This is a genomic window from Flavobacterium daejeonense DSM 17708, from assembly GCF_000425425.1.
Lineage (GTDB): Bacteria > Bacteroidota > Bacteroidia > Flavobacteriales > Flavobacteriaceae > Flavobacterium > Flavobacterium daejeonense.
This window is the reverse complement of sequence record NZ_AUDK01000007.1, coordinates 57672-115342: the sequence shown is the minus strand read 5'-3', so window position 1 is coordinate 115342 and position 57671 is coordinate 57672. Positions and strand designations below refer to the sequence as shown.

The 57671-nt window shown below is 33.7% G+C and carries 53 protein-coding genes; 20 read left to right on the top strand and 33 right to left on the bottom strand.

Translation table 11 applies throughout. The annotated features are described in order from the left end of the window. The first annotated feature begins 248 nt into the window (after positions 1–248). From H599_RS0108025 to H599_RS0107970, 10 genes are all read left to right on the top strand, one after another. Complete coding sequence (locus H599_RS0108025) at positions 249–1001, top strand: hypothetical protein (protein WP_026713658.1); 753 nt, start codon at positions 249–251, stop codon at positions 999–1001. After that, positions 1001–1459, top strand: coding sequence for a hypothetical protein (locus H599_RS0108020; RefSeq protein ID WP_026713657.1), 459 nt, complete (start codon positions 1001–1003; stop codon positions 1457–1459). The genes H599_RS0108025 and H599_RS0108020 overlap by 1 nt, the downstream gene beginning before the upstream one ends. Before the next feature lie 116 nt (positions 1460–1575). After that, complete coding sequence (locus H599_RS0108015; protein ID WP_026713656.1) at positions 1576–2031, top strand: hypothetical protein; 456 nt, start codon at positions 1576–1578, stop codon at positions 2029–2031. A 104-nt stretch (positions 2032–2135) separates the two neighbouring features. Continuing rightward, the gene (locus tag H599_RS20770) at positions 2136–2306 is read left to right on the top strand and encodes a hypothetical protein (protein WP_155960761.1); all 171 of its coding nucleotides are present in this window, start codon (positions 2136–2138) and stop codon (positions 2304–2306) included. After that, positions 2299–2844, top strand: coding sequence for a hypothetical protein (locus H599_RS19370; protein ID WP_051590677.1), 546 nt, complete (start codon positions 2299–2301; stop codon positions 2842–2844). Before H599_RS20770 ends, H599_RS19370 begins: the two co-directional genes overlap by 8 nt. Positions 2845–3004: 160 nt before the next feature. Next, positions 3005–3517, top strand: coding sequence for a hypothetical protein (locus H599_RS0107995; RefSeq protein ID WP_026713655.1), 513 nt, complete (start codon positions 3005–3007; stop codon positions 3515–3517). Positions 3518–3519: 2 nt separating this feature from the next. Next, positions 3520–4254 carry a hypothetical protein gene (locus H599_RS0107990; protein WP_026713654.1) on the top strand — a complete coding sequence of 245 codons (735 nt, stop codon included), beginning with the start codon at positions 3520–3522 and terminating at the stop codon, positions 4252–4254. Positions 4255–4265: 11 nt separating this feature from the next. Then, positions 4266–4493, top strand: coding sequence for a hypothetical protein (locus tag H599_RS0107985; protein WP_026713653.1), 228 nt, complete (start codon positions 4266–4268; stop codon positions 4491–4493). A gap of 199 nt (positions 4494–4692) precedes the next feature. Further along, complete coding sequence (locus H599_RS0107980) at positions 4693–5130, top strand: hypothetical protein (RefSeq protein WP_026713652.1); 438 nt, start codon at positions 4693–4695, stop codon at positions 5128–5130. A gap of 268 nt (positions 5131–5398) precedes the next feature. After that, entirely contained in the window at positions 5399–7177 is a 1779-nt protein-coding gene (locus H599_RS0107970; protein ID WP_026713651.1) for an SLC13 family permease, read from the top strand. Positions 7178–7260: 83 nt separating this feature from the next. On the opposite strand, the gene fucP is transcribed toward H599_RS0107970, so the two are convergent. From fucP to H599_RS0107950, 4 genes are all read right to left on the bottom strand, one after another. Next, the gene (fucP, locus tag H599_RS0107965) at positions 7261–8673 is read right to left on the bottom strand and encodes an L-fucose:H+ symporter permease (RefSeq protein ID WP_245600502.1); all 1413 of its coding nucleotides are present in this window, start codon (positions 8671–8673) and stop codon (positions 7261–7263) included. 16 nt (positions 8674–8689) lie between these two features. After that, positions 8690–9622 carry a carbohydrate kinase family protein gene (locus H599_RS0107960; protein WP_026713649.1) on the bottom strand — a complete coding sequence of 311 codons (933 nt, stop codon included), beginning with the start codon at positions 9620–9622 and terminating at the stop codon, positions 8690–8692. A 6-nt stretch (positions 9623–9628) separates the two neighbouring features. Continuing rightward, positions 9629–10507, bottom strand: coding sequence for a sugar phosphate isomerase/epimerase family protein (locus H599_RS19365; RefSeq protein ID WP_035141333.1), 879 nt, complete (start codon positions 10505–10507; stop codon positions 9629–9631). 75 nt (positions 10508–10582) lie between these two features. Continuing rightward, a complete protein-coding gene (locus H599_RS0107950) occupies positions 10583–12001 on the bottom strand; it encodes a carbohydrate porin (protein ID WP_081810532.1) in 1419 nt (472 codons plus the stop codon). 303 nt (positions 12002–12304) lie between these two features. On the opposite strand from H599_RS0107950, the gene H599_RS0107945 reads away from it, so the two are divergent. Then, positions 12305–13060, top strand: a complete 756-nt coding sequence (locus tag H599_RS0107945; RefSeq protein WP_035141332.1) for an NUDIX hydrolase — start codon at positions 12305–12307, stop codon at positions 13058–13060. 312 nt (positions 13061–13372) lie between these two features. On the opposite strand, the gene H599_RS0107935 is transcribed toward H599_RS0107945, so the two are convergent. The 4 genes from H599_RS0107935 to H599_RS0107920 form a co-directional block, all read right to left on the bottom strand. Then, positions 13373–14653: an NAD(P)/FAD-dependent oxidoreductase gene (locus tag H599_RS0107935; RefSeq protein ID WP_026713646.1), complete on the bottom strand. Its 1281-nt coding sequence runs from the start codon at positions 14651–14653 to the stop codon at positions 13373–13375. Positions 14654–14712: 59 nt separating this feature from the next. Further along, positions 14713–16053, bottom strand: coding sequence for a DEAD/DEAH box helicase (locus tag H599_RS0107930; protein ID WP_026713645.1), 1341 nt, complete (start codon positions 16051–16053; stop codon positions 14713–14715). 22 nt (positions 16054–16075) lie between these two features. Beyond that, the gene (locus H599_RS0107925) at positions 16076–17626 is read right to left on the bottom strand and encodes a DEAD/DEAH box helicase (protein WP_026713644.1); all 1551 of its coding nucleotides are present in this window, start codon (positions 17624–17626) and stop codon (positions 16076–16078) included. A 105-nt stretch (positions 17627–17731) separates the two neighbouring features. Further along, positions 17732–18250, bottom strand: a complete 519-nt coding sequence (locus H599_RS0107920; RefSeq protein ID WP_026713643.1) for a DUF6155 family protein — start codon at positions 18248–18250, stop codon at positions 17732–17734. A gap of 97 nt (positions 18251–18347) precedes the next feature. Between H599_RS0107920 and H599_RS0107915 the strand changes: the two genes are divergently transcribed. Further along, positions 18348–18623: a DUF3817 domain-containing protein gene (locus H599_RS0107915; RefSeq protein WP_026713642.1), complete on the top strand. Its 276-nt coding sequence runs from the start codon at positions 18348–18350 to the stop codon at positions 18621–18623. A gap of 54 nt (positions 18624–18677) precedes the next feature. Here the strand turns inward: H599_RS0107915 and H599_RS0107910 are convergent, their stop codons facing one another. Then, positions 18678–19061, bottom strand: a complete 384-nt coding sequence (locus tag H599_RS0107910; protein ID WP_026713641.1) for an acyl-CoA thioesterase — start codon at positions 19059–19061, stop codon at positions 18678–18680. A gap of 76 nt (positions 19062–19137) precedes the next feature. On the opposite strand from H599_RS0107910, the gene H599_RS0107905 reads away from it, so the two are divergent. The 6 genes from H599_RS0107905 (at position 19138) to H599_RS0107875 (ending at position 24888) form a co-directional block, all read left to right on the top strand. Continuing rightward, entirely contained in the window at positions 19138–19542 is a 405-nt protein-coding gene (locus H599_RS0107905; RefSeq protein ID WP_026713640.1) for a hypothetical protein, read from the top strand. 305 nt (positions 19543–19847) lie between these two features. Beyond that, positions 19848–20561: an alpha/beta hydrolase-fold protein gene (locus H599_RS0107895; RefSeq protein ID WP_026713639.1), complete on the top strand. Its 714-nt coding sequence runs from the start codon at positions 19848–19850 to the stop codon at positions 20559–20561. A 46-nt stretch (positions 20562–20607) separates the two neighbouring features. Further along, positions 20608–21555 carry an ATP-grasp domain-containing protein gene (locus H599_RS0107890; RefSeq protein WP_026713638.1) on the top strand — a complete coding sequence of 316 codons (948 nt, stop codon included), beginning with the start codon at positions 20608–20610 and terminating at the stop codon, positions 21553–21555. A gap of 22 nt (positions 21556–21577) precedes the next feature. Beyond that, positions 21578–22684: a carboxylate-amine ligase gene (locus H599_RS0107885; protein ID WP_026713637.1), complete on the top strand. Its 1107-nt coding sequence runs from the start codon at positions 21578–21580 to the stop codon at positions 22682–22684. A 48-nt stretch (positions 22685–22732) separates the two neighbouring features. Beyond that, the gene (locus tag H599_RS0107880) at positions 22733–23563 is read left to right on the top strand and encodes a type 1 glutamine amidotransferase (protein ID WP_026713636.1); all 831 of its coding nucleotides are present in this window, start codon (positions 22733–22735) and stop codon (positions 23561–23563) included. Positions 23564–23697: 134 nt separating this feature from the next. Continuing rightward, positions 23698–24888: a hypothetical protein gene (locus H599_RS0107875; protein ID WP_026713635.1), complete on the top strand. Its 1191-nt coding sequence runs from the start codon at positions 23698–23700 to the stop codon at positions 24886–24888. Between the two features lie 60 nt (positions 24889–24948). Here H599_RS0107875 and H599_RS0107870 read toward each other — a convergent pair whose 3' ends face one another. The 20 genes from H599_RS0107870 to H599_RS0107775 all read right to left on the bottom strand — a co-directional run bounded on the left by H599_RS0107870 (position 24949) and on the right by H599_RS0107775 (position 48849). Beyond that, positions 24949–25446: a DinB family protein gene (locus tag H599_RS0107870; RefSeq protein ID WP_026713634.1), complete on the bottom strand. Its 498-nt coding sequence runs from the start codon at positions 25444–25446 to the stop codon at positions 24949–24951. A gap of 17 nt (positions 25447–25463) precedes the next feature. After that, positions 25464–26159 carry a DUF4240 domain-containing protein gene (locus H599_RS0107865; RefSeq protein WP_211253742.1) on the bottom strand — a complete coding sequence of 232 codons (696 nt, stop codon included), beginning with the start codon at positions 26157–26159 and terminating at the stop codon, positions 25464–25466. Between the two features lie 39 nt (positions 26160–26198). Continuing rightward, on the bottom strand, positions 26199–27863 hold the full coding sequence (locus H599_RS0107860) for a M1 family metallopeptidase (RefSeq protein WP_026713632.1): 1665 nt from the start codon (positions 27861–27863) through the stop codon (positions 26199–26201). Between the two features lie 14 nt (positions 27864–27877). Then, positions 27878–29092, bottom strand: a complete 1215-nt coding sequence (locus tag H599_RS0107855) for an ATP-grasp domain-containing protein (RefSeq protein ID WP_026713631.1) — start codon at positions 29090–29092, stop codon at positions 27878–27880. Positions 29093–29096: 4 nt separating this feature from the next. Next, positions 29097–30527, bottom strand: coding sequence for a leucyl aminopeptidase family protein (locus H599_RS0107850; protein ID WP_026713630.1), 1431 nt, complete (start codon positions 30525–30527; stop codon positions 29097–29099). After that, entirely contained in the window at positions 30528–31661 is a 1134-nt protein-coding gene (locus H599_RS0107845; protein ID WP_026713629.1) for an alpha/beta hydrolase, read from the bottom strand. Positions 31662–31801: 140 nt separating this feature from the next. Next, positions 31802–32401 carry a bifunctional phosphoribosyl-AMP cyclohydrolase/phosphoribosyl-ATP diphosphatase HisIE gene (gene hisIE, locus H599_RS0107840; protein WP_026713628.1) on the bottom strand — a complete coding sequence of 200 codons (600 nt, stop codon included), beginning with the start codon at positions 32399–32401 and terminating at the stop codon, positions 31802–31804. Between the two features lie 27 nt (positions 32402–32428). Further along, the gene (gene hisF / locus H599_RS0107835) at positions 32429–33184 is read right to left on the bottom strand and encodes an imidazole glycerol phosphate synthase subunit HisF (protein WP_026713627.1); all 756 of its coding nucleotides are present in this window, start codon (positions 33182–33184) and stop codon (positions 32429–32431) included. A gap of 55 nt (positions 33185–33239) precedes the next feature. Continuing rightward, positions 33240–33971 carry a 1-(5-phosphoribosyl)-5-[(5-phosphoribosylamino)methylideneamino]imidazole-4-carboxamide isomerase gene (hisA, locus tag H599_RS0107830; protein ID WP_026713626.1) on the bottom strand — a complete coding sequence of 244 codons (732 nt, stop codon included), beginning with the start codon at positions 33969–33971 and terminating at the stop codon, positions 33240–33242. Between the two features lie 56 nt (positions 33972–34027). Further along, on the bottom strand, positions 34028–34621 hold the full coding sequence (hisH, locus tag H599_RS0107825; RefSeq protein ID WP_026713625.1) for an imidazole glycerol phosphate synthase subunit HisH: 594 nt from the start codon (positions 34619–34621) through the stop codon (positions 34028–34030). 73 nt (positions 34622–34694) lie between these two features. After that, entirely contained in the window at positions 34695–35831 is a 1137-nt protein-coding gene (gene hisB, locus H599_RS0107820; RefSeq protein ID WP_026713624.1) for a bifunctional histidinol-phosphatase/imidazoleglycerol-phosphate dehydratase HisB, read from the bottom strand. 112 nt (positions 35832–35943) lie between these two features. After that, positions 35944–36990 carry a histidinol-phosphate transaminase gene (gene hisC, locus H599_RS0107815; protein ID WP_026713623.1) on the bottom strand — a complete coding sequence of 349 codons (1047 nt, stop codon included), beginning with the start codon at positions 36988–36990 and terminating at the stop codon, positions 35944–35946. Between the two features lie 96 nt (positions 36991–37086). Continuing rightward, entirely contained in the window at positions 37087–38370 is a 1284-nt protein-coding gene (hisD, locus tag H599_RS0107810) for a histidinol dehydrogenase (protein ID WP_026713622.1), read from the bottom strand. 97 nt (positions 38371–38467) lie between these two features. After that, a complete protein-coding gene (hisG, locus tag H599_RS0107805) occupies positions 38468–39325 on the bottom strand; it encodes an ATP phosphoribosyltransferase (RefSeq protein ID WP_026713621.1) in 858 nt (285 codons plus the stop codon). 255 nt (positions 39326–39580) lie between these two features. Further along, entirely contained in the window at positions 39581–40078 is a 498-nt protein-coding gene (locus tag H599_RS0107800) for a hypothetical protein (protein ID WP_026713620.1), read from the bottom strand. 80 nt (positions 40079–40158) lie between these two features. Then, positions 40159–41280, bottom strand: coding sequence for a VIT1/CCC1 transporter family protein (locus tag H599_RS0107795; RefSeq protein WP_026713619.1), 1122 nt, complete (start codon positions 41278–41280; stop codon positions 40159–40161). A 14-nt stretch (positions 41281–41294) separates the two neighbouring features. Next, positions 41295–42413: an efflux RND transporter periplasmic adaptor subunit gene (locus H599_RS0107790; RefSeq protein WP_026713618.1), complete on the bottom strand. Its 1119-nt coding sequence runs from the start codon at positions 42411–42413 to the stop codon at positions 41295–41297. 10 nt (positions 42414–42423) lie between these two features. Beyond that, complete coding sequence (locus H599_RS0107785; RefSeq protein WP_026713617.1) at positions 42424–46752, bottom strand: CusA/CzcA family heavy metal efflux RND transporter; 4329 nt, start codon at positions 46750–46752, stop codon at positions 42424–42426. Positions 46753–46800: 48 nt separating this feature from the next. After that, positions 46801–48180 carry a sensor histidine kinase gene (locus tag H599_RS0107780; RefSeq protein WP_026713616.1) on the bottom strand — a complete coding sequence of 460 codons (1380 nt, stop codon included), beginning with the start codon at positions 48178–48180 and terminating at the stop codon, positions 46801–46803. A gap of 6 nt (positions 48181–48186) precedes the next feature. Further along, positions 48187–48849 carry a response regulator transcription factor gene (locus H599_RS0107775; protein WP_026713615.1) on the bottom strand — a complete coding sequence of 221 codons (663 nt, stop codon included), beginning with the start codon at positions 48847–48849 and terminating at the stop codon, positions 48187–48189. A gap of 194 nt (positions 48850–49043) precedes the next feature. Between H599_RS0107775 and H599_RS0107770 the strand changes: the two genes are divergently transcribed. Continuing rightward, a complete protein-coding gene (locus H599_RS0107770) occupies positions 49044–51146 on the top strand; it encodes an LTA synthase family protein (protein ID WP_026713614.1) in 2103 nt (700 codons plus the stop codon). Positions 51147–51199: 53 nt separating this feature from the next. Beyond that, the gene (locus H599_RS0107765; RefSeq protein WP_026713613.1) at positions 51200–53107 is read left to right on the top strand and encodes an LTA synthase family protein; all 1908 of its coding nucleotides are present in this window, start codon (positions 51200–51202) and stop codon (positions 53105–53107) included. Here the strand turns inward: H599_RS0107765 and H599_RS0107760 are convergent, their stop codons facing one another. The 4 genes from H599_RS0107760 to H599_RS0107740 form a co-directional block, all read right to left on the bottom strand. Continuing rightward, a complete protein-coding gene (locus H599_RS0107760) occupies positions 53108–54049 on the bottom strand; it encodes a YeiH family protein (RefSeq protein WP_245600503.1) in 942 nt (313 codons plus the stop codon). It lies immediately after the preceding gene. Positions 54050–54125: 76 nt separating this feature from the next. Beyond that, positions 54126–56153, bottom strand: a complete 2028-nt coding sequence (locus H599_RS0107755) for a hypothetical protein (RefSeq protein WP_026713611.1) — start codon at positions 56151–56153, stop codon at positions 54126–54128. A 97-nt stretch (positions 56154–56250) separates the two neighbouring features. Next, positions 56251–56997, bottom strand: a complete 747-nt coding sequence (gene fabG / locus H599_RS0107745) for a 3-oxoacyl-[acyl-carrier-protein] reductase (RefSeq protein WP_026713610.1) — start codon at positions 56995–56997, stop codon at positions 56251–56253. A 134-nt stretch (positions 56998–57131) separates the two neighbouring features. Continuing rightward, complete coding sequence (locus tag H599_RS0107740) at positions 57132–57554, bottom strand: hypothetical protein (RefSeq protein WP_026713609.1); 423 nt, start codon at positions 57552–57554, stop codon at positions 57132–57134. Between the last annotated feature and the right edge of the window lie 117 nt (positions 57555–57671).

Below are 57671 nucleotides of genomic sequence, written 5' to 3'. Positions count from 1 at the left end.
AAAAACAGTTAATGACAATTTTATGTGTGTCTTATCCAACTGCTTTAAAAGAGTATAGAACCATTTTAGACTGTCTTAATTTGAAAAGGAAATTTCTTACAATTCAGGATTTAGTTATTTATGGAATACTATAAAAAAATGTAAAAAAATGTAAAAAAATATAAAGAAATGTAAAAAAATGTAAACCCCTTTTTTCAATCTTCATAAACCTTTGTACAACAAAATTGTTTAACAAATAAAATAATAAAATGAAAATTGCAAGTATTACAGGGGTTACAAACTCCCAAGAATTAACAGTTACAAAGTCGATTAGCGCTTTAGTTTTAGCTATTGATGGATTGTCGCTTTCAGCTTTAACAACTGAGAAAATCAGCGTTTACATCGAGCGTGCAAATGGTTCTAATATCATTCTAGCAAACAAAATTTTGCTTAAGGATTTTATTTTGGCTAGTACATTCGGTTCGGCTGCTACTCAATCAGATGCCACTTACGAAACTATTGCTTTGTGTGAATTGGCAGAGGATGGCGGAATCCAGTTAGGAGAAAAAGAAAGCATTAAAATTCAATTGGATGATTTAATTGCTGCTGCGGTTACTTATGATTTATTTGGTATTGAGGAGCCAAAAACATCACATCGTCTTTATCAATTTGAATTGAAAACAATAGCTTCAGAGGAATTTTCTAAAAAAATTGATGTTGCGGGATTCGATTTGGCTGTTATGACTGTTTCACCAACTGTTAGCGATATACACTATCGTTATGTGATTGGTGGTGAAAAACAGGTTGTGAAGTATTTACCGTTTGAATTACAAACTATTTCAAGAGATTTAGACCCTATTCAGGCTCTAAATGGAACAGCTATTTTACAAGGTTTAACCGATAGAGTTACTTTGCCATTGGTAGAGCCTGACAATCATCTTTATGTTGACCAAATTGAAGTGAATAAGGCACAAGGTGAAGTAGTTAATTTTGTAGTTCGTTCATTAAAAGAAATTTACTAATGGGATTCTTCAAGAAATTAGGCTCTAAACTTAAGAGGGTCATTTCTCTTAAGAATGTAACCCGTGCGGTTACGGGGCAATTTGGTGCAATTGGTAAGGATGTTATTAGGGTAGCAACTACAAATTCACCTGCGGAAAATCGAGCTTTAAAAGCTGCTGCGGAAGCAAAAGGACAAGTTTATGTACCACCACCAGTTAAAACTGTTGAAATTCCTGCGCCAATTGAAAGTATTTTAAATGCTCAGGGTTCAAAGTTTGCTGATAGTACGGCTAAAGCTTTATCACAAAATGAAACTGTTCAAAATGCCACTTCATTTTTAACTAAGGTAGGTGTTCAAACTTTTTGGGAAAATAACAAAAAGTGGCTTTACTGGGTTATCGGTTTAATCTTCGCTTTGATTATGTTTCTTACATTCCGTTGGGCGTTCCGTTCTGCAAAAGGTGGAAAACGAAGATAAAAGAAGAAGAAAATACAATCGTATTTATTTAGTGATTTTTTTAATAGATACGATTGTAATTCTTTTAAAAAAGTTAAGTGAGTTAATTATTAATATTCAACAAATAATGCATTAAAATGGCAAATTATAATATGCAAAAGCCAACACATTGGCAAGGCAATACACAGCATTCCTTTGCACCGTTCAAAAATGATTATTACGCTCGTAAAAATGGTTCGGGTTCAGGTCAAAGAAAAAAGGATTTTGTTAAACATTCAGGCGCAAAGCATACTACTTACACGCCTGAAAAGGGAAACAACAAAGGTCAAAAACAGTACTTAACTACTGGTTGGAGACTAAACGGACGTGAATTGATTTCAATACGTGCCGTTACTACTCAAAAATCAAAAGAATCTGAAAAGGGTTGGTTTGGTTCTGTTGCTGTAACTTTCACGAATACCAAAACAGGAGAGCATAATTTTTACTGGGGTATGATGGAAAAAAGAACAGGCAAAGTAGTTGTTCAGGAAATGAGTTTTGTAATGAATCCAAAAGCCAAAAACGGCGGTTATTCAGGAACTTTTATACAGTAATTCATGTTACGTTTTTTATTGAAATTCTTACCCCTTATTATACATGAGGGGTTCGAATACCTAAAGGAAAAAAGAAAAGAAAAAAACTCAAAAACTAATTGATTATGAAAAACTTAAAAGGAATTATTTCAATCATAGGAGTAATTATAAAATACGCTGCTGTTTTTACTGCTGTTATTAAAGGTTTGCAACTTGTTGCCGATGAATTAGACAAAATTGATTTAGGCAATGAAGAAACACCGGTTAAAAAACGAATAGAGGTAAAAGATGAGTAGTTTTTTAGGTCGTTCCGATTTGGCTAGAGGTGTTCGGAACAACAACCCAGGGAATTTAATATATACCTCAATCGCTTGGCAAGGAAAATTAGCTTTATCGCAAAATACGGATAAGAAATTTGAGCAGTTTAAAGAAATGAAATTCGGTATTCGTGCTTTAATCTTGGATATTTTCAACGATATAAAAAAAGGAAAAAACACGGTTCGAAAATTAATTACTGAGTTTGCACCGCCAAAAGAAAATAATACAGAAGCTTATATTAATGCTGTTGCAAAAGGTGCGGGAATTTCTTCCGATGCTGTTTTTAAAGTAGTTGATTTCGATTTGATTTATTCAATAGTAAAAGCAATTATAAAGCATGAAAACGGTGCGGATTCTGCAAAAGTATTAGATTCTGACATTTTAGATGCTTTTGATTTAGTTGATATAAAAGAACTTAACGGGGTTGTTGTTAACCTTAAAAAAGGTCGAAAATTCAACATTATTTTAGTGCCTGTATTGCTTTTTTTTTATACTGTTTTGTCGCTTACAGTCTAAAGAAATCGAACAAAAGAAAGTAAATTATTAATTCAAATTATATTAAAAAATGGAAAAGTTAAAAGAGTTTTACACGAACAACAAAATGATTGTTTTAGTGGTTGGTGGATTGGCTGCGGTTGGTTTACTTTGGAAAATCTTCAAAAAAAAATAGTTAAATATGGCTATCGATAGAAATTCAAAAAAACCGTCTGATAATGGCGGTTTTTTGGCTACTGTTGAGCGTTATTGGTTGGTTTTGTTAGGTTTGGTTATTGGTTATCCTATCATAATGCGTTATTTTCAGGATGCAGGAACAAAGGACTTAATTAATAAACAGGAAGAACAGGAAAAAGTTTTGGCTTCTGCTGTACAAAATCCTGTAACACAATTACAGGAACTTAATAAGATAACCACTAATACTTATTATCATAATATTGCTAGGGATATTGCAGTAGCATTTGGAACAGATGTTTTAAATAAAGAAGCTAGTATATGGACTTGGTTGTCAAATCCTAGTTCATGGACTGAAAACGATGAAAAAGCTTATTTAGCTTTGTTACCTATTGTTAATTCAGGTCAACAAAAAGTTATAGTACAGTTGTATTATGTTTTAACAAGACGAGATTTAAACTACGATGTTAAAAAGTATTTAGACAAAAAATATTTAGATAAATTACCATTATTCAAATAATTATGAATACAGAAGAAAAAAACAATTATGTACAGTACGTTAATCGTCACGGTATTGTTAAAGCGAAAAATGTAATTTTTGAGGATGACGGAACGACAACCCGTTTTACTGTTGATGGTATAGATGAGGAATTTTTCATTTTTGCAATCTATCAAAATAACATTCAAAGATTTTGCGTGGGTATTGACAATCTTGAGAATACGGATATGTTAGGATTTATTAATGCTAATATGGTTGATTTGTCCAGCATTCCGCCCTATGCTTTTTTACAATCTCAAACAGTAGTACAATTCAGTTATAATAATGAATATGTACAAAATTATAAGTTTGGTGCTGCATTAGATTCGGGTCCTTCTGATTTGCCTTTGGCTGCTGATACTGATGATTTGAAATATTTGAAGTCATTAATGAAAACGCTTTATCCTGCAAATGTTTTTACTTTTATCCCTCATAATGTTATGTTTTTAAATGGTATTCCTTATGGAAACGATCAGCCTAATTGTTTGGGGGTAAATAGTAATACTTGTTATTTTATGAGATTTTCGGTTAATGGAAATTTAACTTTAGATAATGAATTGTCGGTTTTTAAAACTCGTGATGGTTCTTATCCCTCTTTGTATTTTTCTAATGATGAACCTGAATTTCCTGTTTTATTTTCGGGTTGGTCGCTTTCGGGTGCTACTATGATTTTTGCAAAAGGTTATAAAGTTGTTTCTGATTTGCCTTTGTGGGTTTAATGGGTTAAATTATGGCTAATAATACCCCTACTCCTTATCGTGTTGTTATCTTTCATAAGGATAAGCAAAATTATCATCCTATAGAATTACAGTTTGTGAAATCAATTTTTTATACACACAATTATTGTAAAAAAATAGGATATGATTATCATTATATGAATATTTACAACAGAAAAACAGGCAAATATTTAGGACGTCAATATTTTGACAAATACGTAATAGATAAACCCCCTTATTAATTGGGGGTTTGTTTATTTTAAAAGAACAGGTTTATTATTAATTCTCTCTAGGAAAAACACAATATAAATTTTAAATAAAGCCAAAGTTTGAAAATGTAGTTAATTATTAATTCTCTCTAGGAAAAAGACAAAGTAATTTCTTAATTTGGCACAATGTTTGGAAAATCTTATTAAACAATAACCTACTAAATTTTATATTATGAAAAAAATTACACTATTACTGTTGTTTGTTACTTCTTTTGGTTTTTCTCAGGAAAAAGTTAAAGCTTATATTCAAAAAACCGAAGTTATAAGCTTTGAACAATATGATTTGATTAAAAAAGTAAATGAGTATTATCCTGATATTTTAGTTTCGAAAGAAGTTAAAACTAATTTGGTTTCAGATTTGACCGAGCAAAAATATTTAGATACTGATTTGGTTTATACTTTACCGACTGATTGTAAAGTTTATTCTGTAAAGATGGTTTCAACGTATTTGTTGAATTATGATTATATTTTAAAAGATGATACATATATTTCGGGGTCTGTTCGTCTTTTTAATGGAAATTATATAAGGACGTTGTTTAAATCAAAAGGAAATACAAGGATTGTACAGTATTTTATTAATGGTAAATTAATAAATGAAGTAAAAAGCTAAAAATAAACCCCTGAAATATGGGGTTTTTTTATATCCTACAAAAAAATATTAAAATTGTTAACAACTTCTTGGACGTTTTATTTGTTTTTTTATAAATTATAGTTCAAACTTCAATAGGTTGAAAATCCTGTTTTTTTGTTGCTTTTTCTCTTTTTTTGATTCTTTCATCCATATATGTTTCATAAACTTTATTGTATCGCAACAAATATCAAAGAAATTTCTACTTTATTTTCTTATTTTTATAAGTAGAAATTTTAAAAAAAATATTGTGAGCTTAGAAATAATAATTGTTTTAGTTATCATGGTATTGACGCTGTATTTATTCGTAACTGAAAAATTTGGTATCGATACAGTGTCTGTTATTGTTATGATTCTATTAATGGTTAGCGGTATTTTGACTCCTCAGGAAGGTTTTGCGGGGTTTACTAATCCGGCAACAATCACCGTAACAGCAATGTTTGCCATAAGTGCAGCTGTTTATAAATCAGGTGCATTAAGCAGAGTTGTTATTTTACTTAATCTCATTGGTAGAAAAAGTTATTTGCTAACTATGGTGAGTCTTATGCTTATTTCAGGAACACTTTCTGCTTTTATGAATGATACAGCTGTTGTGGCTATTTTACTTCCGGTAACGCTTGATGTAGCCAAAAAAACCGGAATTAATCCGTCAAAATTATTAATGCCCTTGTCTTTCGGGGCTTTGCTTGGTGGAATTTGTACGCTCATTGGAACTTCTACTAATATTTTGGTAAGTGGTATTGCTCAAAATGAAGGTCTTAAGCCTATTGCTATGTTTGAAATGGCACCGGCCGGATTGTGTTTTTTAGCTGTAGGAATCGCTTATATGACTTTTTTCGGCAGTTGGCTACTTCCTAATCGAAAAGAAGAAAATTCTCTCGCCAAAGAATACGGAATCAGTCAGTATGTAACTGAAATTATTTTATTACCCGAAGCAAAATCTGTTGGTGGTACAATAAAAAAATCGCCATTAGTCAAGCTTATAGATATTAATATTATTCAGGTAATTCGAAACGAAAAAGCATTAGTTCCTTTTCCGGGACTTGTTTTACAGGCTTATGATGTGCTTAAAATAAGTTGTGATATTGAAAAACTTAAAAGCTTATTGGACTATGAAGGCATTAAATTGAAAGCGGATAAAAAAATTGAAGATGAAGATTTGCTCAAAGATGATCTTATTTTAGTAGAAGCTCTTATTCCGAGTGGTTCTAAGATGGAAAATCTAACGGTAAAAGAATACAATTTTCGTCAACGTTTTGAAGAAGCCAATGTTCTGGCAATTAGGCATCGTGATGAAATCCTTTATGATAGTTTTAGTAAAGTTGAATTAAAAGCCGGAGATGTTTTGCTTATTACGGCATTTAAAGAAGAGATGATAGAATTGAAAAAAAGTGATGATTTAGTAATTATTTCGGAAACAGATCATCGTCCTTTTGATTTAAAAAAAATGCTCTACATTGTTTCAATTGTTGCTGCTGTTGTTGCTTCGGCAGCGCTTCATATTGCTCCTATTGTACTCACGGCCACTGTAGGAGTTGCTGTTTTAATTGCGCTGAAATTTTTAAAAACCGAAGAAGCTTATCAGTCCATTAACTGGAAAGTTGTATTTATGTTGGCCGGAATTTTGTCACTAGGAACCGCTTTGGAAAAAACAGGCACGGCAACATTATTGGCATCAGGATTAGTAAAAACGCTCGGAACATTTGGTCCTCAGGTGCTTTTGTCAGTTTTTTTCGGTTTGACCTTTCTTTCTACCAATTTTATGTCTAATAATGCAACAGCAGCAATACTTACTCCCATAGCTATCAAAACCGCACTTGAATTAGGAATTGATTCGCGCCCTTTTATAATGGCAGTCGCTTTTGCTGCTTCACTGAGCTTTATGACCCCAATGGGTTATCAGACTAACACGATGATTTATACTCCTGGTAACTACCGATTCAAAGATTATTTAGTTGTAGGAACTCCGTTAAATATTATTTTATGGATTTTGGCAACCTTAATTATTCCTTACTTCTTCCCTTTTTAGCTGATTTTTAATTTTTTCGAAAAATAAAGAAACCGATACAAACTGATGTTTATACCGGTTTTATGATTGAAAAAAAATATTTTTTATTTCGCGGTTTTATAAGTTGTTTTTCCGTACCAGGCTACTACAGCTAAGCAAATTAGTGGTAAAATAAACGAAAAATTTACTTCAGGGATAAATCCGAAAAGTTTAATATCCGAGAATCCCGAACCACCCCAGTCTAAAATACTTCCTTGCAAAACAGGCATTAAAGCTCCTCCTACGATGGCCATAACCAAACCGGCGGAACCAATTTTAGCTTCGTCACCCATGTCTTTTAAGGCAATTCCGTAAATCGTTGGGAACATAATCGACATAAAAACAGAGATACAAATCAGAGAAATTAATCCCGGCATTCCTTGTAATACAATAGCTCCCGCTGCACAAATGACACCTCCGATTCCAAATACCATCAATATTTTAGAAGGATTTGTGTTTTTCATAATAGCTGTTCCAATCCATCTTCCTAACAAAAACAATAGCATTGCCGCAATATTATAATAGGTTGCCGTGAGTTCTAAACCAAAAGTTTTGTTGATGTTATCGACATATTGAAAAATAAATGTCCAGCACATAATTTGTGCTCCCACATAAAAAGCCTGGGCAACAACACCGTATTTGTAATTTTTATTGATAAATAATTTTTTAAAAGATTCACTAATAGACATCTTGTCTTCGTGTGGTGTTTTAGGCATTTTGGTGAAACAAATAACAATTAAAATTGCCAAAACAAAAAGTCCTAATCCGATGTAAGGAATACTGATAACTCCTAAGTCATTTTCTCTGATAGCGGCTAATTCGGTTGATGTTAAAGCTTTGAAAGCTTCAGGGGAATAATCATCGGACTTAATTTCTTTGATTACTAAAAACTGCGCCATCACTAATCCTGTAATCGCACCAACGGGATTAAATGCCTGTGCAAAATTTAATCGTTGTGTGGCTGTTTTTTTATGACCTAAAAAAAGGATCAACGGATTGGATGTCGTTTCTAAAAACGCCAATCCGCAGGTGATAATCCATAACGAAAAAAGGAAAAATGTATAACTTTGATAATGCGCCGCCGGATAAAATAAAAAAGCGCCAGTGGCATACAAAAGAAGTCCTAAAATAATTCCGGATTTGTAACTGTATTTTCTAATGAACAAAGCTGCCGGCAAAGCCATAAAAAAATAGCCAAAATAAAAAGCAAACTGAACTAAAGAAGCCTGCATATTCGACAATTCGGGCATTACTTTTTTAAAGGTCGAAACCATTGGCGTGGTTAAATCATTGGCTATTCCCCAAAGCGCAAATAAGGTCGTGATGATAACAAATTGTAAAGCGTATTCTTTGCTCACCACCGCTATTTTTTTTACGGTAGAATGTTTCTTTTCGGTGGTATCCAGCGGGCTAATCCCAATTAATTCCTGAACGTGATTCTCATCAGCGATGACGGTTGTTTTTTCAAGTGGCATCATGTTGTTGGTTTTTAGGTTATTGGTTAAAATGTTTTTCAGAATTTCTTTTTTGTTGTTCAAAACCATCTAAAAAATCTTTGATTTCCGCAGTTGAAATCACTGGATTTGCTCCTTCGTGCTGTGCTACAATTGCTCCGATTGCACTGGCAAAATTGATGGCATCCTGCGGATTATTTCCGCTAAGCAATTGCGTGATTAAGGACGCTAAAAAGGAATCTCCCGAACCTACGGTATCAACCACATTTACTTTGAATCCGGAATTGCGGTAGAATTTTTTGTTGTAATACAAAATAGCACCATGAGCTCCCAAGGTCACACAAACGGTATCAGTATTGGTTTTTTCGGCAATAAAAATGATATTTTGCTCTAATGATTTAATTTCAGAACCCAAACCTTCGCAGATTTCGTAAAGTTCCTCATCATTAAATTTGATAAAATCAGCAGCATACAACAAATCCAGAATGTTTTTCTTGGTATAATGTGGCACACGCAGATTGATATCGAAAATTTTGTATTTGGCCACAGCCAATAATTCGGCTAAAGTATTTTTGGAAACAGCATCTCTGCAGGACAAACTTCCGTAAACTAAAAAATCGGCATTCTCAACAATAGTGGTATTTATCGAAGAGTTTTCGATTTTATCCCAGGCTGACGGATAATGAATATCGTATGAAGCGTTGCCTTTTTCATTCAAAATTACATTTACAATTCCCGTTGGATAATTCTTTTTTACGGCAACTCCATCAGTATTAATCCCTAAATTGTTTAGATAAGTTGCTAATTTTTCACCATTAGCATCGTCACCTACTGCGCTAATCATTGCCACTTCTCCACCAAGGGCTTTTAGTCGGGTGGCAACATTAAGCGGAGCTCCGCCAATTTTTTTATGCTCCAGAAATACATCAAAAAGGATTTCTCCAAAACAAACTGCTTTCAATTTTGTCTCCATAGTTTCTTATTTTGTGTGTGATAAAGTATTGTGTAAATTGTTTTTATAATGTTTACTAACCATTTCTTTCATAAATTTCAGACTTCCTTTGGCTAAATCTTCCGAAGTATATTTAGAAGGTCTCCATAGAGATGTTGGTCCGATTAATTCACTAATTTGAGAGGAAAAATTCTCTAAAACCAACGATCCCTGATAATTAATTTCGGCTAAAGCTTTGAAAAAATCATCCCAATGCACGTTTCCTTCTCCGATCATTCCTCTGTCGGATTCGGTAATATGAATGTGTTTTAAATTTTTACCGGCACGAATCACCGGATTGTAAAAATTATTCTCCTCGATATTCATGTGAAAAGTATCCAGATGTAATCCTAAATTTGGATTTCCAATTCTTTCAATAGTATCTAAAACTTCAACTGCCGAAGTATAAACGTAGCTTTCATAGCGGTTTATAGGTTCAATAGCTATTGTGATATTTTGTTTAGAAGCATAATTGGTTATTTCGCTTAATACCTGCTCAATAATTATTTTTTCATCTTTTGTACAAGGATTTCCTGTAAATGTTCCAATTGCCGAATGCAGTACACCTCCTAAAAAATCACCATCCATTTCGGCAACTTTATCAATTGCTTTTTTGATGGTTTCGGTCGCTTTTTCCGGGTAAAAAGGAATGTGGCAATCTTTAGGTAAATTAAAACCACAACGTCCCTGAATTCCCTGTTCGTCCAATTGCTTTTTAACATTTTTGGCATCAAAATCTAAAGAGTGCGGTAAATTGATTTCGAGCATATCAAAACCATATTCGGCGGTTTTTTTGATAGCAAAAGCTCCTCCTTCTGCAGTCCAGAAAGGTATAAATGATAAAATTGAAGTTCCAAAATCAGGCATATTGTATGTTTCTTTTAATTAAAAAATGGATTTAAGTTTTGTTGTTTATTTTTTACGTAATGAATTGTTTACGTTTTAAAAAAGCCACCATTCGGTTTTTACACCAATGTAAGATCCCCAGCGCTTTTGATTAATTTGTAAAAAAGGAGAATAATTATGGTCGCGGGCATAATCATTGTATCGGGCAACAGTAGCCACTAAGCGAATGTGAGGACGACTCCAGGGATCTCTGTTCCCTAATGGCGCGATGGTAGGTACTAATGAAAATTTCCACATACTGGCTTCGGGATTATCACCGTCTTTTCTAACGGCATAATGCACTTCCTGAATTAAATGGAACCAATTGGTCACATAAAAAAAGTTACGAAGGCCCATTACAAAATCCGTTTTTTGATTATAAAGTTGGTTTCCATTAAAATATTCGTCGGTATTGCTGCTTGCCGAGCCACCTTTACTTTTGGTAAAAACACCGTAACCATTGATGCTGAATTTGTTGGATAAATTCAACAAAAAATGTTCTACCGCTGTAAACGAATACGCATTAGTGTATTTTCCGTTTTCATCCGGTGCGCCATAAGTAGCCCAGGTAAAAGTGTTTCCATTGTCTCCACCATTTGCAATCCCGGTACCGAAACGGGCAGAAATTTGGTTAAACGAACCCGGTTTAACTGTTTTAAAAGGGTTGCTGTATTTGATTCCGGCCACCCAACCTTTATCAGAAGGAAAATTTTTAGAGGCTTCACTGGAATTTTTAGACACATAATGAAATTCTCCTAAAAGTTTAATTACGGCTTTATTTTGCAAATGAATACTTTGTTCTCCAATCCAAACCATACGTTGGCGAATAGCCGGGTTTGTTGCTCCTGCTACTGTAATTTGGTAATTATAAGGATAAACATTGGTGGAATCGGCAGATGCAGGCATTAACATCGTCAACTCGGTGTTTTTATATTTTACTCCAAATCCTTGTGATGAATGGTCGTCAAAATAAAAATAATCGCTAATATGAATGTCGTCATAACGGCGAAAACGGGAGCCCGCCCAGGCCGACCATTTGCTTCCCAGAATATTAGTTGCTTCTATATAAGCTTCCGGAAGAATAAAAGTCAGTCCGTTATTAGAGCGACTGCTAACATTGCCAACAAATTGTCCGTTAGCCGAATACATCCCTAATCGCACCTGAAAGGTAACATTAGTACTGTCACTACCAATTTTTTTAGGTGTAAAATGAATCGCCGGCAATAAATCGATATAATCGGTTTGTTCCATACGACCTCCTAAAGACCCCTGTCCCGAAAGATTTAAAGGTTTCCACATATTCCCTTCTCCGTTTGGCGAAAGTCCTACTCCTATTCGACCTGTAGTTCCGAGTGAAAAATTAGAATTAGTAATCACCACTTGTGCATTCATTTTCACCATCATACTACATACAACCATCATCCAAAAAATGTTTTTAACCACATAAGGATAACCTAATTCACTAATTTTTTCCATGCTTATTTTCCGGTTTTAGAATGAAAATTTATTAAACGTCATTTTGACTATTGTTTTTCAAATGTATAATTTTATTTTAATATAAAACAAAAAAATAGCCTATTTTTTTAATATTTTGTAATATTATAAAACATATATTACAGATATACTATGTTTAATTATTAAATAAAAAGAAATTCTAAGTTAATTATTATAGCGTTTATAAAACGTTTATTAATAAAAATAAAGAAGTATATGAAAGCTGTTATTAAAAATTTATCGTTAAATTTGTACAATTACTAAACTGTTTTATATCTGATACGAATGAGTACCACTTTAAATATCCAGGCCGAAATAATCCCTAATATCTCTGTTGACTGTGTTATTTTTGGATTTGACAAGAACAGCAAATCCTTAAATGTTTTACTTATTGAACGATTTTTAAAACTAGAAGATTCAGAAGTTCCTGCGGTGAATGATTATGTTTTGAGAGGATTTCACACTTTTGAAAATGAAACTATTGACGATACGGCTAATCGGGTTTTGAAAGAATTGACCGGTTTAGAGCATTTATATAAAAAACAATTCAAGGTTTTTGGCGACCCCAACCGATTAAAGAATGAAAAAGATATTATTTGGGCCGAAAACGAGCATTTCAACCGAAGAACCATAACAATCGCTTATTATGTATTGTTACCTACAGATGCTTTTCAGTTGGAAAACAATCCTTATAAACCCAAATGGTTTCCGGTGAATCAATTGCCGGAACTGGGTTTTGATCATCAAAAAATCATCAATGAAGCTTATGCTGATTTGAAAGAAAAAGTATTACACAAACCGATTGTTTTTGAATTGTTGGCGGATAAATTTACCATCAAAGAATTGCAGGATACTTTTGAAGCTATCTTGGGCGTGGAAATTGACAACAGAAATTTCAGAAGAAAATTAATTACCAAAAAATACATCATTGCGCTGGATGAAAAACAAACTGGTGTTTCTAAAAAACCATCTCAATTGTATATGTTTAGTAAAGATGTGTATCAAAAAATATACAAAGAAAGTTATTTGATTAATATTTAAGTTTTTTAGCCACAGATTTAAGGATTTTTACAAATTTTCTGCTCTGATTTTACAGATGAACAATCAATCATTAGCAAACAGCTTGTGATAACAAACACACTTAAAAAAATCTTTCTAATTCTGATTGTACTTTTCTTTATGACCATTTAGTTTGATTTTGAAAGCGTAAAAAAGGAACTCGTTTTTACTGTTTGCTTTTATTTTTTCTCCAAATATAACAACTTTGTTCAAAGTAATCCATTTCTTATTGCAAAAAACTAAACATAAAAAAACCGATACATTTTGCATCGGTTTTGATATTCTAGCAGAAAATTATTTTACAATATCTTCTGTTTTTATCTTTTTATCCGGACGGATAATCATTCGCAGAGAATTGTCTTTGGCGAAATAAGCAATCATCCAGTTGTAGAATGTTTTTACTTTATTTCGATATGTAATCAACGAAATAAGGTGAATAAATAACCAAATCATCCAGGCAAATGTACCTTTGAAATGCATTTTTGGTTTTGGCAAATCAACCACCGCTTTTGCTTTTCCAATGATAGCCATCGATCCTTTATCAATATATTTAAAAGGAACCAAAGCTTTTTGTTGCATAGCATTTTTAAAGTTTTTAGCCAAATTGACTCCTTGTTGAATAGCAACCTGAGCTACTTGCGGATGTCCGCCCGGGAAAGCTTCATCGTTAAACTGAATACAGGTGTCGCCAATAGCAAAAATGTTAGCCGTTCCTTCAATTTTATTAAAGGCATCCGTTTTTAAACGTTTTCCACGTCCGTAAGAATCAGCAGGAAGCCCTTTAAATTCGCGCGCTGTAACTCCGGCTGCCCAAATTAAGTTTTTAGTCTGAATGGTTTCTCCATTGGCAAAATGAACCATATCATCTACATAATCCACCACGTTATTATTCAATTTTACTACCACACCTAAATCGGTAATAGCTTTATAAGTATCTTCCTGGGACTGCTTGCTCATTGGTGTTAACAATGCCGGAGCACCATCCACCAGATAAATATTACTGGCGGTAGTCTCCAGTTCAGGATATTCTTTTAAAAGGATATTTTTACGCATTTCGGCAAACATTCCCGAAATTTCTACTCCTGTAGGTCCTCCACCGGCAACTACAATCGTTAATAATTTTCGACGTTTACGAATATCTTTGGTAATCGCTGCTTTTTCCAGATTTTTCAAAAGCGTATTACGCATTACGATGGCATCGTTCAGGGTTTTCATCGGAATCGCATTTTTTCGTACGTTTTCCATTCCGAAATAACTCGTCTCTGCTCCTGTTGCAAAAACCAATTGATCGTATTTTAATTCGCCATTACTAAGAATTACTTTATTTTCGGCAGGAACCACTTCGATTAATTCGCCTAAACGAAACTGAAGATTCTTTTTTCCTGCGAAAAATTTTCTAAATGGATAACTGATACTTGATGGCTCTAAATAGGCAGTTGCTACCTGATAAATAAGTGGTGGAAAAAAATTGTAGTTATTTTTATCAACCAAAGTAACATGTACTCCATCCTGATTCAATAGTTCTTTTGCCAGATTCATTCCTGCAAAACCGCCTCCGATAATTACGATTTCCATGATTTTTACAATTTTAAATAACATCTTTTGTTAGTTGTCAAAAGATGTTTTGTTTGTTTTTAGTTCTTTCGTTTTTGTTTTTTTTCTGGTTTTTCTGTTGGCTGGTTTTTGTTATTCAACAAATGGTGTGCTAGTATTTTTTCAATCAGTTCATCTTTGGTTAAATGATGAAAGACCGTTTTAATTTTTGTTTTTAACTCGGCATCAAGCTCATGATTGGGCTTGGTTTTAAAAATTTGTTTTGCCCAAAGCAAGGTGTTGTTATCCTCAATACTTACCGTTGACGGTTTTGCAAAAGCTCTAAACTGAATTCCTAATTCCTGTTCAAAATCGGTAATTTCTATTTCTTCTTCCGGCTGAATAACAGTTAATGCTAATCCTCTGGCTCCTGCCCTTGCCGTTCTACCGCTACGGTGAACATAAGTTTCATAGGTATCCGGTAAATGATAATGAATCACATAAGCAATGTCTTTGACGTCGATTCCTCTGGCAGCCAAATCGGTTGCGACTAATATTTTGATATGTCCTTCACGAAATTGTTCCATAATTCGGTCACGAATTCCCTGTGTCAAACTTCCGTGTAAAGCGCCTGATGAGAAACGATTAATGGCTAAATTTTTAGCCAGTTTGTTCACTGCTGCTTTGGTTTTGCAGAAAATAATTCCGCATTCGCCTTCTCTGGAATTCAAAAAATGCATTAAAACTTCCAGTTTTTCAATCGGATCTACTACAATGTACTGATGATCAATTCCCGGATTAGTCAGGGTTTCTGTTTCTGCACTAATTTGTAATACATTTTTATGCAAATAATTTTGAATCAGCTGCTTGATGGTACCGGGCATTGTTGCCGAAAATAAATACGTACGGTGTTTTTTAGGCAGTTCGGCGATAATTTCGTCTAAACTTTCTTTTAAAACACTTACCATTTCGTCGGCTTCATCCAGTACTAAAAATTGGGTTTCTTTTAAACTTAAGGCTTTTCGTTGCAATAAGTCAATTAAACGCCCCGGAGTCGCTACTAAAATATGTGTAGGCTGACTCAATCTTTCGATTTGTGGTTTAATTGGAATTCCGCCACAAGTAGCAGCTATTGAAATTTCCGGTGTTTTTTGGGCAAAAGCCTCTAAATTTTTAAAAACCTGATGTCCTAATTCTCTGGTTGGAACTAAAATTACAGCCTGAATTACCGGTTTAGAACTATCAATGAGTTGCAAAATAGGTAATCCAAAAGCAGCTGTTTTTCCTGTTCCCGTTTTAGCCAATCCCACCAAATCATTTTCATTTGCTAAAAGCAAAGGAATCGCCTGTTCCTGAATAGCTGTAGGCGTCACAATATTCAAATCGTTTAAAGATTGAAGTAAAGCGGCTGAAATTCCTAAATCTGAGAATCTTTTGGACATTAGTTTGTTTTGTTTTTAATGATTAATCTTCGTCTTCATCAGGTTCGTTCATGATCTTTTCACGATACTTTTTCCCGATTAACAAAGTCAATTTTTGTTTGTAATCATCCACCAGCCATTCACGGTAGTTTTTACTACACTGACTTAAACATTTGGCATAACGCTTAATTCGGCATTCAATATCATCGTCTAATTCTTTAGACAATAATTTGGCTTCCTGCAAAGTTTCGGTGTTATAGACGCACATGATTGCATGTTGATCCAGAGATTTATCCAAAACCACTTTAGAACGTAAATTTTGTTTGATAGCTAATTTATGTTCTTCATCTACATCAAAAGTTACGTCTTCGGTATTAGGAAACTTAGCTCTCAATTCAGGTGGCATGCTGTATTTAAAATACATCTCGATTTCGGCATCGTCACGTAAATTTTCCAAATAAAATTCAGGTGATTTAAAAATGTGTTGCCAATTCACCGGCTCGCTCCACAAACCAAAACGAGCAGCATTATTTCCTAAGTCGATAACGGTAAATTCGTCTTTATGAGGTAATTTTCGCGAACCACGCCCAATCATTTGGAAATACAAAGTCAAAGATTTTGTAGCACGATTTAAAATAATCGTTTCTACCGTTGGTTCGTCAAAACCGGTTGTTAAGATTCCAACCGAAGTCAAAATGGCATCTTTAGTATGCTTAAACCAATGTAAAATTTCCTTTCTTTCTTCGTTACTGCTGGTGTTATCCAAGTGACGAATTTCATAACCCGCTTCTCTGAAAGTATCATACACATACAACGAAGTGTTGATCCCATTATTAAAAATTAAGGTTTTCTTTCCTAAAGATCTTTCGGTATAAGCATGCAGTAATTTTTCCTGCATTAGGGTGTTTGTATATAAATCATCCGAAGATTTAACGGTATAATCTCCATTGATTCCCACTTTTAATGAAGTCAAACCTACGTCATAGCTGTAAGTAGTGGCGCGAGCCAAAAAGCCTTTGTCTATTAATGAACCAATGGTGTCACCAACGATTAATTCGTCATAACTTTGATTCATTGGTAATTTTATATTAGAACTCAACGGAGTTGCCGTTACTCCTAATATAAAAGCATTCGCAAAAGAATTTAATAATTTCCTAAACGAATTATAGTGCGCTTCATCAATAATAACTAAACCAATATTGTCTAATATCAGTTTTTCGTCATTAATACGGTTTTTTAAAGTTTCGACCATTGCCACGAAGCAGGAAAATTCGTCCTGATCCGGTAAATCTTTAACTTTAGAATTGATGATTTTATTTTTAACCCCAAAACCTTTCAACATTTTAGAAGTTTGTTTACACAACTCAATTCGGTGAGTTAGTACCACAACTTTTTTATTGTGTTTGGACAGGTAACGGCGAACTATTTCTGAGAATATTACGGTTTTTCCACCTCCGGTAGGCAGTTGGTATAATAAATGGTGTTTTTCAGGTCCGTTATCAATACGCTCAAAAATTGCGTCGATATCCCCCTGCTGGTAAGCATAAAGTTCTTTTTTTTCTTCCTTTTCTATTTCTATCGTACTTTCGAACATTTGTTTTTGTTGAATTTTTGCAAAAATACGGTTAAAAAACAGTTATCTTGTTATATTTAATTTAAATTATTAACTCAATTTGAAATAATTTGATTTACAAGGCTCTCAATCGTTAATTTGCGCTATAATCTGCAAAAATTCTTTCTTATTTTTCCATTTTTGCTCGATTGTTTCCTGAAATATTGCATTCAAACGGCTTCTAAATTCACTCAAAATGCCATTTTTTATTAAAAATTGTACCGCTTGATCAAAAGAATTGAGCATACTTTTATAAAAAGCTTCCTGTTTAATGGAGTTTTCCGCCGAAAAAGTCTGCGCAATTTCAATATTGTAGAGCATTATATCAGCAATAACAAAAGGATCTACGCCAAGAGTTGTAAAATGTTTGATGAACTTTTGAGCCACCGAACGGCGCATTTTAGCTTTTTTAGTTTTTCCCATCGGAAAATATTCGTTGGAAATTTTGAGCTTGGCTTCCTGCAAACGTTTTTCTTCTTTTGGATTAAAAACAAAGTCGTAATATTCTTTTACAACCGCAAATTTTTCATAAAGTTCCATCAGTTGTTCCTGAAGTTGGTCTTTGTCTAATTCGCCTAAATACTTTTTTAAATCCCTTTTGCTCATTATAAAAATTTTATGATTGCAAATGTAAATTACTTTAGTGGTTAATAGCCATAAAACAAATGTTATTACTTACTTTTGACTATAAAATAAATCACTTATGCTTAAAACTTTTAAAATAACAGCCATCCTTGAAGGGATATCTTATTTAGTACTTTTTACCAATATGCTTTTTATAAAGCCTAATAATTTTGAACTTTACCATAGTTTATTGTTTCCAATTGGGATGTCACACGGAGTATTGTTTATTGGTTATATTATTTTGGCTTTTTTATTAAAAACACCACAAAATTGGAATGTAAAAGATTTTGGGATTATTTTAATTGCTTCGCTCCTTCCTTTTGGAACATTTTATGTAGAAAAGAAATATTGTTAATTGAATAGATTTTGCAACAGATTAATTGTCTGCCATTTTAATCTGTTGCAATTATTATAATCTGTTTTTAACAAATTCTATTTCTGTTTTTCCATGTGCTTTAGGTTTGCCGTCAGGTCCTAAATTAACCATTACTGCTTTGTCAATTGTAATAATGGTTTCTCTTGTCATCATATTTCGTACTTCACATTCTAAGGTAATTGAAGTAGTTCCAAAATGAACCACATCAATTCCTGTTTCAACAATATCACCTTCTTTTGCAGAACTGGTAAAATTTATTTCAGAGAAATATTTAGTTACAACTTTTGAATTCTCAAATTGAATGATTGAATACAAAGCTAACTCTTCGTCTATCAATGACAATAGTTTTCCTCCAAATAGGGTTCTATTTGGATTCAGGTCTTCAGGTTTAACCCACTTTCTGGTATGAAATCTCATAACTTTGTTAATTACTTACATTAAAAGAATACGTTCTTGTTGAATATTTTTTTTAAATTTAAGAAAAAGATAAGTCATGAGCCAAAGAGATCGTTTTTTAAGAGAGTTTAGAGGTGAAGCAATAGGAAGTGTTAGTAACCAATCTTCAGCAGATGAAATTTTTCAAAATGAAGTCCTACGACCCATTTTAAAACTTCAAAATGATTTATTTATCGCTTCTTTTCATAATTACATCAGTAAATACAAACGTGATTTTTATTTCCTGAGTGTCGAAAAAAAATTAGCCACTATCGAAAATGCAATTCAAAAAGACATCAAATTCCGAAATGCATTAAAAGGGATGATTATTGCTTTTTTTACCGTTGAAGAATATATGAAGTATATCAAAAACTCATCGAGTTTGAACAAAAGAATGATGAACATGCTTATTGAAAGATTAAAGAATCAAGTTCAGCTATTTGAAAAAAGTATGGTCGAATAACTTTCAAAAGCAAAACCAAACAAAGTTTCTAAACTTTTTAAAACTGTTTTAACCTCCCCTTTTCTAACCATCCGTTTCAGAACTACGCTGTTGTGGACTACTATTTACAAAAATATACAGATGCCTTTTTGGGGTATTTACAGAATGTTAAATAATTGGTTTCAAAAAGTATTTTTTGAGGCTCAAAAATGAATTATCTGCAACAACTTTAAGGCAAGTATTATGTTTTTGTTAAAAGTAAAATACTACATTCTATTTATGAATTTAGTATCGTTTATTTTCTTATAATTGTTAAAAGCAAAGTTATGAAAGAAAACTATTTGAAGTGGTATTCTCCTCATTTGGGCAGAGATACCGAGATGCTCGTTTTTGGACATGCGGGTTATCCGGTGGTTTTATTTCCTACTTCTATGGGGAGTTTTTACGAAAACAAAGACTGCGGATTAATCGAATCGGCAGGCTGGTATTTAGAACAGGGACTGATTCAAATTTATTGTCCGGACAGTATTGATAAGGATAGTTTTTATAACAAAAATATTCATCCGATACACCGTATTGAAAATCACAATTGGTATGACAAAATGATTTGTCATGAAGTAGTTGAAAAAATCCGATTCAATACTCCAACAGCAAAGGTGGTGATGGCGGGTTGCAGTTTTGGTGGTTATCATGCGACTAATTTTGCTTTCAGGCATCCGGGTTATGTGAGTCATTTGTTTAGTATGAGCGGTATTTTTTCTATCAAAAATTATCTGGATGGTTTTTATAATGATACTGTTTTTTATCATAGTCCGGATGATTATTTACACGGACTCAATGATTATGAATTATGGAATATGGACATCGCTTTGGGAACTTCCAATTGGGATATTTGTCTGGACGCCAATTTAAAAATGAGTAAAATTTTAGCAACAAAAAACATGGAACACTGGCTGGATATTAAACAAAATCAATCACACGACTGGCCTTTGTGGAAAGAAATGTTTCCGCATTATTTGTCCCGAATTAAATTTAGCTAAACAAATTAACCAACAACTTCGATTATAAAGTATTAAAGAAAAAAACATGAAAAAGATTGGAATTCTTTTTGGAATGGAAGATACCTTTCCACAGGCATTTATTGACAGAGTGAATTCAAAAAGCGTTGATGGAATTATTGCTGAGGCGGTTTCTATAGATAAAGTAATTCAAAATAAAGGCGGCGAATATGCCGTAATTATCGACCGGATTTCGCAGGATGTACCTTTTTATCGCGCCTTTCTTAAAAATGCCGCTTTAACGGGAACTAACGTGATTAATAATCCTTTTTGGTGGAGTGCTGATGATAAATTTTTTAATAATGCTCTGGCAGATACTCTTGGCGTTCCGTTGCCTAACACTGTAATTCTTCCTTCTGCGGAACATCCTACGGATACGAATGCGAATTCATTTCGAAATTTAAAATATCCGTTAGACTGGGAAGGAATTTTCGATTACATAAAATTTCCGGCTTATATGAAACCCTATGCCGGTGGTGGCTGGAAGAATGTATATCGACTGGAAAACAAGGATGAATTTTGGCAAAAACACAAAGAAACCGGACAATTAGTAATGCTGCTTCAGGAAGAAATTGTTTTTACCGAATATTTCCGTGTCTATTGCCTGGGATGTAAGGCGGTTAAAATTATGCAATACGAACCCCGTAACGAACCGCATTTGCGTTATGTTCACAACGGTCCTCCGGTAAACAAAAAGCTTTTGGCAACTATTAAAGATTACACTATTCGACTTTGTAAAGGCCTGGGTTATGATTTTAATACAGTCGAATTTGCAGTTCGTGACGGAATTCCTTATGCCATCGATTTTGGAAATCCCGCTCCCGATGCTGATGTTAATTCTGTTGGAGAAGAAAATTTCGAATGGGTAGTTGAAGAAGCTGCTAAAATGGCAATCGCAGCGGCCAAAAAACAAAAACCGGGAAAAATTAACCTGACCTGGGGAACTTTTATGCAGGAGGCTGTTGCAGCCAAATAAGGAACTTGAGAAAAGAAAGAGAATGAGAAAATTACCTGTTTTTACACTGGGTATTGAAGAGGAATACCAAATTATTGATCCGGAAACCAGAGATTTGCGCTCGCACTTATCCAAAATTGTTGACGGAGCTAAAATATTATTAAACGAACAAGTAAAGGCCGAAATGCACCAGTCGGTGGTGGAAGTTGGTACCAATATTTGTAAAAATGTAAAAGAAGCCGAGTGCGAGATAAAATTTTTAAGGACTAAAATAGTCGAACTCGCCGACAAACAAGGACTCATTGTTGGCGGAGCCGGAACACACCCTTTTTCAAAATGGCAGGATCAGGAAATCACTGACGATCCTCGCTATCACAATATTATTAATGAATTGCAGGATGCTGCCCGTTCCAATTTAATTTTTGGGATGCATTGTCACGTAGGAATTGAAAGTCGGGAAATTGGTCTGAAATTAATCAATCAGGCTTGTTATTTCCTGCCGCATATTTTTGCGTTATCAACTAATTCTCCTTTTTGGGAAGGAAGACAAACCGGATATAAATCTTTCAGAACTAAAGTTTTTGATAAATTTCCACGCACGGGATTGCCTGAATACTTTGATTCTGTTGCTTCTTATGATAACTTTTTGGAAACTCTGGTAAAAACCAATTGTATTGATAATCCAAAGAAAATCTGGTGGGATTTACGCCTGCACCCTTTTTATAACACGATTGAATTTCGAATTTGCGATATGGCACTAACGGTTGAAGAAACTATGTGTATCGTATCTGTAATTCAGGCTATTGTTGCTAAATTATATCGTTTAAATACTCAGAATTTAAAATTCAACACCTATCGTTTAGCTTTGATTAAAGAAAATAAATTCAGAGCCGCCCGATACGGAATTGAAGGCAATTTGATTGATTTTGGTTTGCAAAAAGAAGTAGAAACAAAATTGCTGGTTTTAGAATTATTGGGTTTTATTGATGATGTGGTAGATGAATTGGGTAGCAGAGAACATGTTAATTATGTACATGAAATTTTGAAAAACGGTACCGGTGCCGATAAGCAATTAGCTGTTTTTAAAGAAACAAATGATTTGAAGAAAGTAGTTGATTTTATTACTTCTGAATTCACTAAAGACTTATAAATTAAATTATTAGCGTATCTTTGAGTCATAATTTAAGGATTGAATTCAATGAAAAAGAAAAGCATAACTGTCGCAATATTAGACATGTACAATGGCGAGCCTAATCAGGGAATGCGTTGTATTATTGACATCCTCAATCGATTTACTCCTTTTGTGTCTTTCAAAATTTTTGACGTGAGAGGAAAGTGCGAATTACCTGAAATTAAAAAATTTGATATTTATATTGCTACGGGTGGCCCCGGAAATCCCTTGGAAGGAGACGGAAGTTGGGATTTGAAATTCTTTGAATTTATTGACTCGATTGTCAAATGGAACAATGAAAATCCCATAAAAAAACATGTTTTATTCATTTGTCATTCCTTCCAAATGGCCTGCAAACACTTTGGTTTAGCCGAAATTACCAAAAGAAACGATACTTCATTTGGTGTAATGACCATTCATAAAACTAAAGACGGACTTAAAGATCCTTTATTTGAAGGACTGGCCGATCCTTTTTATGCCGTGGATTCCAGAGATTATCAGGTGGTACAGCCTAAATTGAGTGTTTTTGCTAAAAAAGGTGCAAAAATCATTTCTCTTGAAAAAATAAGAGATCATGTGCAATACGAAAGAGCCATAATGGCGGTACGCTTTACGGATCATTTGGTGGGAACACAATTTCATCCCGAAGCCGACCCGATTAGTTTTCTTTCACATCTTAGAAATAAAGAGGTTAAAGAAAAAATCAGAAAAATGAAAGGCAAACGAAAATTTAGAAATATGCTCGAAGACTTAGTTGATGATGATAAGATATATCGAACTAACGAAACATTGATTCCTAATTTTCTTCGTTCTGCCATTACTGACCTGATGAAATCCAAAAAAATCATGTCTAATTGATTATTTTATACTAATATAATATCGGAACACTGATTAAACAGATTAAAGAAATTAACACAGATGAAAATTAATAATTTCTTTTAATCTGCTAGATTAGTATCATCTGTGTTCCTTTTTTTAACAATCAAAACTGTATGATTTCTAAATATAGAAAATTATTCAACGAGCAATTTACCACAGAAAAATACGAAGCTTTAAAACAGGATATTGCAGATGATTTTAATTATGCCCCTACTTTTCGGATGGCAGAAACACCATTTTTCATTTCTAATGAATTGAAAAAACAATTATTAGAAGGCTGTGATAATGTTATAGCTTTAATTCAACAAGATGATTTTAAAATATTAACAAATAAATCATTAGAATTAAATAAAACTGTTCCTAATGAAGACAATCATACCACTTTTTTAGCAATTGATTTCGGAATTTGTGAAGAAAACGGAGCTGTTATTCCTAAATTGATTGAAGTACAAGGATTTCCTTCTTTGTTTAATTATCAGATTAATTTATTTGAAAAATTCAAAAAACAATATCCGTTTTTAGAAGAACTAACGCCTTTTTTGGGTAATATCAATGCGGATGATTTTTTGAAAAATTTAGAAACTGTTTTTTGCAACAATCATCCAAAAGAAAATGTTGTTTTATTAGAAATAGAACCGGAAAAACAAAACACCAAAATTGATTTTTATTATTGTAAAAGAGATCTCGGAATCCCTTTTGTTTGCGTTACCGATGTTATTAAAAAAGGGAAAAAATTATTTTATAAAAACGAAAACGGAGAAGAAATTCAAATTAAACGTATTTACAACCGGGTGATTTTTGACGAACTCGACTTACGTTCTGATTTAAAAATGAATTTCAGCTTTTCCGATGAATTAGAAATCGAATGGGCCGGACATCCTAATTGGTTTTTCCGAATCAGTAAGTTTATTTTACCAATGCTGAAAGACAAATATTTTATCGAAACTACTTTATTGAGTGAATTAAAGGAAATTCCGGAAGATTTGGAAAATTATGTTTTGAAACCATTGTTTTCCTTTTCGGGTTCCGGTGTCATTTTTCATTTGAAAAAAGAAGATATTGAAGCTGTTATAGATAAAGAACTTTACATCCTCCAGAAAAAAGTCAATTATTTACCTATTGTTCAGTCACCTGACGGAAAAGTAAAAGCCGAAGTGCGAATGCTGTATATCTGGAAAAAAGACGATACTGCTCCCACTCCGTTTTGCAATTTAGTTCGCTTGAGCCGCGGCGAAATGATTGGCGTAAAATACAATAAAGACAAAGACTGGGTGGGCGGAACAATTGGTTTATTTGAAAAATAAAATTGTTTCTGAGATTTAATCTTTACAATTTATTGACAATTACTTTTGCCAGTTTATATCCTAGAATTTTTGTTCATCGGCAGAAGGCCCGTAACTTCCCGGCAGCGGAATGTTGTTCAAACGGTAATAAACGCCTAATTGCGCACGATGATGCGTTATTTGGTTCAAAGAATGTCGGATTGCACCATATTTGTTCCATTCATTTAAGGTTTGTCCGTTCATTTTAATTGCCCAACTTGGTTCTAAATCTTCTTCAGATGCTTTTTCCAGAGCCGTTTTTCCGGCGGTATAATCATCATCTAATTTTTTAATCAATTCTTCTTTTGATCTCAGAATAGTTGGTTTGTATTCATTTTTTCCAAAATCTAGTTCAGAAGTAGTTAAAATCACTGCCGGCCAGGCAAAAACTTCCACAATATGCGTGGCAAGCGGCATCATTTTAAAACTTTTTTCATGTGGCCTAAAGTCATTTTTTCCTTCCGGAAAATTTTCAATAAACTTTTTTGTGGTTTTGTACTCCTGATCTAACTCACTTTTTAAGTTTTCTAATGTGTTCATTATTTATCTTTTTTAGGTTATTTTTTTATGAATTTTTTAAACAAAACCGGACAAACTTTTTCCATCGTTTGAGGTTCATCTACATTCCAGTTAAAATCTAAAATAGGATAATTTTCATCAGTGGTTTTAAAATTTTCATAGTCTATATAAGCTTCCGCCTCTTTGTCGGTCACTTCTTTAAAAGCATTATTTCCTACATACCAAAAGCCTTCAAAATCATAGGTTTTTGACTCGTTGTCCACTAAATTTACCAGATAATCCGGGTTTTCCAAAGTTTTATAATAAGCCTCTTTTCCGCGTGAAATTAACCAACATCTGAAATAATCAAAACCATCATCGGCGCCGCCATTACTGATGATATAATTGGCACACCATAAATTAGAAGTATAAGAATCAAACAATAATTTATCGGTTCTTAATCGAAAACCAATCATTTCTTTTGGTGAAAGTCTTTCTAATTCAGTAGTCAGGTAAATTTCCTGATCTTCCTGATTACTTGTTTCTTTCAATGATTTTTCAATAATTTCCCAATAAAGATTTTCATCCAGCATTTCATTTGTTGCTTTAAAATGAATGGAATCCAAATTAATTTTTGGCATTTGAATAGTATCAGAACTTACAAGAGTATCTTTTAGTACATCCTGATTGTTTTGACCGTAATCAATTGCTGAAAACATTAGAAAAAAGGAAAGAAAATAAACAGGTGATTTCATACTGAGATATATTTGAAACTTTTAAAATCCAGTATAAAATTAGTCTATTTTATTTTTTATATGAATTCCTTTAACATAAAAATCAGGATTGATAGTCACTTTTGAATTTTTGTCAATATTTGTTTCGTATTTCCAATTTGTGTGTGGATATAGCCATTTTTCTGTATCATTTACTATTATTTTTACAGGCATATTAAAATCAGCAACACAATTTGTCCAACAGTAAAATAATTGCTCTTTTTCAAAATAATATTCTAATATCGGAATTCGGGTATCTCTTAAATATTGGTTGAAAAACGAGATTAAATCTAAGTTTGTTTGCTCACTGATATAATTTTCAATTTGTTGTGTATTTACAATTTGATGATAAAAAATATTGTTTAAACCTCTTAAAAGCGCTCTCCATTTTTGATCGTCATTAACAATTTGACGCAAAGTATGCAGCATATTTGCCCCTTTGTAATACATATCGGTTGAACCTTCCTGATTTACATTATAAATTCCAATAATTGGTTTGTCATTCATAATATTTTTTCGAAGTCCGCGTATATAAGCTGAAGCCGCTTTTTTACCATAATAATATTCCAGAAAAAGACTTTCGGAATAATTGGTAAAACTTTCGTGAATCCACATATCGGCAATGTCGCCATTGGTAATGCTGTTACCAAACCATTCGTGTCCGGATTCATGAATAATGATAAAATCAAATTTTAATCCCCAGCCGGTTCCGCTTAAATCTTCGCCCAAATAACCATTTTTAAAACCATTCCCATAAGTAACGGAACTTTGATGCTCCATTCCCAAATAAGGCACTTCTACCAATTTATAGCCGTCTTCATAAAAAGGATAAGGGCCAAACCAATATTCGAAAGTTTTCAGCATTTTCGGAACTTCTTTGAATTGTTTTTTGGCTTCCGCCAAATTGTCTCTCAAAACATAATAAGTACAGTCTAAAATTCCTTTTTCGCCTTTAAATTTTTCAGCAAAAGAAACATAATCTCCAATATTGATATTCACATTGTAATTGTTTATGGGATTGGAAACATACCACTCATAGATTTTGGTTCCGTCTTTTTGTTTTTTAATACGAAGTAAACGTCCGTTAGAAATATCGGTTAAATCTCCCGGAACGGTAACATTTATATACATTTTCTCTACTTCATCATACAGATGATCTTTGTTAGGCCACCAAACACTGGCACCAATTCCCTGACAGGAAGAAGCGATGAAAGGCTTTCCGTTTTTGTCTTTGTTCCAGCTAATTCCTCCATCCCAGGGTGGATTTACAGCAACTTTTGGTTTACCGTGATAAAAAACCGTTATTTCTTTGCTAGTTCCTTTTTTTTGATTGGATTGCAAATGGATAAAATACGCATTTCCATCTCTGTTGAAATTTAATTCAACATTATCCTGAATTACTTTATCAATCACAAGTGGATTTTGTAAATCAATTTGCATCAAATTATATTCCTGTAATACTTGATATTTTATGCTATTAAAACCTGTAATTGTGCTGTCTAACGGATTTACTTTTACATCTAAATGATATTGTTTGACATCCCACCAGACTCTTTCTTTTGTAATGCTGCCACGCAAACTATCCTGTCTCGAAAACGAAACTTCTTTTTGACCTAAAAGTTGTTGGGCCTGTGTTCCTTTTGCAGAAAAAAAGAATACAAATAAGCAATAGCAAAAAAATCTCATACGTTTACAAATAATCAGTGCAACTTAGTCACCTTATTTTGTTCAACTACTACCGTATAATCAGCTATTAAACGATCGGCATACTCGTTCAGTAATTCGGCTACTCTGGCATATTTTTTCGATTTCACAATTAAACCGGCGTGGTATTCTAAAGGTACCCGAAAACAAACTTCCGGATCTGAAAAATCACTTAAATCCGGATGTTCGTATTTAGATAAAGTCAACACAATTCCGGCATATTCCTGTTTGATTTTAGGCAAATGATATTCTTGCTTTTTAACCAAGGCATCTTCTATTTTAGCCCATTCTTTCCAAAGATTAATATTTGAAGCTGCTTCGACCATCTCGGTAATATGAGCACCTCCAACCCGTGAAGAAGTTTCCAGAAAATAGATTTCTCCGGTTTCATGGCATTTTATAAATTCCGTATGCGCCACTCCGTTTTTTAAGCCAAAACCTTTTAAAACCTGCTCGTTAATCTTTTTTATTTCAATGTCATCTTCGGAATCATAAGGGATATTAGCCGTTCTAAAAACGCCTCCACCCTGAGTAATTTCCATAGGTGTAGCCAAGTATTTAGAAGTAATACTAAAGAGCAGTTGATGGTTTACAATCAGGCTGTCACAATGATAAACGGCTCCGGGTTTAAATTGTTCCACTAAATATTTAAAACGGTTATCTCCCATTTCAAGGATATGAGCCCAAAGCGTTTCCTTATCATAAATCTTAATAATTCCTGTAGCCGAAGCTTCCGAACGGGGTTTTAAAACCCATGGTGGAGAAATATTCTCTGTAAAAGCATTGATATCGGCATCGTGAAATAAGGAAGAAAATACAGGAATAGCAATTCCGCAATTTTCAGCCTGCATACGCATGGCTAATTTATCTCGGAAATAACGTCCTGTAGTTTGTCCCATACCGTCAATTCGGAGATTTTCTCTCAGATAAGTGGCTTTTTCGACATCAAAATCGTCCAAAGCGACAATCGCATCCACCGGATTAGATTTCATTAAATTTTCTATTCCCAGCAGCAAATGCTCCAAATTCCATTCTGTATCAGAACCGGGCATATAGAAAATTTCATCTATAAATTCATGTGGCCAGGGTTTACTCCTTAATTTGTCACTGGTAACCAAATAAACAATGTTTCCCAGTTTTTTTAATTGAATTAAAAAATCAACTCCTTTAAAATAATTTGAAATACAAACAAAGGTTTTAGCGTTTTCCATAAATTCATAATTTTTCTATGAATTTAGTCAATAAATGGACACCAAACGCAGTTGCATGTTTTGTTTTTGCAAATTCATCATCAACAAATGCAACACCGGCAATATCCAAATGTACCCAGGCCTGATGCTCTTTAGTGAAAAATTCCAGAAATTTAGCCGCACTTATAGCTCCGGCAACTGGTTTTCCGCTAAAATTTTTCACATCGGCAATTTCGCTTTCAATATCATTTTTATAACAATCCCATAAAGGCAATGGCCATAAACGTTCGCCAATGGATACCCCTGTTTGTTGAAGATATTTGGAAATAGTTTCATTATTACTGAACAAAGCTGCGCATTCATAGCCAAAAGTTGCCACACTGCTTCCGGTAAGAGTCGCTACATCAATCAGGTATTCCGGATTGTAATTTTTTATCAAATAAGAAATTCCGTCGGCTAAAACCAAACGCCCTTCCGCATCGGTATCAATTATTTCTATCGAATTTCCGCTATAACTGTAAATTACATCGCTGGGTAAAAAAGCCTGATTATCGACTGCATTTTCGGCACAGGGAACAATAGCGGTCACTTTTACCGGTAATTGCAAATCGGCAATTAAGTGCATTGCTCCAAAAACTGCTGCTCCTCCGGCCATATCACATTTCATGTGTACCATTCCGGCGGTTTTGATATTTAATCCTCCGGTGTCAAAGGTGATTCCTTTTCCAACCAATCCGACGTGTTTTAGATTTTTTCCCGCATTTTTAGGCACATAATTCATAATAACAAATTGAGGTTCTTTTTCGCTACCTTTTCCAACAGCTACAAAAGCCCCTAAATTTTGCTGAATCGCTTCTTCTAATCCAATAATTTTTACGTCAAACCCCAATTCATTTCCTTTGTCCTGAGCCCAATTAGCCAAATATTTAGGAGTAATTTTATTGGGAGGTAAATCAACTAAGGCAAAAGTTTCCAATTGCGCATTCGCAATTTTTACAGCTTTTGTAATCGATTCAGAAAAATTATTTGAAGAGAGAATCTTAAGTTCAAAATCGGGATTTAAAAACGGATGTGCTTCCTTAGTTTTATAATGTCCTAAATTGTAGGTTCCTAAAAACAAACCTGAAACAGTGGCTTCAACTTGTTCTGCGGTAAAAACTTCCGGTAAAAACAAAGACACATCGTGAGTAAATGTGTCTTTTTCTTTAAATGCAATTCGTCTGAAAATTGTTTGCAGCGATTTATAATCAATAGTTTTTCCTAAACCAATGAATAAGTACAAATTTCCATCCTGTTCCGTTAAATAACTACTGTCCTTTTTTCCATAAAAAACGGAAGAAGGCACACTGATTTCTCCAAATTTAATCGGAATCAGATTTTTTATACTGGTTTCGAAAACAGGAATTAAAACCGTTCCTGAGAAATTTTCTAAGCTATTAATTACGATGGTTTTCATCTAGTTGTCTTTAGTGTTAAAAAAAAGCCATTCGATTGCTTTGGGAAATTCGTCACTCCAGTACGCTTCGTTGTGTTTCCCTAATTTATTGATACTGAGATTAATTTTCATTTTATCATCAACAAATTCGCTTTCCAGCATTTTGTTTTTAAAAGCATCCACCTGATCAATCATGGTTTCACTTTCATCACCTCCGGCATACAAATAGATTTTTGTATCACCAAAATCTTCATGATTTCTAAATTTAATTTTTGGAGAAATCCAAAGCGAAGGTGAAAAAATCATCAGTTTTCCAAAAACTTCCGGATGTCGTAATCCTGAAAAAATACTCACCAAAGCGCCCATAGAACTTCCGCCAATTCCGGTAAATTCCCGTTCTTTTTTGGTTCTGAAATTGCTGTCCACATAAGGTTTTAGAGTTTCAACCAGGAATTTAATGTATTTTTTTCCCTGCCCTTTTCCTAAAAGCGTTTTCCCTACATTGTATTCTTTAATACGGTCTTCTTCAGCATGTTCGACAGCAATAACAATAATTTTCCCAATTTTATATTCGGACATCACAGCCAGTTTTTTATCAATTTCCCAATTACCGTATTCGGCATTTTCGTTGAATAAATTTTGAGCATCCTGCAAATACATCACCGGATAACTTTCGTTTGAAGTATCGTAATCATGTGGCAACAAAGCCCAAACTTTTCGGGTTGTATTCAATTGAGGAATTTGAAATTCATCGGAAATCAACTGAATTTGCGGTAAAAAATTTGGTTTAAACGGCAGCCAGTTTTTTCTCCAGCGAAAAACGTGTTCTTTTTGTATTCCGGTATGCTGACTGGTCGAACGATTTTCTGTTCGTTCTCCGTTTTCATCTATTTCTACGGCACTCCAATCACCTTTTGTAAATTTATACAATAGGGTTTCGGGATAATTAAAATCATGGGTGAATTTAAAATGATACAATCCTGTACCCATTTTTTCCATCATAAAATCTTTATCCTGAGTACGCCAGTCATTAAAATTTCCTGAAATATACACCGGGCGAAAATCATCTTCGTCGGTAGTTAGTATTATATGTAATCCTGTTTCTATTTTAGTATCGATTAAATCTTCAGAAAAATGTGTTTTGTCAAAAATCATAAGTCCTTGTCTCTAAATGATTAATTTCTGTGGTAAATATAACGGATTGCTTTTTTTTGAAAAAGTAAAAACGAGTCAATAGAGGAAATTTAATCTCTAATTGACTCGTTCTAACGATAAATTAACACAAAATATAGATACTATTTCTGACGACTCTTTAAAACATTAATCACATCGTCTAATTTGTAACCTTTTGCCTGCAACAAAATCAAATAATGAAACAATAAATCGGCACTTTCTCCTAAGAATAATTCTTCATCATTATCTTTAGCCTCAATCACTACTTCAACGGCTTCTTCACCTACTTTTTGGGCGATTTTGTTGATTCCTTTTGCAAAAAGAGAAGCTACATAACTTTTCTCAGAATCGGCATTTTCTTTTCGGGATTGAATAGTTTCTTCCAATTCAGAAATAAAACCATAATTATTCTTGTTTGGAGTTTGCCAACAAGTGTCAGCTCCGGTGTGACAAGTAGGCCCTGCAGGTTGTGCCTGAATCAATAAAGTATCTTCATCACAATCGTTTTTGATGTCCACCAAATTTAAAAAGTTGCCACTTTCTTCTCCTTTTGTCCAAAGACGTTGCTTAGAACGGCTAAAAAAAGTTACTTTTCCGGTTTCTAATGTTTTCTGATAAGCTTCTTTGTTCATGTAGCCCAGCATCAAAACATTTTTGGTTTCGCTATCCTGAATGATGGCAGGAATTAATCCGTGGGCCAGTCTTGAAAAATCTATTTCCATTTTATTTTAGATTTTAGAATTCAGATTTTAGATTCTGACTTCTATATTGTTATTTTTAAGTTCTTTTTTCAAAGCCTTGATTTCAATTTCTTTGAAGTGAAAAACACTCGCAGCTAAAGCAGCATCAGACTTTCCTTCTACAAAAGTATCCACAAAATGTTGGATATTTCCCGCTCCGCCCGAAGCAATAATCGGGATATTAACTAAAGTAGATAAATGTGCCAAAGCTTCATTAGCAAATCCGTTTTTAGTACCGTCATGATCCATCGAAGTAAACAAGATTTCTCCGGCGCCTCTTTGCTCCACTTCTTTCGCCCAATCAAATAATTTAATTTTGGTAGGTACTTTACCACCTACTAAATGCACAATCCATTCGCCGTCAATTTGCTTGGCATCGATAGCAACAACCACACATTGGCTTCCAAATTTTTGTGCCAAATCATTAATCAATTGCGGATTTTTTACCGCCGAAGAATTGATAGAAACTTTATCGGCTCCATTTTGCAACAAAACTTCCACATCTGAAACTGCAGAAATTCCTCCTCCAACTGTAAAAGGAATATTAATTGTTGCAGCTACTTTTCGAACCAAATCAACTAAAGTTCGTCTTCTTTCTTCCGTTGCCGAAATATCTAAAAATACCAGTTCATCCGCACCTTCATCCGAATAAATTTTGGCTAATTCCACGGGATCACCAGCATCGCGTAAATCTACAAAATTTACACCTTTTACCGTTCTTCCGTTTTTGATATCCAAACAAGGGATTATTCTTTTTGTTAACATTTTCTTTCAGTTATGAGTTATGGGTTATGAGTTAATCCGGCTATACGCTTAACACCTAACTTTTAACTTCTAAAATATAATTTTCCAATTGTTTCAACGTAATTCTTCCTTCATAAATCGCTTTCCCGATGATAGTTCCTTCACAACCAATTTCGGCTAATTTTGGTAATTCGTCAAAAGTAGAAATTCCTCCAGAAGCAATTAATTTTAAACCTTGAGCCTGTTCTAAAATTTTGGCATACAAATCAAAACTTGGTCCTTGCAACATGCCGTCTTTGGCAATATCGGTACAAATTACATATTGAATACCTTTGCTTTGATAATCCTGAATATACGGAATCAAATCCTCATTGGATTCTTCCAGCCAACCCGAAACGGCAATTTTTTCGTTATTAGCATCCGCTCCTAAAATAATTTTATCCGAACCATATTCAGCAATCCATTTTTCAAATACCGAACGATTTTTTACCGCGATACTTCCTCCTGTAATTTGGTTCGCACCACTTTCAAAAGCAATTTTCAAATCTGAATCGGCTTTTAATCCACCACCGAAATCAATTTTTAATTTGGTTTGGGTTGCAATTTGTTCCAAAATTTTATAGTTGATAATCTTGTTTGATTTGGCTCCGTCCAAATCTACCAAATGCAAATATTCGATTCCGTGCGCCTCAAATTCTTTGGCTACTTCAAGAGGATTTTCGTTGTAAACAATTTTCGTATTGTAATCACCTTTGGACAAACGAACACATTTTCCGTCAATAATGTCTATAGCTGGTATTATTCTCATTTATTTTGTCATTGCGAGGAACGAAGCAATCTCATTCCGCTGATTTTTTAAAATTGTTATTGAAATTTTAAAGTTTCAAGAAAATTTCCTAAAATTTTCTCTCCTACATCACCACTTTTTTCCGGGTGGAATTGTGTTCCAAAGAAATTTTCATTTTCCAAAGCTGATGAATAAGGAACTTCATAATCAGTTGTGGCGATGGTTTCATTGCATAGCGGCGCATAAAAACTGTGCACTAAATACATGTATTCTTTTTCCGCTACATCCTTAAACAAATCCGATTTCAAATCATAAATCGTATTCCATCCCATTTGTGGCACTTTTACCTTAGGAGAAAATTTGATTACATCCACATCAAAAATTCCTAAACCTTTGGTATCGCCTTCTTCGGTATAATTACACATTAATTGCATTCCCAGACAAATTCCCAAAACCGGCTGTTTCAAAGTTGGAATCAAAGTGTCTAATCCACTTTCTTTAAGCATTTTCATGGCGTAACTCGCCTCTCCTACTCCTGGAAAAATTACTTTGTCTGCTGCTTTTATTTCGTCAGGATTATTACTCAAAATCGCTTTATAACCTAATCTTTCAATGGCAAAAATAATGCTTTGAATGTTTCCTGCTCCGTAATTGATAATTACTATTTTCATTATTCTAAGTTAGAAGTTAGAAGTTAGAAGTCAGAAGTGTTAAAACTTCCCTTTTCCAGCTTCCAGCTTTATTTTACAACATTCCTTTTGTTGAAGGTAAAATCATTTTTTCGGTATCACGTTTTACGGCTACTTTTATGGCTTTAGCAAAAGCTTTAAAAATAGCCTCAATTTTGTGATGTTCGTTATCGCCTTCGGCTTTGATGTTGATATTGGCTTTCGCTCCGTCAGAGAACGATTTGAAAAAGTGGAAAAACATCTCCGTCGGCATTTTACCTACCATTTCACGTTTGAATTCGGTTTCCCAAATCAACCAGTTTCTGCCTCCAAAATCGATGGCTACCTGTGCTAAACAATCGTCCATTGGCAAACAGAAACCGTAACGTTCAATACCTAATTTATTCCCTAAAGCTTTAGCATAAACTTCTCCTAAAGCAATGGCAGTATCTTCAATCGTATGATGTTCATCAACTTCCAAATCACCTTTAACTTTGATTTCCAGGTCCATTTGTCCGTGACGCGAAATTTGGTCTAACATATGGTCAAAAAAAGCAATTCCCGTATCGATGTTGCTCTTTCCGGTTCCGTCCAGATTTAATTTAATATAGATATCGGTTTCGTGTGTTTTTCTTGTGATGGAAGCGGTACGGGCTTCTAATTTTAAAAACTCATAGATTTTTTTCCAATCCATAGTTTGCAAAGCAATAACCGCATCCAGTTCTTCTCTTTTAGCGCTTATTTCAGAACTTCCTGCTCCGTCGCTAGTGTTTAAAAAGATGGCTTTTGCACCAAGATTTTTAGCCAGTTCCACATCAGTTAAGCGATCACCTAATACAAAAGAATTAGCCAAATCGTAATTTGGATTATCGATGTATTTAGTCAACATTCCTGTACGAGGCTTGCGTGTAGGTGCATTATCCTCCGGAAAAGAACGGTCGATAAAAATATCGTCAAACAAAACGCCTTCGTTTTGAAAAGCCTTTAAGATAAAATCCTGTGTAGGCCAAAAAGTATCTTCCGGAAAAGAATCTGTTCCCAAACCATCCTGATTAGTTACCATTGCCAATTCATAATCCAATTCGTTAGCAATTTTAGCCAAATATTGAAAAGCTTTTGGAAAAAACTCTAATTTCTCCAAACTGTCTAATTGATATCCTTCCGGTTCTAAAACAATCGTTCCGTCACGATCGATAAAAAGTACTTTTTTCATTTTATTTATTTTTAAACACAAATTTCACAGATTTTCACAAATTATAAATCGCTGAAATTTTGTTTCTTTTGAATTTTATTTAAAAATTAGTTCTAATTCGTGAAATTAGTTTTTAAATTGACTGTAAAGCCTCCATCAATTTTTTATTCTCTTCAGCTGTTCCAATGGTCAAACGCAATGTGTTTTCACAAAGTGGCTGCGTGGTTCTGTTGCGAATCACAATTCCTTTGGCAATTAATTCATCGTAACGTTTATTGGCATCATCTACTTTGATAAGGATGAAATTAGCTTCTGTTGGATAGATTTTCTCAACAAAAGAAACATGATTTAAAACATCCAGTAAAGTATCTCTTTCTGTTAATATTGAGCTAATTTCTCTATTGATTTTCTCCTGATCGTTTAATCTTTCCAAAGCCCTTTGTTGGGTCAATTCGTTAACGTTATAAGGAGGTTTGATTTTGTTTAAAACAGCAATTACTTCAGTTGAAGCATAGCAAATTCCTAATCTAATTCCTGCCAAACCATACGCTTTTGAAAGGGTTTGAGTAATAATCAAATTTGGATATTGATCTAATTTTTCAAGCCAGCTTGCCTTATCCGAAAAGTCAATGTATGCCTCGTCGATTACTACAAAACCATTGAAATTTTCTAATATAGTAGTAACGCTTTCGGTAGAAAATGAATTTCCGGTTGGATTATTTGGCGAACATAAAAAGATCAATTTGGTTGTAGGCGTAATCGCTGCTAAAATTTGATCCACTTGTGGCTGAAAATCAACTGTTAATAAAATCTCCTTGTTTTCAACGTTATTAATGTTAGCCAAAACGTCGTACATCCCGTAAGTAGGCGGTAATGTAATGACATTGTCCACTTTTGGCTCACAAAAAGCTCTGAATAATAAATCCAAAACTTCATCACTTCCGTTTCCTAAAAGAATTTGTTGCGGTTTTAGGTTTTTGATTTCGCCCAAAGCTACTTTTACATTAGCCTGTTGCGGATCCGGATAACGGTTTACTCCATTTTGATACGGATTTTCATTGGCATCCAAAAAAACCATTTCGGCAGTATCAAAATCTTCAAACTCATCACGCGCCGAAGAATAAGGTTTTAAAACCTTTACATTATCACGGATAAGCGTATTTATATCAAAATTTTTCATGTTTCTTTATTTTTCAGAAAAAAGAAAAAAGATGCAAGAGAAAAGACTTTTTATTTAGTCCTAAAATTCTCGTTTCTTGCTTCTTGTCTCTTTCTTCTATTCTAAACTTTTCAATCTCAAAGTCACGGCATTTTTATGCGCTTGCAATCCTTCGGCTTCTGCCATAATTTCAATAGCTTTTCCAATGTTTTGGATTCCTTTTTCGGAAATTTTTTGGAAAGTCATTGATTTCATAAAACTATCCAAGTTTACCCCGGAATAATTTTTAGCATAACCATTGGTTGGCAACGTATGATTGGTTCCCGAAGCATAATCTCCGGCACTTTCAGGTGTATAATTACCGATAAAAACAGAACCGGCATTTTCTATATTATCCACATAAAAATCATTGTTAGCCGTACAAACAATAAAGTGTTCCGGACCGTATTCATTGATTAAATTCAAAGCAATTTCATCATTTTCAACAAAAATCAATTTTGAATTAGCAATGGCTTTTTCGGCAATAGCTTTTCTTGGTAAAACTTCTAATTGGGATTGGATTTCGTTTTCTACGGCATCCATCATAGATTTTGAAGTAGAAACTAAAATCACCTGACTGTCTGTTCCGTGTTCTGCCTGAGATAATAAATCAGAAGCTACAAAAGCCGGAACTGCCGTATCATCGGCAACAACTAATAACTCGGATGGTCCGGCAGGCATATCAATAGCCACGCCAAATTGTGTTGCTAACTGTTTAGCCACCGTTACATATTGATTTCCGGGACCAAATATTTTATAAACTTTAGGAATTGAATTTGTTCCAAAAGTCATTCCGGCAATCGCCTGAATTCCTCCTGCTTTGATAATTTTGGTTACACCACATAAATTGGCCGCATATAAAATCGCAGGATTGATGTTTCCTTGTTTGTCCGGAGGCGAGCATAAAACAATTTCTTTGCATCCCGCAATTTTAGCAGGAACAGCCAACATTAAAACTGTAGAAAACAACGGAGCCGTTCCTCCGGGAATGTACAAACCTACTTTTTGAATTGGTCTTTTTTCCTGCCAGCATTGCACGCCTTCAACCGTTTCTACCGAAACACGAGTGGTTTGTTGTACTTTATGAAAAGTTTCAACATTGGCTTTAGCCAAAGCAATAGCGTCTTTTAAATCTGCTGGTAAACTAGTAATTGCAGCCTCAATTTCAGCAGTAGTAACTTCGATATTTTCAAAAGAAACGCCGTCAAATTGCGTCGTATATTTGGCTACAGCCAAATCTCCGTCTTTTTGAATCGCTGCAAAAATTTCTTTTACAGTTCCTTCAATATCGTTAACCGTTTTGGTGGGTCTTTCTAAAATGGAAGCCCAAGAATCGGCTGTTGGATTATATATTTTGTTCATCACTTATTATTTGAAATAAATTCCAATTTTTTAAAATTCCAAATTCTAATCTTTAGGAAATTTGGAATTTGGGATTTCAGTATTGGAATTTAAAATTTTAAAGTACCATTTTCTCGATTGGGCAAACCAAAATTCCTTCGGCGCCGGCTTCTTTTAACTGATCGATAACTTCCCAGAAAGTATCTTTGTCAATTACTGTGTGCACACTACTCCAGCCTTCCTGAGCCAATGGCATCACGGTTGCACTTCGTAAAACCGGAAGAATATTACTAACAGCTTCGATTTTATTGTTAGGTACATTCATCAAAATATATTTTGATTTTCGGGCTCTTAAAACTGCGTCAATTCGGAATTTTAAGGTGTCAATTATTTTTTGAGTTTCCGGACTTACTTTTGGTGAAACAGCCAAAACAGCCTCACTTTTCAAAATCACTTCAACTTCTTTCAGGTTGTTTTTAAACAAGGTACTTCCGCTGGAAACGATGTCCACAATAGCATCGGCAAGTCCAATATTTGGAGCAATTTCTACGGAACCGGAAATTTGATGAATATCTACCGACATTCCGTATTTGTTAAAATACTCAATTACCGTATTGGGATAAGACGTAGCAATTCGTAAACCGTCTAAATCTTTTACCGAATTGTATTCAAAATTTTTAGGAACAGCAACGGAAACTTTACATTTAGAAAAACCTAATTTTTGAATTACTTCAATATTTTTTCCTTTTTCAACCAATAAATTGTCTCCTACAATAGCAATATCTACTACTCCGTCAATTAGATACTGAGGAATGTCAGAGTTTCTCAGGTATAAAACTTCTAAAGGAAAATTAGAAGCTTCTGCTTTTAACTGATCAATACCATTGTTGATAGAAATTCCGGCATCTTTCAAAATTTGGATACTGTCTTCGTTTAATCTGCCTGATTTTTGAATTGCAATTTTTAACGTACTCATTGTTTTACTTTTTTATGTTTTGTTGAATGTGTTTGAGTACAAAGGACTTAACACACAATGAAAAACCCGTTTGATGTACTCAAACGGGTTTATTAATATGATGACTTACACGCATACCATTAACATATCGCCTGAGAGCAATAATAAGAATGATGATGATGTAATTGATTTGATAACATGTTTTTTTTATTTTGTGCTGCAAATATAAGCGATTAAATAGTTACAACCAAATTTTTAATTTAACTAATATGACATTTAATCTTTATCAAAAATAGTAGAAGAAGCTTCGGTATTAATTTTGGTAGAAATCATATCATTACGAATTTCGGTATGACGAATTTCTCCTCCCGTAGTTCCTACTTTTACCGAAACAATTACGGTTACAATTGCAATAACAAGAATGCTATAAGCAAAGAAAAGTGCTTTGGAATGATGCATAATATTGCTAATAAGCCCTATAACTGAAGCACATCCTAATAAATACATCAAAACGGCAAATTTCTCTGCTGTTTCTTCATGATTATGAATAATTTTATGTCCGATTTCAGGTAAATCTTCAACCATTTTTTCGGCACCTTCTCCGGTAACCATACTAAAAACAGTAAAAGTAGTTGCTATGATAAACAAAAGAAAGGCCGTATTTTTAATCGAAGTACTTTTGAAATACAAACCACCTAATAAAACCAAAAATCCAAAAATAGTTCCTATAATTGGAAAGTGATTGACCAACAAATGAAGATGAGCGTCATTCATGTATAATAAATTTTTAGTTAGCACTATTGAGATAAAAATATAAAAAAAAATGCTTGTCCTGACAAGATTCTACAAGGAAATTATCCCGCCAAAGAAACGCCAATAAAAGAACCAATTCCGTAAGTTACAGCAGCGGCAGCCAACCCAAACAAAACCTGTCTGAATCCTGAAAACCAAATGCTTTTAGCTGTTAGTAAAGTGATGGCTGCTCCTATTCCAAACAAACCAATTACACAACTTCCTAAACTTAGAAAAACAGCCTGATTACCATTCAAAAAAATAAAAGGATACAACGGAATAATAGCTCCAATGGAAAACAAAATAAAAGAAGCTATTGCAGCTTCCCAGGCAGAACCTCCCAACTCTTCTTTGTTAATTCCTAATTCTTCTGTAATAATGGCATCCATCGCCGTGTCTTGATTTTTAAAAGCTTTTTCTGCTAATTTTTGCGCTTCTTCCTGATTCATTCCTTTGGCCTGATACAACAAAACCAGTTCTTTTTTTTCGTCTTCCGGTGATTCTTCCATTTCTTCCATTTCTAAATCAATTTGATGTTGATTTAATTCTCTGGAACTTTGTACCGATAACCATTCTCCTAAAGCCATCGAAATGGCTCCTGCTAATAATCCTGCAATTCCGGTCAGCAAAATAGTGTCGTTAGAAACTGCTGCTCCGGCAACACCCATCACCAGACTCATATTGGAAACTAAGCCATCGTTTGCTCCTAAAACAGCTGCCCGCAAAGCATTTCCGCCCACCGATTTATGCCGGCTTTCAAATTTGGATAACAAAACTCCGGAAACATTTAGCGCTTCATTTTCACTAACCGCTTCAATAATATTTAGATGATTGTGTTCAAAACCCGAAGTTTTTATGCCTTTGGCTTTTTTATCTCTTATAGCAATTTCAGCAAATTCTCTTTCGGTGTCAGACAAGCTGCTAATGATACTGTTATAGCCCAAATATTTTCCGGCTTTTAATTGAATTTTGGCTCTGGAGGAAGCCGGTGGCATTTGGTAATCTGCATCCAAAGCGTTCACTTTTTGAAGAATTTGTCTGGCGTGTCCTTTTTCAATATCAGCTAAACCATTTAAAACTTTACTCAAATTAGCATCATTTTGTATAGCGGCTATATTTTCATAAAGAAAAGCGGTATCAACTTCCGTTTGTAACTGTGCTTTTAGTTTTTTTAAATTATTCATAACTTTAAAAAAAATTAATTCACAACATCATAGACTCCTTTCGTTAGTATTTTTGATTGCGCATCAATTTGTTTCTCTGGAATTATTTCTACATAATCCTGAGATGTTGATCCAATACTAACCGCAACTTTTTTAAAAGTATAGATACCATTTTGATGTTTATTGATTAAAAGTACGAAATTTTTGTTTTCTTCAGTAAGCAAAGCTTCTCTAGGAATGGCCAAAGCTTTTTTAGAATCGACAATAATACTGGCTTCTACAAACATTCCGGTTAGTAACTGCTGCTTTATTTTGTCGTCTAAATGTGCGTGAATATTAATAGTTCGGTCGTTTCCTTCTATCGATTTTCCAACCAAATGAACATTAGCATGGAAAACTTCTTTAGAAGCTTCCGGAACTGTAAATAAAATATCCTGCTCTTTTTTTATTTTTAAAATGTCTTTTTCAAAAATAGCCAATTCTAAATGCAAATGATTCGTTTGAATAATTTCCAAAATCACATCCGAAGGATTAATATGCATGCCTAAATGGGCATTCATCACCACAATATCACCCGAAATTGGAGCGTAAATAGTAACAACAGAAGTTAATTTTCCCTGTTCCGCTTTTACAGGATTGATGTTTAAAAGTTTTAGTTTTTCTTTCAGACTCTGATACATTCCTTTGGCTCTTTGAAAATCACTTTCGGCTTTGAGGTAATTTTTTTGCGAAGTAATTTTTTCATCAAATAAAGTTTTCTGACGAAGGTATTCGGATTTTAAATAATTTATTTGCGAAGCCACTTCCAAATATTCTTTTTGAATATCCAAAAACGCAGTATTCTCCAGTGTTAATAAAGGCTGACCTTTAACAACTTTATCTCCCACTAAAAGTTGAGTTGATTTTACATAACCACCAATAAAAGAAGTAATTTGAGAACGATTTTGTGGCGGAACATCAACTTTTCCGGAAGCTTTCACGGTTTCATCAAAATTTTGTTCAGAAGGATTTCCAATAGCCATTCCGACGGATTGAAACTGGGTATCAGTTACCAAAATCAAATCTGAATCCACAACAGCATTTTCTTCGGTTTTATGCTCTTTACAAGAAGTAAAAACAGCGGATAAGATAAATATGGCGAGTAATTTTTTCATTATAATGTCATTAAAAATTTAAAAATTGATAATTTAATTGTGTTTGATTAAAGTGAAGAACATTTTCTAGATATTCGATTTCAATCACAGTTGCATTTTCCAGACTCTGGATGTATTGAAAAAAATCAATTTCTCCGTGTTTGTAACTCATGTTAGCTACTTTCAGGATTTCGTCAGCCAGTTTTTTTCCTTGCTGATTGTAGTAATTAATTGCTTCCTGATATTTAAATAATTCATTCTTTTTGCTTTCCAGAAAACTATTGATTTTCTCATTTTCATTCTGCTGCTGTGCTTCCCAACTTTCCAATTCTAATTGGGCAACTTTAACTTTGGATACATTTCCTAAAAATAAAATTGGCACAGCAATCCCCACTTGAAAACCGTTTAAAGATTGCGATAATCCTTTGTTTGTTCCTCGAAAATATTCCAGGTGCAAATCAGGTAGCCAACTTTGTTTTTGCAAACTAATTTGCTTTTTGTAATTATCTGTAACAGATTGTAAATAATTATTATAAATGATTTTAGCTGATTCTTCCGTTGAAATCGTTATTGGTTCTATTTGTGTTGAATTAATATGCTTTTTTTCATCAGATTGCAGACTGCTTTGAAGCAAATCGTATTGTGCATTTTTCTCATTTCTTAGTTGAGAAAGTTTCAACGCAATCTGTCTTGCTTTGGATTGTGCCGTAATTTTTTCCAAATAATTGGTTTCCCCCAATTCAAAACGGCGGTTGCTGGCTTTTGAAAAATTTTGGTACAAACTATCCAGTTTTTTATATAAAACTTCCTGATGTTGTAAATACACTATTTGATAATACAACTTGGAAATCTCAAAAATCAGCTTGTTTTTTTCTAATTCAAAAACGGCTTTTTGATGTTCAAATTCTGCTACATTCAATTTCTTTTGAGCACTGTAAACTGTGGGGAACAAGAAACTTTGCTGCGCACCAAAAACTTTCAGAGGTTTATTATTGAATGCCAGATTATTTTGATCATAATTGTAATAAATAACGGTTTTATCAAAAGTATAAGCACTGTTGATATTGTCTTTCATTTTTTCAACCTGAAGCTGAGAAGCCCTTAAAGCTTTGTTGTTTTGGATCCCAATTTCAATCAGCTGATTCAATTCTTCAGTTGCATTTTGAGAAAAAACAAAAGACGAACTGAATAAAAAAATCAATAAAATCAACAGATTATTTTGTTTGAATTTTGGTTTTTTAAATTCTTTACCGTCAAAAATTTTAAACAAAACAGGTAAAACAATCATGGTTAAAATAGTTGCGGTAAACAAACCTCCGATAACTACTGTAGCTAATGGTCTTTGCACTTCGGCACCGGCAGATGAAGAAATTGCCATGGGCAAAAATCCTAAAGCAGCGGCGGCAGCTGTTAACAATACAGGACGAAGCCTGTCGGTAGTTCCTTTTAAAATTAATTCGTCCTTATTAGTCATGCCCTGATGTTTAAGTTCTTTAAAATGTTCGATTAAAACAATTCCGTTAAGCACTGCTATTCCAAAAAGCGCAATAAATCCAACTCCCGCCGAAATACTGAAAGGCAAATCCCGAATCCATAAAAACAATATCCCTCCAACAGCAGAAAGTGGAATTGCCGAATACACCATCAGGGCTTCTTTGACAGAACCAAACGCAAAATAGAGCAGAATAAATATTAAAAATAATGCCAGCGGAACGGCTATTAACAAACGATTTTTAGCCGATTGAAGATTTTCAAACTGACCGCCGTATTTCACATAATAACCCGTTGGCAGTTTAATTTTAGTATTTACAATCTTTTGAATATCGGTTACTACACTTTGTAAATCACGATTTCTGACATTAATACCAATCACAATTCGACGATGCGTATTATCTCTGGAAATTTTAGCAGGACCTTCGCTGTATTCAATTTGAGCCAATTCCTGCATCGGTATTTGTTCTCCCGAAGGTGTTGTAACATAGAGATTTTTCAAATCTTCTATGTCATGACGGTTATTTTGATTCAGACGGATAACCAAATCAAATCGTTTTTCACCTTCAAAAACATTTCCAACAGTTTTTCCGGCAAAACCCAGCGCTATCAATTCGTTTAAATCGGCGATGTTCAAACCATAACGCGCTACTTTCGAGCGATCATATTGAACGCTCATTTGTGGTAAACCTTCGGTTTTTTCGATAATAACATCTGATGCTCCTTCGACATGCACAATAGCTTTTTGAATTTCATTGGCTTTTTGAGCCAAAACATCTAAATTTTCTCCAAAAACTTTCACCGCCACATCCGAACGTGTTCCCGAAATCAATTCGTTAAAACGCATTTCAATTGGCTGGGTAAATTCAATTTCCATGTTTGGAATTTGCGCTTCAATGGCTTCTTTCATTTTATCGGCCAGTTCGTCTTTAGTTGAAGCCGAAACCCAGTCAGATTTCGATTTTAATTTCACAATCACATCACTTTCTTCCATACTCATTGGGTCGGTAGGAACTTCGGCAGCACCAATACGACTGACAACCTGTTTTACTTCGGGAAATTTTCGAAGTATTTTTTCAATTTTGGTCGTGGTTTCAATAGTTTTACTCAAAGAAGTTCCTGTTTTTAAAACCGGTTGAATTACAAAATCACCTTCGTCTAATGTAGGAATGAATTCGCCTCCCATCGTTGTAAATAAAACAATTGCCAATGCTAATAAACCAACAGAACCATACAAAACTTTTTTGGTATTCACCAAAGCCCATTTGATTATAGGTAAATAAAATGCATTTAATTTAACTATGAGCTTATTGGAAACCGATTTTGGATTTTCTTCTTTTGGTTTTAAAAACAAAGAAGAAACCACCGGAACATAAGAAAAACAGAACAGCATTGCTCCTATTAAAGCAAAACTAAATGTCATTGCCATAGGCTTGAACATTTTTCCTTCAATCCCGGAAAGCGAAAGAATCGGAATAAAAACAATTAAAATAATCAATTGTCCAAAAACAGCCGAATTCATCATTTTAGAAGCGCTTTTATAAGTAATCTGATCAATTTCTAATTGGCGGTCTTCTTCTGGAATTTGCGCTAAATGTTTTGATTTATGGGCTATTTGAAAAGCTATAAATTCCACAATAATTACAGCTCCGTCAATAATAATTCCAAAATCGATAGCGCCTAAACTCATCAAATTAGCATCAATTCCAAAAACATTCATCAACGAAATAGCAAATAACAGACATAACGGAATAACTGAAGCAACTACGAGTCCGGAACGCCAGTTTCCTAACAATAAAACTACCACGAAAACTACAATTAAGCAGCCTAAAATCAGATTTTCGGCAACAGTAAATGTAGTTTTGGAAACTAATTCACTTCGCTCCAAAAAACCATTAATATAAACACCTTCCGGCAACGTTTTTTGAATTTCGGTAATACGTTCTTTTACATCCTGAATTACCTGTTTGGAGTTGGCATCTTTCAGCATCATCACCTGTCCCAACACCTTCTCTCCTTCTCCGTTTCCGGTTATCGCTCCAAAACGATTAGCATAACCAAAACGAACATCAGCCACATTTTTAATATAAACCGGAAGTCCGTTGTTGTTTTTTACTACAATATTTCTAATATCCTTAAGTGTTTTTACTTTTCCTTCTGCACGGATAAAATAACTTTGATTGACTTTTTCGATATAAGCACCTCCGGCAATTCCGTTATTGTTTTCCAATGCTTTAAAAACTTCCGAAACGGTGATATTCATTGCCTTTAAGCGCGCCGGAGAAACCGCCACTTCATATTGTTTTAAATATCCGCCCCAGGTATTAATTTCAACTACTCCTTTGATTCCGGAAAGTTGGCGTTTTACCACCCAATCCTGAAGCGTTCTCAAATCGGTAATAGAATAATTGTTTTTAAATTCGGGTTTTACTTCCAGCGTGTATTGGTAAATTTCACCAAGTCCGGTTGTAATTGGCCCCATTTCAGGAGCTCCAAAACCTTCAGGAATTTTCTCTGCCGCCGATTTTATTTTTTCGGCAATTAATTGTCGTGGTAAATACGTCCCTAAATTATCCTCAAAAACGATGGTAACTACCGAAAGTCCAAATTTAGAAACCGAACGAATTTCTTTAACACCCGGCAAATTAGACATTTCAATTTCAACCGGATACGTAATAAATTGTTCAATATCCTGCGTAGAAAGGTTTCGGGAAGTAGTAATTACCTGCACCTGATTATTAGTTACATCAGGAACGGCTCCGATGGAAATTTGGAATACCGAATAAATTCCAAAACCAAAAATCCCCAATGTAAATAATAAAACAATGAGTTTGTTTTTTAAACTAAAAGCTATAATTTTTTCTAACATTTATATTCTTTTAAAGTTCAAAAGTATAATACAAAGTTTAGAGTTTGCTTAAGGGAAGCTTAAGATTATTTTTGTTCCAAAATTTTCCTGACTCGAAACTTCTATTTCAACAGCAAGCAGCAAACATAGTTTTTTTACAATCGCTAATCCTAAACCGTTCCCCTTAATTTCCGGATGTTTTCCTGCATTAGATCGGTAAAACTGATGAAATATTTTTTGTAAATCCGATTTTGGGATTCCGATTCCGTTGTCAATAATAGCACATTTCACTTTATTGTTTTCTTCTGAAAAACTTATAGTTAGCTTGCCGTTATTCTCAGAATACTTTAAAGCATTTGAAATCAAGTTATTTAAAATAATACTAATCAAATAAGGATCGGAAATAACATTAAAATCCTGCTGAAAATCAGCTGAAATACTAATATTTTTAGATTGTATATTATTTGAAAAACGGGATAAAACTTCAGGGATAAGTAAATTCAAGCTGACTTTTTTCTTTTTTACCAATTGCTGCTGATCTTCAAAACGAGCCAATAAAAGCAACTGATCAACCAAATGATTCAAACGATTCACTTCGGCAACACAATAATTAATTTTTTCCTGATATTCTTCCTGAGTGCGCGGTTTTCGGATTAAAACTTCCAGAGTTCCTTTAATTACCGTTAGCGGTGTACGTAATTCGTGGGAAGCATCTGAAGTAAATTGTCTTTCCTTTTCAACTGCGTTTTCAATCCGGTCTAATAAGTTGTTAATCGTTTGTGAAAGCACCAATAATTCGTCTTTTTTTTGTGGCAATTCAATTCTCGATTTCAAATTATCTTTAGTAATAATATCGGCTGTTTGAATAATGGCAGTAATCGGTTTTATGCTGCGCCCGGCAATAAATCGTGCTATAAAAAAGAGTAGGATGAGAATTAAAGGATAAGCGATTAATAAGGTTTGCGATAAATTTTGAAGTACCATCGAAGCATCTTCCAGCGACATCGCCACCAATAAATAGCCAATAATTTTAGAGTCACTGTAAATAGGAACCTGAATTTGGCGAATTTTGTGTTGCAATAATTTTGAATCAAATAATTGGTTGTTTTCAATTTTCGCATTAAATCCTAATGTTTCTTTTTTAAGATTTGGCGATTTTTCTTTGATGTTTTTCTTGCTGTCCAAAAATTCGATAAAAACCGGATTTACATCCAGCGTATTATGTTCTCTTTCGTTCCATTCATTCAAATGAATCAAATGATAATTGTTATTTTCAATGGCAATTTCGTTCAGATGATTTTCGACCTCTTTAGAAATATCATTGTTCAAATGGTTGTAAACACTGAACTTTACAATCGAATAAATGGTAAAAAACACCACAAAAACCAATAAAGCGGTCGTGATGATGTAATGAAAAGCGATTCGGTTTTTGAACGAAAGTTTCTGCATATTTTTTTAGTCATTTGCGATATAGCCAACGCCTCTGATGGTTTTGATGTAATCTTCTTCGACTTTTAAATTTAATTTTTTACGAATAGCATTCATAAAAACATCAATCACACCGGTATCATATTCAAAATGAATATCCCAAACATCTTCAATAATTTGATTTCGGGTACACACTTTCCCTTTATTTTGAATCAAATAGCTTAATAGTTCAAATTCGCGTTGGGTTAAAATCACTTCTTTATCATTGGTAAAAATCTGATGTTTCTGAAGATCAATTGTAACTGAACCAAGTGTAAGATGATCCGGATTTTTAGATTTTCTGAAATGCACCTTAATACGTTCAACTAATTCTTCAAAACTAAATGGCTTTTTGATGTAATCATTCGCTCCTGATTGCAACCCTTCAATGGTTTCCTGAACCGTGTCTTTAGCCGTTAAAAACAAAATAGGAATTGCCGAATTGCTTTTTCGTATTTCTTTACAAAGCTCCAGTCCGGTCATTTTAGGCAACATCCAATCGAGTAAAATTAAATCAAAATGATTTTCCAGAAACAATTCAAGACCTTTTGCACCGTCAAAAGCAGTTGAAATTTGGTATCCTTCTTCCTCCAAACCCTGTTGTAGAAATTGCATGATTCCTATTTCGTCTTCTACTATTAAAATGTGCATTTTTTATGTTTTTTATTCGGATTAAAAGGAACTATTTTAAAGTTTTTTCAGGAATTCAGAATCAAATGTAATTTAAAAATAAGATTTATTTAGCACAGTAAAACAATCTTAAGTGAAACTTAAGACAATAAAGCGGTCGCGATTTTCTGTTTATCTCATCAAATTAATTAATTTTGCAAAAAAATAAACCCAATATGTTCTTTACCAAAAAACTGGCTCCATTTATCAATCTTACGTTGTTTTATGTGGCTATTAGTGTTATTCTTCGAATTGTATTAGTTTTTCATCCCATAACACAATCTTCTTTTTCAGGATTAGAAATTTTAAAGATATTTTCATTCGGACTCGTTTCGGATGTATTTGTATTTATTCTGGCAAGTGGATTTTTATGGTTGTATCTTATTTTTGTTTCCAATGGGAAGTACCAAAAACCTTTTGGTTACATACATTTAGGATTATTAGTTGCGCTTTTTTTATATATTTTATCCGGTAAATCAGTACTTACGGAGTATGGCGGTGGTTTGGCTAAAGTGGGATTGATTTTCGTAGGAATCAAAACATTTTTGTTTGCTTTACTACTATTTTTACCTCAAAAAAGAGACAAAATCAGGTATTGGCTGTTTTCATTTGTGATCTTTTTATATGTTGTCGCAATTCTGCAAAATGCAATCAGTGAGTTCTTTTTCTGGAACGAATTTGGAGTAAAATACAATTTTATAGCGGTAAATTATTTGGTTTACACTAATGAAGTTATTGGAAACATTATGGAATCTTATCCGGTTGTTCCAATTTTTGGAACTTTATTTATTGTTGCCGGAATTATCAGTTATTTTATCATCAAAAAATCAAAAATTTATATCGAAAAAATCCCTTCTGTTTTTGAGAAAATTCAAATTTCTATTCTTTATTTTCTGTTCTTTGGTTTATCACTTTGGTCAGTTCCTAATTTGGCGAAAGCCGAAAATGACACCAATGTTTTTACAAATGAATTACAGGCTAATGGCGTTTATCGTTTTTATCTGGCTTTTGTAAACAGCGAATTAGATTATTTTAAATTTTACAAAACTTTACCCAAAAAAGAAGCTTTTGCCTTATTGAAAAATCAAATTCCAAATATCAAGGGTTTTTCTACAGCAAGAACCATTCAATCAGACAGTACCGAAATTCACAAAAATGTAGTGCTGATTACTATTGAAAGTTATAGCGCCGATTTTATGAAAATGTATGGAAACAAAGATAATATAACTCCATTTTTAGACGATTTAGCAAGCAAAAGTTTGGTTTTTACCAATTTGTACGCTTCCGGAAACCGTACCGTTCGCGGATTGGAAGCTGTTACTTTATGCCTGCCTCCTACTGCCGGTGAAAGTGTGGTAAAACGAAAAGATAATAAGGAGAAATTTTCAACCGGAAGTGTTTTTAAATCCAAAGGTTATCAGGTAAAATACCTTTACGGAGGAGATGCTTTTTTTGACAATATGGAAGATTTCTTTTCCGGAAACGGCTATGAGATTGTAGATAAAAAAACAATGAAACCCGAAGAAATTACGTTTGCTAATATTTGGGGTGTTTGTGATGAAGATATGGCTAACAAAGCAATTCAGACGATGAATGCCGAAGCACAAACCGGAAAACCGTTTTTCAATCACTGGATGACTGTGAGTAACCACAGACCATTTACTTACCCAAACAATAAAATTGATATTCCGGGTGATGCCAAATCACGAAAAGGCGGTGTAAAATATACCGATTATGCTTTGGGTAAATTCTTTGAAATGGCTCAAAAACAGCCTTGGTTTAAAAATACTGTTTTTGTTATCGTTGCCGATCATTGTGCTTCGAGTGCCGGAAAAACGGAGCTTCCGATGGATAAATACCGCATTCCGGCTATGATTTACAGTCCCGGATTTATTCAGCCGCAACATTATAGTCAATTGATGTCGCAGATAGATTTGATGCCAACACTTTTTGGGTTATTAAACTTTAATTATCAGTCCAATTTTTTTGGTCAGGATGTGATGAAAGTCAATTACAAACCAAGAGCTTTAATTGCCACTTATCAGGATTTAGGTTTGATTAAAGACAATATTCTGACTATTCTTTCGCCAAAACAACAGGTAAAACAATACGAATTGATTTTAAAACCAAAAGAAGGCATTGAAACTGATTTTCAATTATATTATGACGAAAAACCATTGAAAAAACAACGAGCTGATTTGGTAAATGATGCAATTTCTTTTTACCAAACAGCATCAGATATTTTGAAAAACAGAAAATATCAAAACAATAGTTTTTAAATCAAATTGGGATTAAAATAATTTACTTTTGTAAAAAATCGCATTTATCATTTATGTTAAAAATTTACCGGCTTACTTTTTGGTTGCGTCTTTGGATGTTCTGGCTTTTGTATTTTACGATTCACAGAATTGTATTCCTTGTTTACAATTATGCTGTTTATAGTGAATACCCTGTTTTAGAACAATCAAGAGCTTTTTGGGAAGCCTTAAAGTTAGATTTATCCGCAACCGGATACCTAATTGCTATACCTAGTCTGCTGTTAATTGGACATGTTTTTTCGGTAAAATTTATCAACCGATTCAATTATTTTTTAATTGCTTTGGTTGGATTAATTAGCGTTACAGATACCTTACTTTATCACGAATGGGGTTCTAAATTAAACGCCTATGCTTTGTCGTTTTTGTATTATCCAACCCAAATGCTGGCGTCGGTTACTAATTCACAAATCATACTTGCACTTATTCTGGAAATCAGTTTGATTGGATTAGGAATTATTCTCTATAAATTCATTTTGAAAACAGGAAGACGTTCTTCAGTAGAGTTCGAAAAATTTAATTTTAGCCGAAAAAAAATCCATACCGCCGGTTATGGAACCGCTTCATTACTGATGTTGGGACTTACTTTTTTAGCCATCCGCGGAGGCTGGAATTTGGTACCTATTAATCAAAGTGCGGCTTATTATTCACTTCATGCTCCGCTGAATCACTTAGCAACAAATACTTCCTGGAATTTGTTATTTGATGTTATTAAAACGAATAAGGCAAATAAACAAGGTGGTATTTCCTATTTTGATGAAAAAACCATTCAAAAAAACTTAAAAGAAATATATCGTTCTAATCCAAAGGAACAGGAAAAAATACTGGACAACACACGTCCAAATATTGTTTTGGTTATTCTGGAAAGCTATACTGCGGATGTTATCGAAACATTAGGCGGAGAAAAAGGTGTCGCTCCATATTTTTCTAAAATGACGAATGAAGGATTGTTATTCGATAATATTTATGCAACGGGAGATCGAACCGATAAAGGAATGGTTGGTATTTTAAGTAGTTATCCGGCACAAAGCTGTTCATCGATAATCAAAGAACCGCAAAAATTTGAAAAACTTCCTACTTTACCTGCTGTTTTAAAAGCGAATGGTTATTCGACCTCAGTTTTTTATGGCGGAGAATCGGAATTTGCCAATTTTAAAGCTTATTGGAAACACGCTTCTTTTGATAAAATTATCGATGAAGAAGAATTTGAAGAAAAAGATAAAAATTCCAAATGGGGCGCTCATGATCATGTTGTTTTCGAAAAAGTAATTAAAGACTTAAGTAGTCAAAAAGCGCCTTTTTTTACAACTGTTCTTACGTTAAGCTGTCACGAACCTTTTGAAACGCCTATTGCAACACCTTATGATAAAGCTGTTGAAAAGGAAACGGATATGAATAAAAAACAGGCTAATTTGTTTAGAAAAGCGGCTTATTATACCGATTGGAGTATTCATAAATTTATGGAAGCTGCCAAAAAACAACCTTGGTACGACCAAACCTTATTCATCTTTGTTGCTGATCACGGAAACAGGTTGCCAAAACTCTACAAAGATGCTCATCAATTTGAAAAATACAGAATTCCGCTGTTGTTTTACGGAAATGCAATTTCTAAAAAAATATTAGCTACAAGAAATTCCAGAATAGGTTCGCAAACGGATATAGCCCCTACCCTTTTAGGACAGTTAGGAATAGAAAGTACCGCGTTCCAATGGGGAAAAGATTTATTAAATCCTTCTTCAAAACAATTTGCTTTTTATTGTTATAATGAAGGAATGACGTGGATTACTCCGGAAGGTTCCCTGCGGTATGTAACAGCTACCGAAACGCCTCAGTTTAAAGAGAATCAAAAAAATAGGCTTTCAAAAGAATTGCCTTATGCTAAAAGCTATTTACAAGCTCTTTTAGAAGATTATGCTAAGAAATAACTAGCTCCAATACAAAATAGCTAATAACGATAAGCTTGCTATAAAAGCCCACAGCAGTATTCCCTGTATCAAAGGTTTTATTCCAACGGCTAACAAAACCGAGCTGCTTAATCCCGAACCAATAAAAAATAAAGTTACGGTTAAACCAATTTTAGCCACAGCCACAATATAAGGTGATAATATTGAAATTTGTGGTACAAAAGTATTCAAAATCATAGCCAGAATGAACAATCCTATGAAATAAGGAATTTTAATTTTACTGGCTTTGTTTTTAAATAAAACACTCGTTAACAACACAATCGGAATAATCCACAAGGCTCTGGCTAATTTTACAGTTGTTGCAATTTGCAAAGTCTCAGCTCCGTATTTGTTAGCTGCTCCCACAACCGAACTGGTGTCGTGAATCGCTAAAGCACACCACAATCCAAAATCTTCCTGAGACAACTGCAACCAATGTCCGATTACAGGAAAAACAAATAAAGCAATTGAATTCAATATAAAAATAACTCCCAGTGCAACCGAAGTTTGCTTCTCATCAGATTTAATAACCGGCGTAATCGCAGCAATAGCACTTCCGCCGCAAATAGCGGTTCCACAGGAAATTAAATGCGATGTTTTTGCATCTGTTTTGAGCCATTTGCCTAAAATAATTCCTAAAACTATAGTACTAAATAAGGTTGCAACCGTTAAAACAAAACCTTCTTTACCTGACAACAACGCATTGTGCACATTCATCCCAAACCCCAACCCTACTACCGAAACCTGAAGTAAAACCCGAATTATTTTATGGTTCAGATGCAACCAGGGATGTCCGGAAATATTGGCTACCAATATTCCAAGCAATAAAGCAATAGGCGGAGTAATAAAACCTGAGAGACAAATTAACAACAAACACACAAAAATAAACTGTTGCGTTTTGTTGTGTTTTTCTAAATTAAAAATTCCGTTTTCAGCGAATATATTTCTGTCTTTTTTCAAAAGATTTTTATCAGTTAAATTAAAAAGTTACATCCGGATACTACAATAATCCGTTGTATTTTCGAATAAACCATTCGGTGGCAAATAAGCTGCAAATCAATAACAATAAGTATTTCCAATCGATTAAAGGCGTTTGGCTGCTATTCGTTTTCTCAATGGTTTTGTAGTTTTCATCAGTCAAAAGTTGTTGAATTAAAGCATCAGTCTGATCCGGGAAATACAATTTTCCTTTTGAAATTTCAGCTAGTTGCTCCAATCGGTCTACATCTGGATTGACAAATTGTTTCTCGATATCAAAGTCTATGATTTCAAAATGACCGGAATAAGTTGTTTTAGAATTCAATTCCTTGACCGTAAAATTGTAATTTCCGGCCGGTAAACCATCTAAATTGACTTTGTAAGCATTATTTGTTTTTAATAAATCGTAACGTTTTGTTTGTTTCGTTTTCGAATTTACCAGTGAAATACTTAAATGTGCTTTTTCATCAAACTCGTAATTTTTATTGAAATATTGAGCGGTAATTTCGATATTTTCTCCCGAATTGTAAAAAGATTCATGATTGACTACCAACGATTTCTTAGTGGTATTCGTTGTCAAAAACTGAATGATTTTAGCAATAAAAACATCATATTTATCAAAAGAATTGGTTTGATTATGACTTTCCATACGCCATTTCCAACTATTTTCTCCCAATAAAAAAGCCGAACGATTTCCCTGATTTTCACTAAAAGCAAGTAAAGGCATCTCGGTATTGATAGCTCTAATTTTTGAAGAAAGTAAAATGGATGTATTTGAGCTGCTTTGGATTTTTCCATACAAATTTTCCAAAGGCGGAAAATTTTCAAAATCAATATTATTAACAGCAAAAAGATTGAATTGCGAATTAAAAACCGCTAAATAATTTTCTTTTTGAGCCGCCATTTTAAAATTTAAATTAGTCTGTTGCTGATTTAAAAAGTTAAAATCGGTATGGGTTCCTGTAATAATAAAAGAATTTATTTTGGCGTTTTTGTTAGCTTCAAATACGTTGCTAAATTCGCTTGTAGGCTGATAAAAAACTAAAACATTATAATTATTTAAATCACTGATTTGTTTTGGTTTAACAATAGTTACTTTGCGTTGAGCATTAGATTCTATTGACCTTTTTAAAGTGGCAATATCCGGGTGATTAATTGCGGAAATCAAAGCAACATTTGTTTTTTGATCCATAATTTCAACCGCAAAATTTTTGGTGTTGTTATAGCTGTTTTTTTCTTTTTCTGTTGAAATCAAACGGGCTTTATACAACTGTGTTCCGGTTTTATCAGCAGTTAAAAGAACATTTACAACAGCTGTATTTTTTGTTGGAGAAAAGCTAAGCTTTTGATTGCTTAAAATAGTATTCCCTTTAGAAATTTGAAAATTAGCTATAATATTTTTACTGCCTGAATATTGCAGAAAAACTTCCACCGGAAACTGATTTTTCAAAAAAGCGTATTTATTGACATTCAGTTGGTTAATTTTTAAATCCAAAACTGCTGTCGTATCACCTAATATAATGGGAAAAATTTTATTAGAATCATCGAAACGAAAAACATAATCATTTCCTGTTGTCTGATTTCCATCGGTAAGCAACACTGTTGGGTAAAATTTATTTCGATTGATTGCTTTTAAATCCTTGGCTACCACATCCAGATTCGTTTGTTTCCCCTTGAAACTTAAGTTTTGAAAAGCTAAAAAATCAGCATCAAACTGATACGATTGAATAGTATATTTTTCCTGTAAATCTTTATTGTTAACTAATTTCGAATGTATTTCTTTAGCCTTTTTATCAGCTTTTAAATAGGAAACCGAACTGGAATTATCACTTACAACAGCTAAAATTGGTTTTTCAATTACAGTATGACTACTTGTAATTATTGGATTAATCAGTAAAATTAATAAACCAAAAATTGCTAGAAAACGTAGAAAAGCCAAGAGCAAATTGACCTTCAATTTACTCTTGGCTTTGTAATAATATTGAAAATAAGACAAACCACCAGCTATCAATAACGAAAGTACAATCAATAGAATGGTTTTTGTTGTCATTTATTTTGAGCTTGAAATATTTAAAAATTGAAAGATTAAAAAATTAATTAATCGTTTAAAATTCTTAAAATCTTTTAATTTTTCAATCATTGAATTACTATGTAAGCATTCCGCCGCAAACATTTAATACCTGACCAGTCACATAAGCACTCATATCAGAAGCTAAGAAAAGACAAGCATTGGCAACATCTTCCGGAGTCCCTCCTCGTTTTAACGGAATACCTTCTCTCCATCCTTTAACTACTTCTTCGCTTAATTTAGCAGTCATTTCAGTTTCAATAAAACCAGGAGCGATAACATTACAACGAATGTTACGAGAACCTAATTCTAAAGCAACCGATTTTGAAAATCCGATAGCACCTGCTTTAGAGGCAGCGTAATTAGTTTGTCCTGCATTTCCGGAAACTCCTACTACCGAACTGATGTTGATAATAGAACCGGCACGTTTTTTCAGGAAGGTTTTTTGGATGGCTTTTGTCATATTGAAAACCGATTTCAGGTTTACATCAATCACCTGATCAAAATCGGCTTCAGACATACGCATTAATAAATTATCTTTTGTAATTCCGGCATTGTTAATTAAAACATCAACAGTTCCAAAATCAGCTAAAACAGCATCTACTAAAGTTTGTGCTTCGTCAAAATCGGCAGCATTCGATTTATATCCTTTTGCTTTAATTCCTAAAGCATTTAATTCGTTTTCAAGAGCCAAAGCCGATTCGGCAGACGAGCTGTAAGTAAAAGCTACATCAGCACCATTTTTTGCGAAAACTTCGGCAATTCCTCTACCGATTCCGCGGCTTGCACCTGTAATAATAGCTACTTTTCCTTCAAGTAATTTCATATTATAATTTAAGTTAATTTGCTAAATGAGTTACAAATATAATTGATTTAGCTGTTTTATAAAATTTATGCTATAAAAAAAACCTTACCAAAGCAAGGCTTAAAAAAATATTCTTTTAACAAGTTGAAAATGAACTAAAAAGCCACATTCCATCTTGGTAATTTATTATTTTTATTTAAGAAATTTTGCAACACCTGAGCTTCAACAAAAGTAGGGATCACTTTAGTATCGCCATTATAAGTTTCATACCAAACCACTTCTAAACGACTGATAGCTTCTTTTTTCATTTGAGCCGGCCAGGAATATTTTCTTCCTGTTTTAGCAAATTGATGACCATTAACAATTTTATCATACAATCCACCGTTTTTAGTTTTCAAAGTTCCGTCATTTTGAATCGTTCCGGTTGACCCCACCATGATTAGTTCTTTTTCTTCAGCCACATCATAAACCAAAAATACTCCGGAACCTTCTGAAGCATTACATACTTCTTCCAAATTATCTTCAGTGGTTAATGAAAATTGATTTTTAACTTTGAATCCTTCTAATTCTTTATACATAGTCTTCTTTTGTATTGTTTTATACCTGTCAGCGAGCTGATTATTTATTGGTTGCAAATGTATTTCTAAAATTCTGTTTAAACTAAAAAAGCCCCACAAATGTGAGGCTTAATTTAT

Bases quoted from the DNA above. Each gene is read 5' to 3' on its own strand.
- H599_RS0108025 (WP_026713658.1), top strand. From the start codon at position 249: ATGAAAATTGCAAGTATTACAGGGGTTACAAACTCCCAAGAATTAACA.
- H599_RS0108020 (WP_026713657.1), top strand. From the start codon at position 1,001: ATGGGATTCTTCAAGAAATTAGGCTCTAAACTTAAGAGGGTCATTTCT.
- H599_RS0108015 (WP_026713656.1), top strand. From the start codon at position 1,576: ATGGCAAATTATAATATGCAAAAGCCAACACATTGGCAAGGCAATACA.
- H599_RS20770 (WP_155960761.1), top strand. From the start codon at position 2,136: ATGAAAAACTTAAAAGGAATTATTTCAATCATAGGAGTAATTATAAAA.
- H599_RS19370 (WP_051590677.1), top strand. From the start codon at position 2,299: ATGAGTAGTTTTTTAGGTCGTTCCGATTTGGCTAGAGGTGTTCGGAAC.
- H599_RS0107995 (WP_026713655.1), top strand. From the start codon at position 3,005: ATGGCTATCGATAGAAATTCAAAAAAACCGTCTGATAATGGCGGTTTT.
- H599_RS0107990 (WP_026713654.1), top strand. From the start codon at position 3,520: ATGAATACAGAAGAAAAAAACAATTATGTACAGTACGTTAATCGTCAC.
- H599_RS0107985 (WP_026713653.1), top strand. From the start codon at position 4,266: ATGGCTAATAATACCCCTACTCCTTATCGTGTTGTTATCTTTCATAAG.
- H599_RS0107980 (WP_026713652.1), top strand. From the start codon at position 4,693: ATGAAAAAAATTACACTATTACTGTTGTTTGTTACTTCTTTTGGTTTT.
- fucP (WP_245600502.1), bottom strand. From the start codon at position 8,673: ATGATGCCACTTGAAAAAACAACCGTCATCGCTGATGAGAATCACGTT.
- H599_RS0107960 (WP_026713649.1), bottom strand. From the start codon at position 9,622: ATGGAGACAAAATTGAAAGCAGTTTGTTTTGGAGAAATCCTTTTTGAT.
- H599_RS19365 (WP_035141333.1), bottom strand. From the start codon at position 10,507: ATGCCTGATTTTGGAACTTCAATTTTATCATTTATACCTTTCTGGACT.
- H599_RS0107950 (WP_081810532.1), bottom strand. From the start codon at position 12,001: ATGGAAAAAATTAGTGAATTAGGTTATCCTTATGTGGTTAAAAACATT.
- H599_RS0107945 (WP_035141332.1), top strand. From the start codon at position 12,305: ATGAGTACCACTTTAAATATCCAGGCCGAAATAATCCCTAATATCTCT.
- H599_RS0107935 (WP_026713646.1), bottom strand. From the start codon at position 14,653: ATGGAAATCGTAATTATCGGAGGCGGTTTTGCAGGAATGAATCTGGCA.
- H599_RS0107930 (WP_026713645.1), bottom strand. From the start codon at position 16,053: ATGTCCAAAAGATTCTCAGATTTAGGAATTTCAGCCGCTTTACTTCAA.
- H599_RS0107925 (WP_026713644.1), bottom strand. From the start codon at position 17,626: ATGTTCGAAAGTACGATAGAAATAGAAAAGGAAGAAAAAAAAGAACTT.
- H599_RS0107920 (WP_026713643.1), bottom strand. From the start codon at position 18,250: ATGAGCAAAAGGGATTTAAAAAAGTATTTAGGCGAATTAGACAAAGAC.
- H599_RS0107915 (WP_026713642.1), top strand. From the start codon at position 18,348: ATGCTTAAAACTTTTAAAATAACAGCCATCCTTGAAGGGATATCTTAT.
- H599_RS0107910 (WP_026713641.1), bottom strand. From the start codon at position 19,061: ATGAGATTTCATACCAGAAAGTGGGTTAAACCTGAAGACCTGAATCCA.
- H599_RS0107905 (WP_026713640.1), top strand. From the start codon at position 19,138: ATGAGCCAAAGAGATCGTTTTTTAAGAGAGTTTAGAGGTGAAGCAATA.
- H599_RS0107895 (WP_026713639.1), top strand. From the start codon at position 19,848: ATGAAAGAAAACTATTTGAAGTGGTATTCTCCTCATTTGGGCAGAGAT.
- H599_RS0107890 (WP_026713638.1), top strand. From the start codon at position 20,608: ATGAAAAAGATTGGAATTCTTTTTGGAATGGAAGATACCTTTCCACAG.
- H599_RS0107885 (WP_026713637.1), top strand. From the start codon at position 21,578: ATGAGAAAATTACCTGTTTTTACACTGGGTATTGAAGAGGAATACCAA.
- H599_RS0107880 (WP_026713636.1), top strand. From the start codon at position 22,733: ATGAAAAAGAAAAGCATAACTGTCGCAATATTAGACATGTACAATGGC.
- H599_RS0107875 (WP_026713635.1), top strand. From the start codon at position 23,698: ATGATTTCTAAATATAGAAAATTATTCAACGAGCAATTTACCACAGAA.
- H599_RS0107870 (WP_026713634.1), bottom strand. From the start codon at position 25,446: ATGAACACATTAGAAAACTTAAAAAGTGAGTTAGATCAGGAGTACAAA.
- H599_RS0107865 (WP_211253742.1), bottom strand. From the start codon at position 26,159: ATGAAATCACCTGTTTATTTTCTTTCCTTTTTTCTAATGTTTTCAGCA.
- H599_RS0107860 (WP_026713632.1), bottom strand. From the start codon at position 27,863: ATGAGATTTTTTTGCTATTGCTTATTTGTATTCTTTTTTTCTGCAAAA.
- H599_RS0107855 (WP_026713631.1), bottom strand. From the start codon at position 29,092: ATGGAAAACGCTAAAACCTTTGTTTGTATTTCAAATTATTTTAAAGGA.
- H599_RS0107850 (WP_026713630.1), bottom strand. From the start codon at position 30,527: ATGAAAACCATCGTAATTAATAGCTTAGAAAATTTCTCAGGAACGGTT.
- H599_RS0107845 (WP_026713629.1), bottom strand. From the start codon at position 31,661: ATGATTTTTGACAAAACACATTTTTCTGAAGATTTAATCGATACTAAA.
- hisIE (WP_026713628.1), bottom strand. From the start codon at position 32,401: ATGGAAATAGATTTTTCAAGACTGGCCCACGGATTAATTCCTGCCATC.
- hisF (WP_026713627.1), bottom strand. From the start codon at position 33,184: ATGTTAACAAAAAGAATAATCCCTTGTTTGGATATCAAAAACGGAAGA.
- hisA (WP_026713626.1), bottom strand. From the start codon at position 33,971: ATGAGAATAATACCAGCTATAGACATTATTGACGGAAAATGTGTTCGT.
- hisH (WP_026713625.1), bottom strand. From the start codon at position 34,621: ATGAAAATAGTAATTATCAATTACGGAGCAGGAAACATTCAAAGCATT.
- hisB (WP_026713624.1), bottom strand. From the start codon at position 35,831: ATGAAAAAAGTACTTTTTATCGATCGTGACGGAACGATTGTTTTAGAA.
- hisC (WP_026713623.1), bottom strand. From the start codon at position 36,990: ATGAAAAATTTTGATATAAATACGCTTATCCGTGATAATGTAAAGGTT.
- hisD (WP_026713622.1), bottom strand. From the start codon at position 38,370: ATGAACAAAATATATAATCCAACAGCCGATTCTTGGGCTTCCATTTTA.
- hisG (WP_026713621.1), bottom strand. From the start codon at position 39,325: ATGAGTACGTTAAAAATTGCAATTCAAAAATCAGGCAGATTAAACGAA.
- H599_RS0107800 (WP_026713620.1), bottom strand. From the start codon at position 40,078: ATGAATGACGCTCATCTTCATTTGTTGGTCAATCACTTTCCAATTATA.
- H599_RS0107795 (WP_026713619.1), bottom strand. From the start codon at position 41,280: ATGAATAATTTAAAAAAACTAAAAGCACAGTTACAAACGGAAGTTGAT.
- H599_RS0107790 (WP_026713618.1), bottom strand. From the start codon at position 42,413: ATGAAAAAATTACTCGCCATATTTATCTTATCCGCTGTTTTTACTTCT.
- H599_RS0107785 (WP_026713617.1), bottom strand. From the start codon at position 46,752: ATGTTAGAAAAAATTATAGCTTTTAGTTTAAAAAACAAACTCATTGTT.
- H599_RS0107780 (WP_026713616.1), bottom strand. From the start codon at position 48,180: ATGCAGAAACTTTCGTTCAAAAACCGAATCGCTTTTCATTACATCATC.
- H599_RS0107775 (WP_026713615.1), bottom strand. From the start codon at position 48,849: ATGCACATTTTAATAGTAGAAGACGAAATAGGAATCATGCAATTTCTA.
- H599_RS0107770 (WP_026713614.1), top strand. From the start codon at position 49,044: ATGTTCTTTACCAAAAAACTGGCTCCATTTATCAATCTTACGTTGTTT.
- H599_RS0107765 (WP_026713613.1), top strand. From the start codon at position 51,200: ATGTTAAAAATTTACCGGCTTACTTTTTGGTTGCGTCTTTGGATGTTC.
- H599_RS0107755 (WP_026713611.1), bottom strand. From the start codon at position 56,153: ATGACAACAAAAACCATTCTATTGATTGTACTTTCGTTATTGATAGCT.
- fabG (WP_026713610.1), bottom strand. From the start codon at position 56,997: ATGAAATTACTTGAAGGAAAAGTAGCTATTATTACAGGTGCAAGCCGC.
- H599_RS0107740 (WP_026713609.1), bottom strand. From the start codon at position 57,554: ATGTATAAAGAATTAGAAGGATTCAAAGTTAAAAATCAATTTTCATTA.